General features: G+C 64.8%; 53 protein-coding genes, 1 tRNA gene, 1 other RNA gene and 4 pseudogenes (2 of these 59 running past the window's edge). 21 read left to right on the forward strand and 38 right to left on the reverse strand.

Annotated features, from left to right (window positions below; translation table 11 throughout):
• The 3 genes in view from ACTTAG_RS04300 to ACTTAG_RS04310 are tightly spaced (at most 33 nt apart) and all read right to left on the reverse strand, a layout consistent with a single transcriptional unit that may run on beyond the window.
• A protein-coding gene (locus tag ACTTAG_RS04300; RefSeq protein ID WP_444464324.1) for a putative bifunctional diguanylate cyclase/phosphodiesterase crosses the window boundary here: on the reverse strand, positions 1-265 show its 5' end (the start). 1889 nt of this gene lie to the left of the window's left edge; only the first 265 of its 2154 coding nucleotides appear in the window; the start codon lies at positions 263-265; its stop codon lies beyond the left edge, outside the window.
• The gene (locus ACTTAG_RS04305; protein ID WP_444464325.1) at positions 265-660 is read right to left on the reverse strand and encodes an SET domain-containing protein-lysine N-methyltransferase; all 396 of its coding nucleotides are present in this window, start codon (positions 658-660) and stop codon (positions 265-267) included. Before ACTTAG_RS04305 ends, ACTTAG_RS04300 begins: the two co-directional genes overlap by 1 nt.
• 33 nt (positions 661-693) lie before the next feature.
• Positions 694-1020: a hypothetical protein gene (locus ACTTAG_RS04310; protein WP_444464326.1), complete on the reverse strand. Its 327-nt coding sequence runs from the start codon at positions 1018-1020 to the stop codon at positions 694-696.
• A 237-nt stretch (positions 1021-1257) separates the two neighbouring features.
• Between ACTTAG_RS04310 and ssrA the strand changes: the two genes are divergently transcribed.
• The 4 genes from ssrA to fumC all read left to right on the forward strand — a co-directional run bounded on the left by ssrA (position 1258) and on the right by fumC (position 4204).
• Positions 1258-1606: a transfer-messenger RNA gene (gene ssrA / locus ACTTAG_RS04315) on the forward strand.
• A 64-nt stretch (positions 1607-1670) separates the two neighbouring features.
• Positions 1671-2126 carry an SspB family protein gene (locus ACTTAG_RS04320; RefSeq protein ID WP_444464327.1) on the forward strand — a complete coding sequence of 152 codons (456 nt, stop codon included), beginning with the start codon at positions 1671-1673 and terminating at the stop codon, positions 2124-2126.
• Between the two features lie 10 nt (positions 2127-2136).
• A complete protein-coding gene (locus ACTTAG_RS04325) occupies positions 2137-2724 on the forward strand; it encodes a hypothetical protein (RefSeq protein ID WP_444464328.1) in 588 nt (195 codons plus the stop codon).
• Positions 2725-2809: 85 nt separating this feature from the next.
• Positions 2810-4204 carry a class II fumarate hydratase gene (gene fumC / locus ACTTAG_RS04330; protein WP_444464329.1) on the forward strand — a complete coding sequence of 465 codons (1395 nt, stop codon included), beginning with the start codon at positions 2810-2812 and terminating at the stop codon, positions 4202-4204.
• A gap of 39 nt (positions 4205-4243) precedes the next feature.
• Here the strand turns inward: fumC and ACTTAG_RS04335 are convergent, their stop codons facing one another.
• Positions 4244-5056: an alpha/beta fold hydrolase gene (locus ACTTAG_RS04335; protein ID WP_444464330.1), complete on the reverse strand. Its 813-nt coding sequence runs from the start codon at positions 5054-5056 to the stop codon at positions 4244-4246.
• Positions 5056-5655 (reverse strand): 2-hydroxychromene-2-carboxylate isomerase, encoded by a 600-nt coding sequence (locus ACTTAG_RS04340; RefSeq protein ID WP_444464331.1) that lies wholly within the window; start codon positions 5653-5655, stop codon positions 5056-5058. Before ACTTAG_RS04340 ends, ACTTAG_RS04335 begins: the two co-directional genes overlap by 1 nt.
• A 107-nt stretch (positions 5656-5762) precedes the next feature.
• On the opposite strand from ACTTAG_RS04340, the gene ACTTAG_RS04345 reads away from it, so the two are divergent.
• The gene (locus tag ACTTAG_RS04345; RefSeq protein ID WP_444464332.1) at positions 5763-6782 is read left to right on the forward strand and encodes a ribose-phosphate pyrophosphokinase; all 1020 of its coding nucleotides are present in this window, start codon (positions 5763-5765) and stop codon (positions 6780-6782) included.
• A 39-nt stretch (positions 6783-6821) separates the two neighbouring features.
• A complete protein-coding gene (locus ACTTAG_RS04350) occupies positions 6822-7574 on the forward strand; it encodes an esterase/lipase family protein (protein ID WP_444464333.1) in 753 nt (250 codons plus the stop codon).
• 3 nt (positions 7575-7577) lie between these two features.
• Here ACTTAG_RS04350 and parE read toward each other — a convergent pair whose 3' ends face one another.
• Positions 7578-9536, reverse strand: a complete 1959-nt coding sequence (gene parE, locus ACTTAG_RS04355) for a DNA topoisomerase IV subunit B (protein ID WP_444465196.1) — start codon at positions 9534-9536, stop codon at positions 7578-7580.
• 310 nt (positions 9537-9846) lie between these two features.
• Here parE and ACTTAG_RS04360 point away from each other — a divergent pair, with 310 nt between their 5' ends.
• The 6 genes from ACTTAG_RS04360 (at position 9847) to ACTTAG_RS04385 (ending at position 13961) form a co-directional block, all read left to right on the forward strand.
• Positions 9847-10725: a TIGR01459 family HAD-type hydrolase gene (locus tag ACTTAG_RS04360; protein ID WP_444464334.1), complete on the forward strand. Its 879-nt coding sequence runs from the start codon at positions 9847-9849 to the stop codon at positions 10723-10725.
• A gap of 123 nt (positions 10726-10848) precedes the next feature.
• Positions 10849-11289, forward strand: a complete 441-nt coding sequence (locus ACTTAG_RS04365; RefSeq protein ID WP_444464335.1) for a MaoC family dehydratase — start codon at positions 10849-10851, stop codon at positions 11287-11289.
• A 41-nt stretch (positions 11290-11330) separates the two neighbouring features.
• Positions 11331-12254 carry a bifunctional riboflavin kinase/FAD synthetase gene (locus ACTTAG_RS04370; RefSeq protein WP_444464336.1) on the forward strand — a complete coding sequence of 308 codons (924 nt, stop codon included), beginning with the start codon at positions 11331-11333 and terminating at the stop codon, positions 12252-12254.
• Positions 12255-12296: 42 nt separating this feature from the next.
• Positions 12297-12746 carry a YcgN family cysteine cluster protein gene (locus ACTTAG_RS04375; protein WP_444464337.1) on the forward strand — a complete coding sequence of 150 codons (450 nt, stop codon included), beginning with the start codon at positions 12297-12299 and terminating at the stop codon, positions 12744-12746.
• Entirely contained in the window at positions 12747-13796 is a 1050-nt protein-coding gene (locus ACTTAG_RS04380; RefSeq protein WP_444464338.1) for a threonine aldolase family protein, read from the forward strand. It begins immediately after the preceding gene.
• An 89-nt stretch (positions 13797-13885) separates the two neighbouring features.
• Positions 13886-13961, forward strand: a tRNA-Ile gene (locus ACTTAG_RS04385).
• An 8-nt stretch (positions 13962-13969) separates the two neighbouring features.
• On the opposite strand, the gene ACTTAG_RS04390 is transcribed toward ACTTAG_RS04385, so the two are convergent.
• From ACTTAG_RS04390 to ACTTAG_RS04455, 14 genes are all read right to left on the reverse strand, one after another.
• Positions 13970-15091, reverse strand: coding sequence for a site-specific integrase (locus ACTTAG_RS04390; protein WP_444464339.1), 1122 nt, complete (start codon positions 15089-15091; stop codon positions 13970-13972).
• Between the two features lie 172 nt (positions 15092-15263).
• A complete protein-coding gene (locus ACTTAG_RS04395; RefSeq protein ID WP_444464340.1) occupies positions 15264-15875 on the reverse strand; it encodes a hypothetical protein in 612 nt (203 codons plus the stop codon).
• Positions 15876-16055: 180 nt separating this feature from the next.
• The gene (locus tag ACTTAG_RS04400) at positions 16056-16271 is read right to left on the reverse strand and encodes a phage head-tail joining protein (protein ID WP_444464341.1); all 216 of its coding nucleotides are present in this window, start codon (positions 16269-16271) and stop codon (positions 16056-16058) included.
• Positions 16271-18010, reverse strand: coding sequence for a prohead protease/major capsid protein fusion protein (locus ACTTAG_RS04405; protein ID WP_444464342.1), 1740 nt, complete (start codon positions 18008-18010; stop codon positions 16271-16273). Before ACTTAG_RS04405 ends, ACTTAG_RS04400 begins: the two co-directional genes overlap by 1 nt.
• A gap of 18 nt (positions 18011-18028) precedes the next feature.
• Positions 18029-18361, reverse strand: coding sequence for a DUF2190 family protein (locus tag ACTTAG_RS04410; RefSeq protein WP_444464343.1), 333 nt, complete (start codon positions 18359-18361; stop codon positions 18029-18031).
• Between the two features lies 1 nt (position 18362).
• A complete protein-coding gene (locus tag ACTTAG_RS04415; protein ID WP_444464344.1) occupies positions 18363-19709 on the reverse strand; it encodes a phage portal protein in 1347 nt (448 codons plus the stop codon).
• Complete coding sequence (locus ACTTAG_RS04420; RefSeq protein WP_444464345.1) at positions 19706-20299, reverse strand: hypothetical protein; 594 nt, start codon at positions 20297-20299, stop codon at positions 19706-19708. Before ACTTAG_RS04420 ends, ACTTAG_RS04415 begins: the two co-directional genes overlap by 4 nt.
• Positions 20300-20406: 107 nt before the next feature.
• On the reverse strand, positions 20407-20997 hold the full coding sequence (locus ACTTAG_RS04425; RefSeq protein ID WP_444464346.1) for a hypothetical protein: 591 nt from the start codon (positions 20995-20997) through the stop codon (positions 20407-20409).
• A gap of 55 nt (positions 20998-21052) precedes the next feature.
• Positions 21053-22831, reverse strand: coding sequence for a phage terminase large subunit family protein (locus ACTTAG_RS04430; protein ID WP_444464347.1), 1779 nt, complete (start codon positions 22829-22831; stop codon positions 21053-21055).
• Positions 22818-23309 (reverse strand): DNA packaging protein, encoded by a 492-nt coding sequence (locus tag ACTTAG_RS04435; protein ID WP_377388300.1) that lies wholly within the window; start codon positions 23307-23309, stop codon positions 22818-22820. Before ACTTAG_RS04435 ends, ACTTAG_RS04430 begins: the two co-directional genes overlap by 14 nt.
• A gap of 97 nt (positions 23310-23406) precedes the next feature.
• The gene (locus ACTTAG_RS04440) at positions 23407-23679 is read right to left on the reverse strand and encodes a hypothetical protein (protein ID WP_444464348.1); all 273 of its coding nucleotides are present in this window, start codon (positions 23677-23679) and stop codon (positions 23407-23409) included.
• Positions 23676-23999 carry a hypothetical protein gene (locus ACTTAG_RS04445; protein WP_444464349.1) on the reverse strand — a complete coding sequence of 108 codons (324 nt, stop codon included), beginning with the start codon at positions 23997-23999 and terminating at the stop codon, positions 23676-23678. Before ACTTAG_RS04445 ends, ACTTAG_RS04440 begins: the two co-directional genes overlap by 4 nt.
• Positions 23992-25122: a helix-turn-helix domain-containing protein gene (locus tag ACTTAG_RS04450; RefSeq protein ID WP_444465197.1), complete on the reverse strand. Its 1131-nt coding sequence runs from the start codon at positions 25120-25122 to the stop codon at positions 23992-23994. The genes ACTTAG_RS04445 and ACTTAG_RS04450 overlap by 8 nt, the downstream gene beginning before the upstream one ends.
• 139 nt (positions 25123-25261) lie before the next feature.
• Positions 25262-26026: a hypothetical protein gene (locus ACTTAG_RS04455; RefSeq protein WP_444464350.1), complete on the reverse strand. Its 765-nt coding sequence runs from the start codon at positions 26024-26026 to the stop codon at positions 25262-25264.
• On the opposite strand from ACTTAG_RS04455, the gene ACTTAG_RS04460 reads away from it, so the two are divergent.
• Positions 26006-26719: a transposase gene (locus ACTTAG_RS04460; RefSeq protein ID WP_444464351.1), complete on the forward strand. Its 714-nt coding sequence runs from the start codon at positions 26006-26008 to the stop codon at positions 26717-26719. The two genes, ACTTAG_RS04455 and ACTTAG_RS04460, sit on opposite strands and share 21 nt — an antisense overlap.
• 355 nt (positions 26720-27074) lie before the next feature.
• Here the strand turns inward: ACTTAG_RS04460 and ACTTAG_RS04465 are convergent, their stop codons facing one another.
• A complete protein-coding gene (locus ACTTAG_RS04465; RefSeq protein ID WP_444464352.1) occupies positions 27075-27692 on the reverse strand; it encodes a TniQ family protein in 618 nt (205 codons plus the stop codon).
• Between the two features lie 7 nt (positions 27693-27699).
• Between ACTTAG_RS04465 and ACTTAG_RS04470 the strand changes: the two are divergent.
• Positions 27700-27960 (forward strand): annotated as a pseudogene (locus tag ACTTAG_RS04470) (transposase); the annotation flags it as partial.
• A 328-nt stretch (positions 27961-28288) separates the two neighbouring features.
• Here ACTTAG_RS04470 and ACTTAG_RS04475 read toward each other — a convergent pair.
• The 3 genes from ACTTAG_RS04475 to ACTTAG_RS04485 are packed head-to-tail and all read right to left on the reverse strand — an operon-like array spanning position 28289 to position 31421.
• On the reverse strand, positions 28289-29263 hold the full coding sequence (locus ACTTAG_RS04475) for a sensor histidine kinase (protein ID WP_444464353.1): 975 nt from the start codon (positions 29261-29263) through the stop codon (positions 28289-28291).
• Entirely contained in the window at positions 29260-29937 is a 678-nt protein-coding gene (locus ACTTAG_RS04480; protein ID WP_444464354.1) for a response regulator transcription factor, read from the reverse strand. The genes ACTTAG_RS04475 and ACTTAG_RS04480 overlap by 4 nt, the downstream gene beginning before the upstream one ends.
• Positions 29934-31421, reverse strand: a complete 1488-nt coding sequence (locus ACTTAG_RS04485; protein ID WP_444464355.1) for a DUF4153 domain-containing protein — start codon at positions 31419-31421, stop codon at positions 29934-29936. The genes ACTTAG_RS04480 and ACTTAG_RS04485 overlap by 4 nt, the downstream gene beginning before the upstream one ends.
• A gap of 273 nt (positions 31422-31694) precedes the next feature.
• Here ACTTAG_RS04485 and ACTTAG_RS04490 point away from each other — a divergent pair, with 273 nt between their 5' ends.
• Positions 31695-32240, forward strand: coding sequence for a hypothetical protein (locus ACTTAG_RS04490; RefSeq protein WP_444464356.1), 546 nt, complete (start codon positions 31695-31697; stop codon positions 32238-32240).
• Positions 32241-32602: 362 nt separating this feature from the next.
• On the opposite strand, the gene ACTTAG_RS04495 is transcribed toward ACTTAG_RS04490, so the two are convergent.
• The 4 genes and pseudogenes from ACTTAG_RS04495 to ACTTAG_RS04510 all read right to left on the reverse strand — a co-directional run bounded on the left by ACTTAG_RS04495 (position 32603) and on the right by ACTTAG_RS04510 (position 36620).
• On the reverse strand, positions 32603-33358 hold the full coding sequence (locus ACTTAG_RS04495) for a M48 family metallopeptidase (RefSeq protein ID WP_444464357.1): 756 nt from the start codon (positions 33356-33358) through the stop codon (positions 32603-32605).
• Complete coding sequence (locus ACTTAG_RS04500) at positions 33355-35031, reverse strand: type I restriction enzyme subunit R domain-containing protein (RefSeq protein ID WP_444465198.1); 1677 nt, start codon at positions 35029-35031, stop codon at positions 33355-33357. The genes ACTTAG_RS04495 and ACTTAG_RS04500 overlap by 4 nt, the downstream gene beginning before the upstream one ends.
• 33 nt (positions 35032-35064) lie before the next feature.
• Positions 35065-35814: pseudogene (locus ACTTAG_RS04505) on the reverse strand (DEAD/DEAH box helicase family protein); the annotation flags it as partial.
• A 53-nt stretch (positions 35815-35867) separates the two neighbouring features.
• Positions 35868-36620 carry a type I restriction endonuclease gene (locus ACTTAG_RS04510; RefSeq protein ID WP_444464358.1) on the reverse strand — a complete coding sequence of 251 codons (753 nt, stop codon included), beginning with the start codon at positions 36618-36620 and terminating at the stop codon, positions 35868-35870.
• Positions 36621-36796: 176 nt separating this feature from the next.
• On the opposite strand from ACTTAG_RS04510, the gene ACTTAG_RS04515 reads away from it, so the two are divergent.
• The gene (locus tag ACTTAG_RS04515) at positions 36797-37159 is read left to right on the forward strand and encodes a hypothetical protein (protein ID WP_444464359.1); all 363 of its coding nucleotides are present in this window, start codon (positions 36797-36799) and stop codon (positions 37157-37159) included.
• Between the two features lie 3 nt (positions 37160-37162).
• Here the strand turns inward: ACTTAG_RS04515 and ACTTAG_RS04520 are convergent, their stop codons facing one another.
• The 4 genes and pseudogenes from ACTTAG_RS04520 to ACTTAG_RS04535 form a co-directional block, all read right to left on the reverse strand.
• Positions 37163-37291 (reverse strand): hypothetical protein, encoded by a 129-nt coding sequence (locus ACTTAG_RS04520; protein ID WP_444464360.1) that lies wholly within the window; start codon positions 37289-37291, stop codon positions 37163-37165.
• A 120-nt stretch (positions 37292-37411) separates the two neighbouring features.
• Positions 37412-38601 (reverse strand): annotated as a pseudogene (locus ACTTAG_RS04525) (IS5 family transposase).
• Positions 38602-38726: 125 nt separating this feature from the next.
• Positions 38727-39473, reverse strand: coding sequence for a Fic/DOC family protein (locus tag ACTTAG_RS04530; protein ID WP_444464361.1), 747 nt, complete (start codon positions 39471-39473; stop codon positions 38727-38729).
• A 4-nt stretch (positions 39474-39477) separates the two neighbouring features.
• Positions 39478-39747, reverse strand: a complete 270-nt coding sequence (locus tag ACTTAG_RS04535; protein ID WP_444464362.1) for a hypothetical protein — start codon at positions 39745-39747, stop codon at positions 39478-39480.
• Positions 39748-40020: 273 nt separating this feature from the next.
• Here ACTTAG_RS04535 and ACTTAG_RS04540 point away from each other — a divergent pair, with 273 nt between their 5' ends.
• Positions 40021-40440 carry a VOC family protein gene (locus ACTTAG_RS04540; protein ID WP_444464363.1) on the forward strand — a complete coding sequence of 140 codons (420 nt, stop codon included), beginning with the start codon at positions 40021-40023 and terminating at the stop codon, positions 40438-40440.
• Positions 40441-40613: 173 nt separating this feature from the next.
• Here ACTTAG_RS04540 and ACTTAG_RS04545 read toward each other — a convergent pair whose 3' ends face one another.
• A complete protein-coding gene (locus ACTTAG_RS04545) occupies positions 40614-41249 on the reverse strand; it encodes a hypothetical protein (protein ID WP_444464364.1) in 636 nt (211 codons plus the stop codon).
• Between the two features lie 5 nt (positions 41250-41254).
• Positions 41255-42181 (reverse strand): EAL domain-containing protein, encoded by a 927-nt coding sequence (locus ACTTAG_RS04550; RefSeq protein ID WP_444464365.1) that lies wholly within the window; start codon positions 42179-42181, stop codon positions 41255-41257.
• 325 nt (positions 42182-42506) lie between these two features.
• Between ACTTAG_RS04550 and ACTTAG_RS04555 the strand changes: the two genes are divergently transcribed.
• From ACTTAG_RS04555 to ACTTAG_RS04565, 3 genes are all read left to right on the forward strand, one after another.
• The gene (locus ACTTAG_RS04555) at positions 42507-43865 is read left to right on the forward strand and encodes an alanine/glycine:cation symporter family protein (protein WP_444464366.1); all 1359 of its coding nucleotides are present in this window, start codon (positions 42507-42509) and stop codon (positions 43863-43865) included.
• A 165-nt stretch (positions 43866-44030) separates the two neighbouring features.
• Positions 44031-45110 (forward strand): ABC transporter ATP-binding protein, encoded by a 1080-nt coding sequence (locus ACTTAG_RS04560; protein WP_444464367.1) that lies wholly within the window; start codon positions 44031-44033, stop codon positions 45108-45110.
• A gap of 137 nt (positions 45111-45247) precedes the next feature.
• Positions 45248-46576: an RsmB/NOP family class I SAM-dependent RNA methyltransferase gene (locus ACTTAG_RS04565; protein WP_444464368.1), complete on the forward strand. Its 1329-nt coding sequence runs from the start codon at positions 45248-45250 to the stop codon at positions 46574-46576.
• A 7-nt stretch (positions 46577-46583) separates the two neighbouring features.
• Here ACTTAG_RS04565 and ACTTAG_RS04570 read toward each other — a convergent pair whose 3' ends face one another.
• Both ACTTAG_RS04570 and ACTTAG_RS04575 read right to left on the reverse strand, forming a co-directional pair.
• The gene (locus ACTTAG_RS04570) at positions 46584-48692 is read right to left on the reverse strand and encodes a YgiQ family radical SAM protein (protein WP_444464369.1); all 2109 of its coding nucleotides are present in this window, start codon (positions 48690-48692) and stop codon (positions 46584-46586) included.
• Positions 48693-48766: 74 nt separating this feature from the next.
• Entirely contained in the window at positions 48767-51148 is a 2382-nt protein-coding gene (locus tag ACTTAG_RS04575; protein ID WP_444464370.1) for a methyl-accepting chemotaxis protein, read from the reverse strand.
• Between the two features lie 162 nt (positions 51149-51310).
• On the opposite strand from ACTTAG_RS04575, the pseudogene ACTTAG_RS04580 reads away from it, so the two are divergent.
• A pseudogene (locus ACTTAG_RS04580) lies at positions 51311-52562 on the forward strand (IS5 family transposase).
• A gap of 150 nt (positions 52563-52712) precedes the next feature.
• Here the strand turns inward: ACTTAG_RS04580 and ACTTAG_RS04585 are convergent.
• Both ACTTAG_RS04585 and ACTTAG_RS04590 read right to left on the reverse strand, forming a co-directional pair.
• On the reverse strand, positions 52713-54878 hold the full coding sequence (locus ACTTAG_RS04585) for an esterase-like activity of phytase family protein (RefSeq protein WP_444464371.1): 2166 nt from the start codon (positions 54876-54878) through the stop codon (positions 52713-52715).
• 85 nt (positions 54879-54963) lie between these two features.
• Positions 54964-55309 carry the end of a GcvT family protein gene (locus ACTTAG_RS04590; RefSeq protein WP_444464372.1) on the reverse strand. 2102 nt of this gene lie beyond the right edge of the window, so 346 of the gene's 2448 nt are visible here — the last part of the coding sequence; its start codon lies off the right edge, out of view; the stop codon is at positions 54964-54966.

Consider the following 55309-nt stretch of genomic DNA (forward strand, 5'->3'; position numbering starts at 1 on the left):
CGTAATTCGACGCGAGCCGGTCCAGTTCCCGATCGCGGGCATCCAGATAGAGATCGGTCCAGTTGTGATAGTCGCTGGCGAGCAGCGCCACCTGTTCTTGCATGTTGCGCAGGCGCCCGGCCACGCGGCGGGCGGATTCCTCGGCGGCGCTTTCGTCCATGGTGGTGCGCACCGAAAGCAGCGACAGCCACAGGATCGCCATCACCGCAAGCAGCACCGCGGTCACCAGGACCACGATCTGCCGCGGCAGGGTGTTGCCGCTCATCAGGCGGCGACTTCTTGCAGGCGCGGCAGGCCGTTTTCGAACCCGAGCACGCAGACCTGAGCGTAATCGCAGGTCAGTTCGCTTCCGGGCGCAAGGTCGCGGGCGGCGATCATCTCCTCGCCCCGGTCGATCAGGCTGGGCGTCGGGCTGTGGTTCATGAACATGTCTCCATCATTTCCGAGCCGAAAGATCCCGAGATGCGGGATATATTCGGCGTGGTGAAGGACAGTCTGCGCCAGATCTTCGGGGAATTTTGCCAGCATGGCCGCCGGGATGTCCACATCAAACATCGGGTCATGGCGCCAGACGGTTTCGCCGGCGCGGATCGGCACCCGGGTGAACACGCCAAGGCCGTGAATCTGGCTGCGGGAGACATAGTGCTTTACGAGAAACATGGAAAATCTCTTGTTTGGGGTCTTGGTTTGAACTCAGGCCTCTGTCTGCATCAGGACGACGGCGAGAATCGCCGCGCCCAGCCCGGCGATCTGGCGCATCGAGAGCGTTTCCCCGAAGACGACGACGCCCAGCCCGGTCAGCAGAAGGATGGTGGCGGTGCTGTAGAGAACGGCGATCTGCGCCAGGTTGTGGCTTTGCATCAGCCACATCCAGCCGACCGCGGTGGCGGCATAAAGCGCCGCCCCGCCCGCCAGCCAGACCGCCGCTTGCGGCCAGCCGCGCAGCGCGGCGCATTTGAGCGCGTAATCCCCGACGATGGTGAGGATGACAATTCCGGCCAGTATGAGATAGGATCGCATCGCGCAACACTCCTGATGTGGACAGCTTTCCAACCATGTCCCAAAATTAAGGTTAAGATGATTGTTGCGCCGGGCGGGCCAATCGGAAAAACGAATAAAATTTTGTGGTTTTCGCGCAGCGGTTGCGCGGGCGCCCGCAAGGGGGCACCGGCGGACGGCTGCGGGGCAGGGCGGCAGGACGGGCGGGCGGTCCGGGCGTGGTTGCGGGGGCCCGTTGAGTCAGCCAGTTGAGTCATGGGCCTTGCGCTTGCGCGGGTGAAAACCTACATTGGGATCGTTCCGCAAGGGACTATGGGTGTAGACGGGCCAACTAGGCTGGATCGGACGGGGGTGCGAATCCCCCCACCTCCACCAATCTTCCCGGGCTAACGGGACTGCGGGGGTGAATTAGGGTCGACGAACGGTTGAATGGGTACTTGCATCTCGGTTGGACGCAGCCGTTATCTGCTCAAATGTACAGTTGCCAACGACAACCGTGCTCCGGTGGCTCTGGCTGCGTAAGCAGCTCGGGTACCGAAACCTAAAGTCCTTACGCTTAGCCGCTTAAGGCGGGGCTCGCAGGTGCCTGGCAACAGAAACCTGCACCTTTCCCTCCCCCCTTTTCTTGCCCGACGAATCCCCTATGCTGGGGCCAAAGGAAAGGCGGACAGATGACCCGTTCGATCGACTACGGCACGCTCATGCACCGCGCCATGCGCGGCCTGATCCAGACTGTCCTGACCGAGGTGGCCGAACACGGCCTGCCCGGGGCGCATCATTTCTTCATCACCTTCGACACCCGCGCGCCCAAGGTCGAGATGGCGGACTGGCTCAAATCCCGTTACCCCGAGGAAATGACCATCGTCATCCAGCACTGGTTCGAAAACCTTGTCGTCACCGACGAGGGCTTCTCGATCACGCTGAACTTCGGCAACCAGCCCGAGCCGCTGGTGATCCCCTTTGACGCCGTGCATACCTTCGTCGACCCCTCGGTCGAATTCGGCCTGCGCTTCGAATCGCAAGACAGCGAGGAGGACGAAGACGAAGAGGACGACGAACCGGAAGAGGTGCCGGAAAAGCCCCGCACCGAAGCCGAAGTGGTCAGTCTCGACAAATTCCGCAAGTAAGAGCCGAGCCATGTTCAACTTCCTCAAGCCGAAAGTCACCACCACCCTCACCGCCCACCTGCCGACCTGCCTGCACAAGGACGACCGCGTCCTGCGCTATGACGGCCCGGTGCAGAAGATGCTTGCCGCCGAGGGGCTGGGCGCCGTCGTCAGCGGCACCACGACCCTCAACGCCGAGGGCCGGGGGACCGCCTCGCAGGTCGTCTTCACCGTGACCGGGCTGGATGCCAGGCTGTTGGACCGGCTGGTGGCGCATTTCGACAGCCTTGGCGCGCCGAAGGGCTCGTGGTTCACCGATGCCGAGGGCAAGGACCTGCGCCGTTTCGGCACCACCGAGGTCGTGGTGATGGAGCTTGACCCGGCCGTCCTGCCCGCGGGGCAGAGTGCCGCGCAGGTCGCCGCAACGCTGATGGGCCCGATCGAGGAACGCGTCAGCTCCGCCGGGCGGCTGCAGGGCACGGCCACCTATCCGGCCGCGGTGGAGCTTTATTTCCACTGCCGCTCGCCGCGCATCGTCGAGGCCGCTTTGGCCGAGCTTCTGGCGCATCATCCCCTGTGCCGCAATGCCCGCGTCTACCGGATGGCCGTCGACGCCTGAACCCGGTATACGGTTGCATGCCGATTGCAAAACATGTCCCGCCGTCCTATGACGCGCGGGACATTTCGCATCACGGAGGCCCACGATGACCGCGACCCGCACCGAGACCGACAGCTTCGGTCCGCTTGAGGTTCCCGCCGACAAATATTGGGGCGCGCAGACGCAGCGCTCGATCCTGAATTTCCCGATCGGCTGGGAACGTCAGCCGAAACCGATCATCCGCGCGCTGGGCGTGATCAAGAAGGCCGCCGCGCTGGTGAACAAGGCGCAGGGCGATCTGGACCCGGCTTTGGCCGATGCCATCGCCGCCGCCGCGACCGAGGTGATCGAGGGCAAGTTCGACGACAACTTCCCGCTGGTGGTCTGGCAGACCGGGTCCGGCACGCAGTCGAACATGAACGCGAACGAGGTGATCTCGAACCGCGCGATTGAAATGCTGGGCGGCGTGATGGGCTCGAAAAAGCCCGTGCACCCGAATGACCATGTGAACATGGGGCAAAGCTCGAACGACACGTTCCCGACCGCGATGCATGTGGCGATTGCCTGCCACGCGCGGGACGTGCTGATCCCCGGGCTGGAAAAACTCTCGAAGGCGCTTTGGGCGAAGTCGGAAGAATTCAAGGATATCATCAAGATCGGCCGCACCCATACGCAGGATGCGACGCCCTTGACGCTGGGTCAGGAATTCTCGGGCTATGCGACGCAGGTGGACCGCGGCATCGAGCGGGTGAAGCTGGCCCTGCCGCATATCTATGAGCTGGCGCAGGGCGGCACCGCCGTCGGCACCGGGCTGAACACCCGCGTGGGCTGGGATACCCGCATCGCCGCGCAGATCGCCGAGATCACCGGGCTGCCCTTCGTCACCGCGCCGAACAAGTTCGAGGCGCTGGCCGCCCATGACGCGATGGTGTTCTTCTCGGGCGCGCTGAAGACCGTGGCGGCGTCGCTTTTCAAGATCGCGAACGACATGCGTCTGCTGGGGTCCGGCCCGCGTTCGGGTCTGGGCGAGCTGATCCTGCCGGAAAACGAACCGGGCAGCTCGATCATGCCGGGCAAGGTGAACCCGACGCAGGCCGAGGCGCTGACGATGGTTTGCGCCCATGTCATGGGCAATGATGCCGCCATCGGCTTCGCGGGCTCGCAGGGGCATTTCGAGCTGAACGTCTACAACCCGATGATGAGCTACAACGTGCTGCAATCCATGCAGCTTCTGGGCGACTCGGCTTCGGCTTTCACCGACAACATGGTGGTGGGCACGCAGGCGAACACCGCGCGGATCGACAAGCTGATGAAGGAAAGCCTGATGCTGGTGACGGCGCTGGCCCCGACCATCGGGTATGACGCCGCGACCAAGGTGGCGAAGACCGCGCACAAGAATGGCACGACGCTGCGCGAAGAAGCGATTGCGCTGGGCTATGTCGATGGCGAGACCTTCGACCGCGTCGTGCGTCCGGAAGACATGATCAGCCCGAAAGGCTGAGGTCGAAAGGCGGGAACCGGGCGTTCCGGTTCCCGCCGCTCAACTGCGGTCCAGATTCATCGCGATCAGGTCGCGCACCTGCGCCGCATGGGTCACGGGCAGCATGTGCCCGCCCCCCGGAATGCAGGCCACCCCCACATCGGAAAGCCGCGCCGCAATCGCCTCGCAGACCGGGGGGACGATGGCCGGGCTTTGATCGCCATGCAGGATCATCACCGGCGCGTCGATCGCCTCGATCCCGTCGGGGCGCCAGATCTGCCCCGGATCGGTAAAGTTGGCCGAAGAAATATTGCCCACCATCGGCATCTGCGCGGCAAAGCGGGCGCGGTGATGCGCGGGCAGATCCTCCCACGGCACGCCCGCGCCCCAGGCGCCCATGAAGCCCTTGGCGGCATCTTCATGATCGCCCGCGGCGATCATCGCCTCGAAATGATCCTGATGGCCGCGCAGCGTGACCCAATCGGCGCTGCCCTCGACCGCCTTGAACAGCACCGGTTCGATCAGCGTCAGGGACCGGATCGCTTCCGGTGCCGCCACCGCCAGCCGTAGCGCCACCGAGGCGCCGAAACTATGGCCGACCAGATCGAGCGGCCGGTCGATGAAGCTCGCCGCGATCTGCGTCGCAAGGCGCTGAAAGGCGCCGTGTTCCGCCCCCTCGGCCGACCAGTCGGCGGATTGCCCATGCCCCGGCTGATCGAAACTCGTCGCGGTGACGGTTTCGCCGAGCGGTTCCAGCACCGGCCCCCAAAGGCTGGACGTGCCGAGCGTGCAGTGAATGGCCAGCATCGGCCGCGGCCCGGTGCCAAAGCTTTGCCAGAAGATCTCGTGGCCCTGCCGGATGTCCCTCGCCATCAAAGCGTGCCCAGATGCGCGTCAAGGAACTCGAGCCGATCCTGCCCCCAGAAGCGCTGGTCGGTCTCGCGCACGATATAAAACGGCGCGCCGAAAACGCCACGATCAACCGCCTCTTCAAGGTTCTTCTCATAGGCCATCGCCCCGGTGAAAAGCCCGGTGGTGACAAGGTTCGGATCGAACCCGGTCGCGGAGAGCGTCTCGCGCAGCACGTCATCTTCGCCGATGTTGCGATCCTCGACCCAAAGGGCGCGCAGGATCGCCCGCACCAGCGCGCCGACATCGCCGCCGCCTGCCGCCTGCGCCGCGATCACGGCATAGGACCCCGGCGCCGCATTCGGCGGATAGATCGTGGGCTTCAGCTTCATCTCCATCCCCAGATGCTGCGCCCAACGCGCCAGTTCCTGATTGCGATAGGCCATCCGCGAGGGATGCCGCGCCGCGGGCCGCACGCCGCCGGTGCGGTCGAACAGCGCCAGCACGTCCAGCGGCTTGTAACTGATGGTGGCGCCATGTTTCGCAGCAATCCGCTCCAGCCGGTCGCCGGCCAGATAGGTCCAGGGGCTGAACACCGAGAAAAAGTAATCAATCTGCGCCATGTTATCGCTCCCCCGGCTTGCAAGGTTTGCGGGCAGGCTAGCCCGGTGCTAAGGCAGGCGCAATCCGGCGAATCCGCTGCTGCCGCAGCGGCAAGAAAGGAACTGCCATGGCTGCGATGACTGAACCGAAGCTGATTTCCGGCAATGCGAACCGGCCTCTGGCGCAGGCGATCGCGCGGCGGATGTCGATGCATCGCGGCATGTCGGTGGGGCTGGTCGATGCCCGCGTCGAGCGCTTCAACGATCAGGAAATCTTCGTCGAAGTCTATGAAAACGTCCGCGGCGAGGACATGTATATCATCCAGCCGACCTCGAACCCGGCGAACGACAACCTGATGGAACTGCTGATCATGACCGATGCGCTCAAACGCTCGTCGGCCGATCGCATCACCGCCGTGATCCCCTATTTCGGCTATGCGCGCCAGGATCGCCGCGCCAAGGCCCGCACACCGATTTCGGCGAAACTGGTGGCGAACCTGCTGACCGAGGCCGGGGTGGACCGGGTGCTGACGCTCGATCTGCACGCGACGCAGATTCAGGGCTTCTTCGACATTCCGGTGGACAACCTTTACGCCGCGCCGGTCTTTGCCCTTGATATCTTGCACAATTTCAAAGGCGCGCGGGAAGATCTGATGGTGATTTCGCCCGACGTGGGCGGGGTGGCGCGGGCGCGCGAGCTGGCCAAACGGATCGGGGCACCGCTTGCCATCGTCGACAAGCGCCGCGAAAAGGCGGGCGAGGTCGCGGGGATGACGGTGATCGGCGAGGTCACCGGCAAGAAATGCATCATCGTCGATGACATCTGCGACACGGCGGGGACTTTGTGCAAGGCGGCCGAGACGCTGATCGCCGCCGGCGCGACCGAGGTGCACAGCTACATCACCCACGGCGTCCTTTCGGGTCCGGCGGTGGAGCGGGTGGAAAATTCGGTGATGAAATCGCTGGTCATCACCGATTCGATCGAGGCCACCGAAGAGGTGAAGAACGCCCGCAACATCCGCATCGTGCCGACCGCGCCGATGTTCGCGCAGGCGATCCTGAACACCTGGTCGGGCACTTCGGTGTCGTCGCTCTTTGAGACCGACACGCTGGTGCCGATCTACGAGGGGCTTTATTCGACGCTGTAACCGCTGGACAGGCGGCGCGATTTCGACAAGGCTCGGGTCATGCTGATCCGGGCCTTTTTGCTGTTTCTTCTGGGGGCCGCGCCGGTGGCGGCCGCCGATTGCGTGGTGTTGCTGCACGGGCTCGCGCGCAGCCCGAACTCGCTTTTCGTGCTGGACCAGGTGTTGCAGGCGCGTGGGCGCCGGGTGGTGAACCTGGACTATCCCTCGACGACAGAGCCGGTCGAGCGGCTGGCAGGCCGGATCGACGCCGCCATAACGGCCTGCGGGCCGGGGCGGGTCGATGTGGTGACGCATTCGATGGGGGGGATCTTGCTGCAGATCTGGGCCGGGCGGAGCCGGAACGCCGCGCGCATCCACCGGGCGGTGATGCTGGCGCCGCCGAATGGCGGGTCGGAAATCGTCGACGCCTTTCGCGATCAGGCCTGGTTTGGCTGGATGAACGGCCCGGCGGGGCTTGCCCTTGGCACCGGCGCCGCCGATGCGCCCGCGCGCCTGCCGGTGCCACAGTTCGAATTCGCGGTGATCGCGGGATCGGACAGTCTCAATCCGATCACCTCCTGGCTGATTCCGGGGCCCGATGACGGCAAGGTCTCGGTGGCCAGCGCGAAACAGGCGGGGATGGCGGATTTTCTGGTGCTCCCGGTGACCCACACCTGGATGATGGATGACCCCCGCGTCATCGTCGAGGTGCTTGCCTTTCTCGACACCGGCAGGTTCGCGCCGGTGCCGGGCTGGGCCGAGGCCTTGCGCCAGCTTGCCGGGCAGGGTGGCGGTGCAGGGCAGGGGCGGTGAGGCTCAGACGTCCAGTTCTTCCACAAACCGCGCGTTGGCGGTGATATACTGGAACCGCAACTCGGGCTTTTTCCCCATCAGCCGCTCCACCAGATCATCCGTCTCGCCCGAGAATTCGTCGTCGATGGTGACGCGGATCAGCTTGCGCGTCGCCGGGTTCATCGTCGTGTCCTTCAGATCCTTGGCGTCCATCTCGCCCAGACCCTTGAAGCGCTGCACGTCGATCTTGCCGCGCCCGCCCAGACCCTTGGCCAGCCAAAGCTCTTTCTCGGCATCGTCGGCCACATAGATCCGCTTCGCCCCCTGCGTCAGGCGATAAAGCGGCGGGCAGGCCAGATAAAGATGGCCCTTGTCGATCAGCCCCCGCATCTGGGTGAAGAAGAAGGTCATCAGCAGCGAGGCAATATGCGCGCCGTCGACATCGGCATCGGTCATGATGATGATCTTGTCATAGCGCAGATCATCGACGCGGAACTTGCTGCCCAGCCCCACCCCCAAGGCCTGCGCCAGATCGTTGATCTCCTGGTTCTGGCCGAGCTTGGAACTCGCCGCGCCCAGCACGTTCAGGATCTTCCCCCGCAGCGGCAGCAGCGCCTGCATCGTCCGATCCCGCGCCATCTTGGCCGAGCCGCCCGCCGAGTCGCCTTCGACGATGAACAGTTCCGTCCCCTCGCGGTTCGTGGCCGAACAATCGACCAGCTTCCCGGGCAGCCGCAGCTTCTTCGTCGCCGACTTGCGCGAGGTTTCCTTTTCCGCCTTGCGCCGCAGCCGTTCCTCGGCCCGCAGGACAAGGAAATCGAGGATCGCCCCCGCGGCCTTGGTGTCGGTGGTCAGCCAGGTGTCGAAATAGTCGCGCACCGCATTTTCCACCCAGCGCGCGGCTTCCTCCGTGCTCAGCCGGTCCTTGGTCTGGCCGACGAAGGACGGCTCGCGGATGAAGATCGAGATCAGCGCGCAGCCGCCCGTGAGCATGTCTTCACGGGTGATCTGCGCCGCCTTCTTGTTGTTGATCCGCTCGCCATAGGCGCGGATGCCCTTGAGGATCGCCGCCCAGAACCCGGCTTCGTGCGTGCCGCCCTCGGGGGTGGGCACGGTGTTGCAATAGCTGTGGATGAAGCCATCGCGCACCGGGGTCCAGTTGATCGCCCATTCGACCGAACCGGGGATGTTGTATTTTTCCTCGAAACTCACCCGCCCCGCAAAGGGCTTGTCGGAATAGGTCGAGGCCCCGGTCAAGGCTTCGGCCAGATAATCGGCCAGCCCATTCGGGAAATGAAAGGTCGCTTCCGTCGGCGTGTCGCCATCCGCAATCGCCGTCTTCCAGCGGATTTCCACGCCCGAAAACAGATAGGCCTTCGAGCGCGTCATCTTGAAGAGCCGCGCCGGTTTCAGCGTGAGCGCGCCGAAAATCTCCGGGTCGGGGTGAAAGGTCACGGTGGTCCCGCGCCGATTGGGCGCCGCGCCCAGCTTCGCCACCGGCCCCTGCGGCACCCCGCGCGAAAAGCGCTGCTCGTAAAGCTCCTTGTTGCGGGCGACCTGCACCACCATCAGATCGGACAGCGCATTCACCACCGAAGAGCCGACCCCGTTCAACCCGCCCGAGGTCGAATAGGCCTTGTTCGAGAATTTCCCCCCGGCATGCAGCGTGCACAGGATCACCTCCAGCGCCGATTTGCCGGGGAATTTCGGATGCGGATCAACGGGAATGCCGCGGCCATTGTCGCGCACGGTGACCGAGCCATCGGCGTTCACCTCGACCTCGATCCGGTTGGCGTGCCCCGCCACGGCTTCGTCCATGGCATTGTCGAGGATCTCGGCCACCATGTGATGCAGCGCGCGCTCATCGGTGCCGCCGATATACATGCCGGGCCGCTTGCGCACCGGTTCCAGCCCTTCGAGCACCTCGATCGAGGAGGCGTCATAGGTCTCGGTCGGGGTCGAGGACAAAAGATCGCCGGACATGGTGCTCGCTTTCATTGGTGTTCTTGAGATGCAGAGATACCGCAGCTTGGGCCCCCGGGGCAAGAAGGGGGCGCTGCCCCCGTCCCTTCGGGACTCCCCCGGGATATTTGAGGCAAGATAAAGGGGCATGATTTTATCTTGCCCGAAATATCCCGGGGGGTGAATGGCGCAGCCAGAGGGGGGCAGCGCCCCCCCCCTTCGCGGGCGGGGCGCAGGCGCGCCGCAACAGGTCGTGCCCCTTTGTCATTCTGTCGCACCCATGTCATAAGCAGGCCGCATCGATGTCCGAACCGTTCCGAAAGGCCGCCCCATGACCCGCATTCTCCAGTCGCTCGCCGAAATCTCCGCCCGTTACGACGTGCTTTTGTGCGATCTCTGGGGCTGCGTGCACAATGGCGTCGCGCCCTTCCCGGCGGCCATCGCGGCGCTGGAAGGGTTCCGCGGGCAGGGCGGCCGGGTGATCCTGATCACCAATGCGCCGCGCCCGGCCCGTTTCGTCGCGGAAGGGCTCGACCGGATGGGGGTCCCGCGCGAGGCCTGGGATGCCATCGTCACCTCGGGCGATGCGGCGCAGGATGCGATGTTCGCGGGCGCGGTCGGGCGCAAGATCTGGCATCTTGGGCCGCGAAAGGACGACGGTTTCTTCACCGAGATCCCGAAGGACTGGGCGGGCCGCGCCGATGTCGAGCGCGTCCCCTTCGATCAGGCCGAGGGCATCGTCTGCACCGGCCCCTTTGACGAATTGAACGAAGTGCCCGAAGATTACCGCCCCCGCTTCCTGGAAGCCAAGACCCGCGGCCTGCCGATGCTTTGCGCCAATCCCGATGTGGTGGTGGACATGGGCGAAACCCGGATCTACTGCGCCGGGGCGCTGGCCGCGCTTTACGAGGAAATGGGCGGGCGCACGCTCTATTTCGGCAAGCCGCATCCGCCGATCTATGACATGGCCCGGCGCCGCATGGCCGAGTTCGGTCTGGCCGATGACAGCCGCGTGCTGGCGATTGGCGATGGCATCAACACCGATGTGGCGGGCGCGATGGGCGAAAATCTGGACGTGCTCTTCGTTTCGGGCGGGCTTGCCGCCGAGCAGTTCGGCCCGAATGTCGAGGCGCCGAACCCCGACCTGCTCAAGGGCTGGCTTGACGCCCGCCAGCAGGACCCGCGCTACACGATCGGCCGGCTGCGCTGAAATGCGCCCGCAACTATCTTGCGTTCGACCTTCGTCCTGGGTTCATAAGTTTCGCTGCGCTTGCATGGTGGTGGCCGCCGTGCTAAGCGGCGGCGCAACATGACCCCAAGCCGGAGCGCCCCCATGACCGACCAAATCCAACGCGGCACGATCTGCATCGACGAGCTGGAGGTCGGCATGATGCGCAGCCTGACCAAGGAAATCACCGACCGCGACATCGAACTGTTTGCCGAGGTCTCGACCGACCGCAACCCGGTCCACCTTGATCAGGCCTTCGCCGAGGGCACGATGTTCAAGGGCCGGATCGCGCATGGGATGCTCTCGGCCGGGCTGATCTCGGCGGTGATCGGCGAGCAGCTGCCGGGCCATGGCACGATCTATCTGGGTCAGTCGCTGAAATTCCGCGCCCCGGTGCGGCCGGGCGATATGGTCACGGCCGAGGTCACGGTGGCAGCGATCGACCCGGTGAAGCGTCGCGTGACCCTTGAAACCCGCTGCCGCGTGGGCGATACGGTGGTGATCGAGGGCGAGGCGCAGGTTCTGGCGCCCGCCTGCAAGAGCTGACACGACCGGCGGCCTCGCCGGAGGCGGGGACAAGACCGGCGATGCAGACCTATACCCACTGGACGGGGCTTTCGCCCGAGGCGCGCGGCGCCTCGGTGGCGATGGGCAATTTCGACGGGGTGCATCTGGGGCATCAATCGGTGATCGACCTTGCCCGCGGCCGCGAGCCCTTGGGCATCATCACCTTTGAACCCCATCCGCGCGAGGTCTTTGCCCCCGACGCCGCGCCCTTCCGGCTGATGAACGCGGAAGCCCGCGAACACCGGCTGGCGAAGCTTGGGGTGACGCGGCTTTACGAGCTGCCCTTTGGCCCCGAGCTGGCGGGGATGGACCCGGAAACCTTCGCCCGCGACGTTCTGGCCCGGGGGCTGGGGGTCGCCCATGTCACGGTGGGCGGCGATTTCCGCTTTGGCAAGGGCCGCGCCGCGGGCACGGCGGAGCTGATCGCGCTGGGCCGCGACCTTGGCTTTGACGTCACGGTGGCGCCGCTTCTGCACATCGACGGGATCGAGGTTTCCTCGACCAATATCCGCAAGGCGCTGGCCGAGGGGCGGGTGCGCGACGCGGCCAAGATGCTGGGCCACCTGCACCGGATCGAGGGCGCGGTGATGCACGGCGACAAGCGTGGCCGCGACCTTGGCTTTCCGACCGCGAACATGTCGGTGGCGCGGCTGCATCTGCCCCGGCTTGGCGTCTATGCGGTCAAGGTCGATGTGCTGACCGGGCCGCAGGCGGGGGCTTACCTGGGCGCGGCGAGCCTTGGCGTGCGGCCGATGTTTGGCGAAAACGCCCCCAATCTGGAAACCTTCCTCTTTGATTTCGACGGCGATCTTTACGGCCAGCATCTGTCGGTCGCGCTCGTCGATTATCTGCGGCCCGAGATGAAATTCGACGGCCTGCCCGCGCTGATGACACAGATGACGCAAGATTGCGAAACCGCGCGCCAGATCCTGCGCTCTGCCTGAAGTGACTTTTCAAATGTCCAAATCCGAGTCACCTTTCGCGCGATGAGTAGTAATCTGCGCCCCCTGTTCTGGACCCTGCCGCTGGCCAAGCTGACCCCCGCCGAATGGGAGGCGCTTTGCGATGGCTGCGGCAAATGCTGTCTGAACAAGCTCGAATACGAAGACACCGGCGAGCTGGAATTCACCCGCGTCGCCTGTCGTCTGCTCGATGGCGAAAGCTGCCGCTGCCGCAATTATGAAATCCGGCATCAATTCGTGCCCGAATGCGTGCGGCTGACGCCGAAATCGCTGAAGAAAAGCGCCTATTGGATGCCCACGACCTGCGCCTATCGCCTGCGTTATGAGGGCAGGCCGCTGGAGCCCTGGCATTATCTGATTTCGGGCGATCCCGAGACGGTGCATGAAGCGGGCCAATCGGTGCGCGGCTGGACCGTCTCCGAGGCCGAGGTGCCCGAGGAAGACTGGCAGGACTACATCATCGAGGATCTCTGAATGCAGTTTGCGTCGGACAATACCGCGGGCGTCGCGCCCGAGATCATGGCGGCTCTGGCGGAGGCGAATGCGGGTCCTGTGGCCTCTTACGGCGCCGATCCGCTGACGGGCGCCGTGGTCGAGCATCTGCGCGAGATCTTCGAGGCGCCGCAGGCCGCGGTCTATCTGGTGGCGACGGGAACGGCGGCGAATGCGCTTTCTTGCGCGATCCTGACCCAGCCTTGGGGGGCGATCTTTTGCCACCGCAATGCCCATATCGAGGAAGACGAATGCGGCGCCCCCGAATTCTACACCGGCGGCGCGAAGCTGGTTCTGGTCGAGGGCGCGCATGCGAAGATGGACCCTGTCGGTCTGCGCGCGGCCATCTCCCATACCGCGCGGGCGGGGGTGCATAACGTGCAGCGCGGCATGGTCTCGCTGACCAACGCGACCGAGGCCGGGACGATCTACACCCCCGCCGAGGTGGCCGCGCTGAGTGCGGTGGCGCGGGATTACAAGCTGCCCGTGCACATGGACGGGGCGCGGTTTGCCAATGCGCTGGTCAGCCTGGGCTGCACCCCCGCCGAGATCACCTGGAAGGCCGGGGTCGATGTGCTGAGCTTTGGCGGCACCAAGAACGGCTGCATGGGGGTCGAGGCGGTGGTGATCTTCGATCCCGCCCGCGCCTGGGAATTCGAGCTGCGCCGCAAGCGCGGCGGGCATCTGTTTTCGAAACACCGCTTTCTGGCGGCACAGATGGCGGCTTACCTTGAGGGCGATCTGTGGCTGCGCCTTGCGCGGCAGGCGAATGCGATGGCCACGCGGCTCTCGGCCGGGATTGCGGCGATGCCGGGTGCCTCGCTGACCCATCCGACGCAGGCGAACGAGGTCTTCGCCGCCTTCCCCCGCGCGAGCCATCGTGCGCTGCAGGCTGCGGGGGCGTCCTATTACCTCTGGCCCTTTGATCAGTCGCTTGACGGCCCGGATGCCGAGCCGCTGGCCGCGCGGATGGTGACGAGCTGGGCCACGACCGAGGCCGAAATCGACGCGTTTCTGGCGCATCTCGGCTGAGCCCGGGGGGATTGGAGATTGGTCGCTCTCCGTTTTATTCGGACGCTTGACCGTTCCGCCTGTCCCGCCTAGAGCTTTGCCCATGCTACGGGCCTGTAGCTCAATGGTTAGAGCCGGGCGCTCATAACGTCTTGGTTGGGGGTTCGAGTCCCTCCGGGCCTACCAAACCCCATCTATTTATCCTTTCTTTTCATTGCCTTGGTTGATTTATTGGCGAACCTTTGGGGAAGGTTCACCACGGTTTGTTCCCGATTTGGCCGGGAAAGCAGCTTGGCATGGGCGGAATCGGCCAGCCCTTCGCGCATCGCTGTTTCGGTGTAACGCTGCACTTCGGCCAAGGTTTTGTGACCTGTGACAGCCATGATTTCATGCGCGGTCGCGCCAGCCTCTGCCAATCGACGGGCACAAGCCTTGCGCAAGCCATGCGCGGAACACTCGGACAAGCCCGCCTTGTCGCACCATTCCCGCATGAGGTTGCCAAGGCCATCGGGCGAACGACTCTTGCCGTAAGCGGTGGCAAGGAAGGGCCTATCGGGCGGACAGTTGGCCAGCACGTCCGCCAGATCGGGATGAACCGGGATGCTGACAAGAACGCCATTGGTCTTGGCCGTTTTCTGACGGCGATACTCAAGCCGCCCGCCCTTCATGTTCATCGGCCCCAGCTTGACCGCATCCACCCGCGCTGCGCCCGTGTAAAGCATCAGGGTCACGGCGCGATGCGCCACGGTGCCGGGTTCATGCACTTCAAAGAACCGGGCAATCTCGCCTTCATCCCAAGCGTGGAAACCTTCACCCGTGATCTTGTAAGCCTTGGTCAGCCGCGCCGGGTTCGCCTTGATCCAGTCCAAGGCAATGGCGTGGTCCAGCAACTGCCCCAGCCGCTTGCGCAGGTTGTTCGCAGCGGAAGGCGTGTCGGACTTCTCGGCAAGGAACCCCATGACGTGACGCCGCTCAAGGCGGTTCACGGGCTTGTCGCCGTGCTTCTGCCGAAAGGGTTCGACAATGCCGCGATAAGTCTTCTTCGTCAGTTCTGCCAAGCCGCTCCACTCGGGCGACTGATACCACGATGCCACCAGATCGTTGACCGAACCGGGGATGGTGGTTGCAGCGCCTGCCCCGGCCTTCTTGCCCGTCCGATGCTCAAGCAAGGCCGATTCATACCGCTGGACAAATTCGGTCGATCCGTGGTCGGTGCCCAATTCACGCGAAAACCCGCCCTTCCGATACCGCCAGCGGCGTTGCCCGTGGCGGTCGGTGTAGGGCGATGCTCCGGGAAACTGGCGCTTCTGTTTCATCATTCATCCCAAGGGTTCGGGGCGGACTTGGTGGCGAAATCAGTCATCGGTGAAACCGTCAGGCGCTCTGGTTCAATGACGATCTGAGGCGTGGGCAAGCCCGCGTCTTTGAAGGCTTTCAGCACCTTCGTCAGATCGGATTGAACGAATGAGGCGCGACGGTTTGCCAAAGTCAGGCCCCCCGATCAGCGGCGAGTGCGACGGGAAGAAGCGCGCGAGCGGGCAGACGCGACACGATGGACAGACTACCCCGGTGCAAAGGCTTTGGCGCGGCATATTCGAGTGCATCGCAGAAGATCAGAAGGCCGGGGCGTTGCGGGTCTTCAATCTCAAGGTAGATCGCGCCGTCGCCGCGCAGATGGTCGATCTCAATCGACGTGTTGAACATGCACTGCTCAAGAAACTCGGGGGCGCGGCGGGCCATGCCGTAAAGCGCGGCGAGTGCCTCAAGGAAGCTGTGTTGCCCTACAAGCAGGGGCGCAAGACCGGGAGCAAGGTCCACGATTTTCGTGCGGACCGCTTCGACCTTGGCGAACGATTCCGACGTCAGTTCGCTTTCGGCAAGGTGATGAACGTCGATATGTGCCCGCCGCGACGGCGAACGCATCATGCTCGCCACGGTCAGGTTCGCAAGGTGGATGTCTTCAAAGGCTTGGGGCCTTCCCTTGACAAACTTCGGCAACAACCGATGCTCGCCCAAGCGCCGCCCCTGTTCGGTCGGTTCCGTCACCGGAAGACCAAGCGCAGCCGCAAGGGCAGAACAGGTTTCGGTCTTGAGACTCACGGCAACTCACTTTCTTGGGCGTTTGTCCCTCAATAGATAGCAGGTTCGCATGTTTGCACAAGCGGGCATTTGCCCATCAATGCTTGCTTAAGTGCAGATAATGCTTGCTTATCATGCACCTAGGCTTCGCTCCGCTAGCGGGCGGGGTCGGTTCCCCGCCCGCCAGCCGTTCTTTGCCGCTCACATGCCCTTCGACGTGGCGAAGGTGATGCTGCCGGGCCGGGGGGCGCTGGCGGTGCGGATGCGGGTTTCCAGATCGGCAATGGCTTTGGCCATTTCCGCATCGTTGGCATACTCCACCCGCTTGCCGTCAAACTGCGTCACCCGGACGCCGGAAGCGCGCGCCCTGATCAGGGCGTCGCGCATGGTTTCCAGTTCGGTGGTTGTCAGTGCCATCAGCCGTTCCGATACCAACCGCGATGGTCAATCCACGCCGCGCCGAAGTCCAAGCGCACCTTGATCATGATCGCGTCCACGTCGAACGACGCTTGGGTTTCGATCTGCGGGCCGGGTGCGCCTTCAAGATAGGCGTATTCCAGACCGTCGATGTTCGCCGGGTCAGCCGCCAGATACCATTGCGTCGCATTGGTCAGGCGCGGTTCCACCAGAAGCGACAGCTTGGCGAACGGGTTCACATCGGTGACGGCGGTCGCGTTCAGCGTGGTCAGCAACTGTTCCCCGATGGTTTCGTATTCGGGCGGAACGATCAGATACTTCGGCGCGGCATTGATCGGCATCCCGTTCGGCGAAGTCTGTTTCCGCATCCGAACCCGCCCGGCGTTCAAGCTGGTGATACTCGGCGCGGAAGCCGCGTCAAGGTTGCCGTGGCCCGCGACGAACACCGCCAGACCGTCGGCCAGAACCGGGTTGCTGGTCAGGGCGGTGACAAGCTGCGCGTTCTCGAATTCGCGCGAAGCGATGCCCATGCGGCGGGAAAAGTCCGCCAGCGCGCCCAGATCGTCGTTGATCCACATTTGCCGGGTGTAGGGGATGATGCTGCCGAAGGTCGCCAGCGTGTTGGTGTTGGCCGACTCGGCAACAGAACCCATCGGGTATTCGCCGCCTTCCAGCACCTTCTTCAGCGCCGGGGCATCGCCCAGCATATACTTGGTTTGCACCTTGAAGTTCGGATACTGCGTTTGCCGCGCGGCGGGGCGCAGGCCGGACGGCGCGGCCTCATAGGCGGTGCGAAGGCTGCGCCCGGCACTGTCGCCAAGGATGCCCGCCAGATCGCCCGTGACCATGCTGCCCGCGCGGGTGAACACCTGACTGTCGGACAGCCCCTGCGTGGAAATGCCGTGACGGCGCGCCACTTCCCGCACAACGTCGGGCATCCGCAAACCGCCATACTGGCGCGCCGGGGCGCTCAGTTCATGTTCGGGGTGCATCCGGGCGAAGATCGCTTCCCCGACACGCGACGCGAAAACGGCGGGGTCGTTGTGGTCGAACGTGATCTGCGCCGTGGTGCGGGTGCGGGTCTGCGCCTGACGCTGCGCCATCGCAGCGAAGGCCAGTTCCCGCGCGGCTTCCGGCGTCGCCTCGGCGTCGATCTGCGCGTCGGTCCAAGCCCGGTCCAGCCCCGCCAGTTCGGCGATGCTGCGAATCTCGGTGTTCATTTCAGCGCGGGTTTGCACCTGCACTTCAACTTCGGTGGTCGGCATGGTGACTTCTCCATTTCTGAAATGTGCGCCGGGATCGGCGGGAACGGGAACGATGGACACTTCAATCGGCGTCCATCTGGTCGCGGTGCGAACCCGCTTGGTGCCGTCTTTGGCTTCGCGGGTCTGTTCGATGGTGTAGCCAATCGACAGCCCGCGCAGGGTGCCGTTGGCAACGTCGGTCATCACGGCTAGCGCCGGGGTGGATTCGCGGAACCGGATCACCACAAGCAAGCCTTCGGGCGTCATCCGCGCCGCCTCGATCACGCCCAACTGATCGCGGGTCGTGTCGCGGCGGTGCCCGTCCAGAACCGGGGCACCGACAAGCCGCGCAAGATCGACGCCGCGCAGGTCCAGAACCTCGGTGTAACCGGGACGCGCAACGGGTGCCCCGGTCGAAACGATTGCTTCAATCGTCCGGGCCTCTGCGCTGAAGGTGGCGGGACGCATGTTCGCCGCCCGAAGGTGAATGGTCATGGTTTCGGTTCCCGGTTGTCAGCGGATCGTGCCGTCAAGCAGCACTTGCCCGACCGTGTCCGCCGCAAGGGCAGCGGCGAAGGCGGCACCGATCATCTTGTTCGTGCCAACCGTGGTGGTCACGGCGCGGGTGGTGTTGTCCCAATACAGGGTCTGACCAAGGGTCCACGCCTGCGCGGCGGTCTTGGTCAGGGTGAAAACGCCCTGGCGAACAAGCACCACGTCGGCACTGATCGCAGCGGCACCTTGGGCGACACCGATGATCGAACCGACTTGCGCCACCTGCCCCGAAGTCAGGGCATAGGGCGCGGGCAGCGTGACGTTGTTGCCCGAATAGAGGGAATTTCGCATTTCAGACTCCTGTGGGTTTGGTTGCGCGGGCGAACGTGTCCGCCGCGATTTCTTCGTCCAGTTCTTCGATATCGCGGCCACGGCCTGCGACCACTTCAGCGCGGGATTTCAAGCCCGCCTCAATGGCGCGGATATCGGAGTTCGCTTCCTTCAGCGGGTCCACCCATTGCCAGCCGGGGGCAACGAATTTGACGGCGCGATAATCGGCCAATTCGGATTCACTTGCGCCGATTTCACCCGCCAATGCTTTGGCGTCGATCCAGCGCCGCCAAAGCGGGCGCAGCAACTGCGCTTCGATCAGGGTGCGTTGCAGCATTTCGGCGCGACGGCGGAATTCCAGCAATCCGACACGGGCGCTTGAATAGTTGGTGCCCGACAGATCGCCCGTCACCTGTTCATAGGTCAGCCCGACACCGACGGCGATTTCGCGTTGCTGGCCCTTCACGAACTCGACGGCCTGCGACAGCCCTTGACCGGGCTGCGAGAATTCCACCTCTGCACCGAAGGGCAGAACCCGCATAGCGCCCGGTTCAAGGGACACGTTCAAACTGCCGTCGGTCGACTCGAACCCTGCCGTGCCGCCCTCGGCATCGCGGACAAAGCCCGTCATCAGGCTTTGCACCTTCAGCGTCATCAGCATGGCGTCGGACGCGGCGTCGAAGTCCGCCAGCTTCAGCAGGATCGGCGCAAGCCAAGAAATGCCGCGCACCTGACCGGGGAAAAGCTGGTCAAAGACGTGCAGCACTTCGCGCGCCGGAACCCGCACCGCTTGCCCGACCATCCCGAACGGGGTTCCGGGGGCATCGGGCAAAATGTGATAGGCGACGATCCGGTCGTTTGCGTCAAACTCCACCCCGGCAACGATCCGCGCGCCGTTGCCCAGATCGCGGGTCAACGACGGGTCGATCTGGTCGGCAGGCAGCGGAAAGGAACAAAACGCTGCCTGCCTTGATCCGTCGGCGTCGCCGCCACCAACGGATGTTCTGATGAAAGACTCGCCGTCGCGCACCAAGGCGCGCACCGCGACGGGCAGCAATGCCAGCATCTGCCCTTCAAACTCACTGTTCAGCGCCCGCCGTGTCGCCGGGTCCGGGTGCTGCGAAAGCGCCTGCCAGCCTTTGCCAGCCAGCGCCGCAAGCCACGTTTCCACGATCCGCGCCGCCGTCGGGTTGTTCATGGACAGCGCCGCCGCACGGGCCTTGGCTGGCGCGCGGGCCGCAAGGATCGACGCTTGCGGGGCGTTCATCATGGGCGAACCCTGCCAACGCCGCCCGCCACCGCCAGCTTCGATCTGGCGCTTTTGCGTCGGCCCGGTCATCCGGTCCAGAAGGCGGGCAAGAAAACTCATTCCGCGCCGCCATCCGCCCGGCGCAGGGTCACGACATGGGTTTGCAGGGGCAGCGTAACACGGCTGTAAACCAACGCCGCCAGCGCGTTGAGGTCGATCAGAACGCCATGGAAAGAACCGTCCTGCCCCACAAGGTCCGCCAGATCGGCAAGGGTTTCACGTTCCCAGCCTTCATTCGTGCCGGGTGCGTCGTCGCTTTGCGGCAAGGGTAGGAAGATGTAGCGGGTCTTGAACACGCGCGCATAGCTTTGAAGGCGTTCGCGCTCATAGGCTTCAGCTTCGGGCGTTTCCGCGTCGATATCGACGGCCCCATCCATCGCCAGCAGTTTCGCCGTGGCGACAACCGACGCCTTCAGCGAGAACGCCGCCGTCGCCTTGGTGCTGATTTTGCTGTCCGAGAACGCCGCCATGATCGTCATTCGCATCACGTCGGCAATCTTGAACCGCGCATGACTCGCGCCTTCACGTTCGGGCAGAAGCCCGCGCTGGCGATAGTGGCGTTGCAGGATCGGATTCAGTCCCGACACGCGCGCAGCCTGTCCAGCACTGAATTCCGCTTCGTCGGTGTAGTCGGTTTGGAAGTCCGGCACGGTGCGCCCCTCTCTTGACCATTTCGTCAGTGTTGTGACGAATCATGGATGCAAGTCAAGAGTCAGGGCGGACTTTTCGTCAGATCAATGACGATTTGCCTCGTGCGCTAGCGGTAGATCGGTTCACCGGGTCCAGACGAACCGGGAAACTGCCAACCCATATGTGTCACCGTATTGACCACGGCGCAGGCCAGTTCCGCAGCATGTCTTTGGGTTTGCTTCAGAAACTGGATATCGACCGCTGTGTCGAACATCATTTTTTGGGTGTTAACAAAAAAGGGAACCGCCGCGCCCTGACCATTTGGCAACCGCCATGAGCCGTGGCAAAGGACATTCCGAATTTCCGAAGCCTTTTTCAAATCCGATACCAGATCATCAAGGTTTTCGATGGTTGCGCCGGGGTGTTCTCTCACGGCCTTCGCAAAATTGTTGATCAGGTTGCCCAGCGCATCGGTCAGCGCATGTTCCAGTTTTGGTAGCCAAGCCGCATATGCCGCTTCAACTTCGGATTCCTCATATGGTTTTGTGCCGGTGAAGGAAAAAATCGCCTTTCCGAGAACCTCTTCCAAGAAACCGAACGTGGCGACGGTGCGTCCAAGGTGTTCCCAAAATGCCGGGTCATGCTTTAGGGTCGGATAGCCCATAGGCAACCGATCAATGTCGATAACATGCCGCTTCCGATCAGGTTTTTCGTTCAAGGCAAGACCCCTCTTTTCAAATCACGCGGGCATCATCGCAGGTCCGTTCTTGTGGTCAACGCTGCATCCAGCTTGACGCCAGCACCGGGGCGCGCTTTGGCGCGGGCGCGGCTTCGGTCGAAAGGTCGGCGCGGCGCTGGTCATAGTCCAGATTGAGCAACGCCCGCGCGGCAAAGGCATAGACCACACAGTCAAGCGCCTCTGCCCGCCGCCCCGGTATCCGAACGAAGCTGCGCGTCGGCTGGCCACGGGTGTAGCGCACCACAGACCGTTCGGACGCAAGCTGTTCAAACCAGACCGGGGGCAGATCGGCCGAAAACCGGAAGCTGCCCGCCTGCGCCAGCCGCCCAAACAACTGCCCCTTCACCGTATCCACGCCGATGATCCACAGACGCGCACCCGTCTTAGTGGTCGATCCTGCCCTTTCGATCATCGGGCGGTTGCCGGGTGCGCCCTTGATCGCCAGAACCTTGCGCCGTGTCCGGGGCGTGGCAAAGGCGGTGACGTGGTGCATGGACACCCCGTCGCCCGCGTCTATCGCGCAGGCGTCCACCCCGATCTTACCGCCAAGCGCATGGGGAAAGCGGGCACCGATCAGCCCGTCCAGTTCGACCCACGTTTCTTCGGCGTCATACTGCCCCCAGATCACCCGATGCCCCAGCACAAGCGCCACGCCGCCTTCGGTCCACCCCAGAAACGTCACTTCTAGGCGGTCGTGTTGCACGTCCACCCCAACCGTCACCGCCAGCACTTCGGCGGGAACGGCGGCAAGCCCGAAGGGTTCGGCGCGGGCCATCAGTTCATCTTCGGCCAGCTCATCGCCTTCGCTGCGCCAGCCTTGGCCAAGGATCGTGTTCACAAAGGTTTGCAGGGTGGTCGGATCGTCTTTCGCTTGGACGAATTCCACCGCCAGCTTGCCCCATGCAGCGTTCGAGTGCAGCGATATCAGGGCATTCATGCGGAACCCGGCATGGCCCCGGACTTCGGGCCTTGTGGCGCGCCACTGGCCAGCCGCGACCATTTCAGGCTTGTGTCGTTCCGATACTTCTGCGGCGCAATGCGGGCACCGCCAGCGGGCAGTTTCGGGCGCGCCCGCATCCCAGACGATATCGGGCCACAGAAGTTCGCTCATGGCCCCACATTCGGGGCATGGCACTTCATAGATTCGGGCGTCGGATTGGGCATAGGCGCGCAGAACATGGCTGGTTTCGTCATGAACCGGGGTGCTGCCCAGAACGATCTTGCGGTCGGGAAAGGACATGGTGCGGCGTTCGGCCAAGAGGATCGGCGAACCTTCGGCGGTCGATTCCATGCCGTCGGCTTCATCCATGAACAGAACCCGGACGTTGTGACGGCGCAGGTTGCGCGGTGCCTTCGCTGCGACCACTTTCAACGATCCGCCGGGGAAGCGGCGCGAAAGAAGCGTGTTGCGCCCGGACTCGTCCTGTTCATCCGACAGGGCAGCGGCAAGAGCCGGGGAAGCCCCGAAGATCGGTTCGATATCCGATACCATGTAGTCGCGGCAATCAGCCTCTGCGGGCAGAAGGCAAAGGATCGGCGCGGGTTCATTGGCGACGAAGGACGCAAGGGCGCTGGTCAGAAGCGTGGTGAACCCAACGCGGACGGGCTTCACCAGAGTCACCCGTTCGATTTCCGCGTCGCCTATGGCGTCGGCAATCTCGCGCTGAAACGGCCAAAGTCGCACCGGGCCGGGCAAGGCGGACACGCCGTCGGGCAGCACGATTTCCCGTTCGATCCATTCCGACAGGCGCAGGCGCGGCGGGGGGATCAGGGCGCGCAGCGCCTGCTTCGTGATCTGGTCAAGCGTCGGCATTGCCAAGTTCCTGCAAGGCGTCGCGCAATTCGCGGTCGATCATGGTCACGTCGCTGGTGGTCAGGTGCTGCATGGACTGGCGCAGCCGGGAAGGCACCGCCAGAAGCCGGGATCGAAGCGCGCGCAGGGTATCGGACCACGCCCGTTCCACGTCGCTTGCCGGGACGTATTCGCCGCGCAGGACGGCGTTCTTCAGGGCCTGCGCGTCGGCCTGTTCCCGTGCCAGCCGCGCCCGTTCGCTGGTCAGGTTCAGCACCTGTTCTTCGCCGCCGCGCCCGCTTGCCGTCTCGCGCAGGCTGGCGATGTAGCGACGGGTGCTTTCTTCAAGGTCATAGGCATCATGGCCAAGACGAACCACGATATCGCGCTTGCCAAGGGTGGTCAGCATCCCCGGCGTGATGCCGAACAGGTCGCAAAGGTCGGAACCGCCAATGCGATGGACGGGCTTGTCGCCCCCCAGCCCCGGCAGTTCCGACATGATCCGCATCTTTTAACCCCTTGTAAATTCGTGCATAGCTTCAAGCATCGCGCATCTGCCCCCCGTATAGGTCAGGGCTGGCAAGGACCCGCGAAGGTCACGCGCTGCCCGCTGGTCTGGCGCTGGCAAGCGCGTGATCCGCCGCCGAAGGCAGCGTGCAGACACGTTCGGCGGCGCTGGTGCAGCAATGCGCTGCCATCTGCCCGCCGAAGGTCATCACCATGACGCTGACAACCTCGGCATGGGCACCGGCGACGATGCTATCCCAAGGCATCCCGCTTTCGCGCATCAGGGCCATGCACTCGCGGATGCAGGACGCCGCCTGTTCCGCCGCCGCCGCTTTCGTTTCAATGCGGTCTTGATCGGTCATGTGGTTGTTCCTTGATGGATCGGGTTGCGGCTTGGGAAGGGCATCACGGCGCTTCGTTCGGTCAGGATGATGCAGGGCGGGTTGCCCCGCTTGGGGCGGTCGGGGATGGTCAGCCATCCCGCTTGTTCCAGTTGGTCCAACGCCCGCCGGGTGACGCGCGGCGACGCGCAGATCGCCTTGGCGAACAGGTCGATATCTGGGGCGCGGGCAACTTCAAGGAAGTCGCTGATCAGGACAGCGCCCAGAATCCGCGCAGCCGGGGACAGGCCACGGTCGCGCATGACGGCGTGAAGCCATCGGTCTTTCACTTCCTCAAGCATTGGTCCGCACCTGCATCCGGCCAACGGCCCAATTCGCCCATCTCTCAGCAATCCTGTTTTCAATTGCGTCACACTCGGCGGGCTTCACTCGGAATGGGACAGCCCATCCTGCACCCGCGCGCTGATCAAGCTGTGTCAAGCTGGGGAAACCATGTTCGGCAAGCCATCGGTTCCAGCCTTCTTCGTTGTGGGAACCCTTGTCGATCTGGACGGTCTGCCGATCAAAAGCGGCGTTCGCAGCCGTGGTCGCTCGGTCATAAGCCGTGAAGTCCATCCGACGCGAACCTTGCTGCGAAACAGGCGCTTCAGATCGTTCGCGCTCCCTTTGGATATTCTTTGGATCAGCCTTTATATAGGAAGGTGCAGATTTGCCCCCTTTTCCACGCATATCTGCCCCCTTTTTCGTTGCCCTTTCGTGGTCCGTAAGGGGTGCAGGATTGCCCCCTTTTCCGGGCGTTTTGGTTGGTGCTTGTGCCGCTTTCGGGCGGTCATGACCGGACGCTTCCGGCCCCTTCGGGCAGATCATCGGCACCACGTTGTTGCCGCCCAGAAAGAAGATTTCAGACCGATTCCCGCGCCCGCGCCCTTCGGTCCTGATCAGCCATCCCGCCGCCGCCAGATCGCGCAGGGCGCGCTTGATGGTATCGACAGACGTTGCAAGGGCATCGGCAAGCGTGTCGGTGCCGGGCGCGCAATGCGCCGTCTCATGGTGCGAAAACTGTGTTGCGAGAACATGGGCAAGAAGCCGGGCCATAGGCGACAGATCAGAGTCACCCGTGATCGCTTTGAGCCATCCCCAGCGGGCGCGGTTCCAGTTGCCGTTCTGATCGACACGCCTTGCGGCGTTCGGGGCGTCGGTGTATTCTCGCACATGAAGCTGATCAGCTTTGACATTTGCCCCGGATGCGCCCGCCAGCGCGCCGGGGTTTTCGTTTTCATCTGACGGCGCAAGGTTCGCCTTACCCCGATTTTCGCCAATGAATTCAACGCGCGAAAACTCGCGGTTCGCCGTTGCAAGCGATTGATTTACGGCGGATTTTCGATATCCTCCGGGCCTACCACTACCCTTTGACTGTTGCCGATGAAGCATAAACGTGCTCACTTTGGCACTTTTCGTGCTCACCCCTGTCAAGAAGATTTCCTCGAAGCCCTCTCCGTTTCTGGGGATTGATGCGCAAAGCCCTGTAAAAGAATGGCTTTTCGGAGCGGGAAACGCGGCGCCAGACGCCTGAGAGCCCCGCCCCGATGCCGCGCAGCACGTTTTACGGTTTGCGCGTTCGCTTGCGGCGCAGCGCGGCTTCGGCCGCGTCGCGCAGAAACAGGCGTCCGAAATCCTGGCCCTCAGGCGCGAAAACCATCACGCCCGCCCGTTTCAGCGCCGCGCGCAATTCTGGAATCGGTCGCCCCGTTTCCGCCACGAGAGTCGGGATGGTGACGAAACGGCGATGAAACGCCGCGATATCAGCCTCGGTCATGTAGATATTTTCGATGCCGGTCTTGGGATGCCGCAACCGCGTTGCCGGGGTCTGGCCCGCCTCGATCAGCGCCCGGAACCGGCCCTTGTCCTTGATGCCCACCGAAATGCCGAAGGCCGTGGCGGGGATCAGCGGCTCTTGCGGGGCGGAGGCCGCAGCGACGCGAGCGTCAATCTCGACCTTTCGCAGGCGCAGATCGCTGAACCCGGGGCCGAGCGTGCCGATCGGCAGCTCCCCCGCCCTGACCGCCGCAAGAAGCGCCGAAAGGCTCTGGCGGCTGCGATGGCTCGCAGAGAGCAGCGTTTCCCAAGCTGGATCTTCGGCCTCGACTGGCACAGCCCGGCATTGCAGGCCGGACAGGAGGTCTTTGGCTTGCGTCAGGCTCCAGCGCAGCCGCACGGTCTCGCACCGGCAACGCGGGGTCAGGCAGCCCTCCATCACCAGCCGTTCCACTTCGGTCCGGCTGGCACCGATCTCGCGCCGTATCGTCCGCAGGCTGACCAGCGTCGGAATTTCGGCGAGAAGAGCGGCATGTTCGGCGGCGCTGAACACGCGACGGTTCGAAAACCGGGGATCACCTGCGCGAAAAACGCTGCCATTGATGCGGAATGCATCCAACCAAGCCGCGGAGCGCGCGTGGAAAACGACGATGAGCCCGAGAACCACCCCCATCCGGCTGCGGCCCTGCGCCCGGATCTGGCCTTGGGCATCCATCATCTGACGATGCTGCTGCAACTCCCAGACGGCGGCATCAGAAATGCCCTGCCAGACGCTGACTCCTGCCGAGATCAGTTTATTCGCACGCGCTGGCCTGAAGGGACCGTGTGCCCGTCATGCAGGGGGCGATCGATCCACACCCTTCCACGTCGCGACCTTTTGCTCTGTCGGACCTGCCGAAAACAGTTCACCGCGACATCCGGCACGGCGTTGCATCGAACACGGCTTCCCATTCAGATGTGGCTGCTCGCAACCGAGGCCGTCATCCGATCGCAGCCACTCCTCCACGTAAGCGGCGGAATCACGGTCGAGAGCCTGAGTCACCTGCTCGGCATTCACAACGAGGCGGCCGCAAGAATGCGGCGGATCATCGCCGCGGATCTGGGACTCGAGGGTGAAGGCCTGCTTCGCCGGGCGGTCTGCATGAAGACGCTGTCCCTGCCGCCAGAAATCACGCCTGGCACATCCCGGCATTTCGAATTGCTCGCAGCGAGAGCATTCCCTTTCCCTGACCGCTTGCTGACTTAACCGAAGACCTGTCCCCGAAAACGTCGGCCTGCCCGGATATGCGGGCAGGCCGCGCAGGCGTATATTGACTTCAACGAGCGGCCCGACGCCGCAGAATGATAGCGCACAGCGCAACGTGGACGGAACGATGAGCTCGAAGAACCCCCTTTTGCGGATCAGGAATGCGAAAAACGCGAGACAAGCATTTTTTCGCAACTACATGATTTTGAATGATAATTTGACTCACCGCCACAGCTCTGCCATTCCCGTGCCGACAATACGAATCTGGAGCTCTACCGTGACGTACATTCCCGACATCAGCCACAATAGGCTCACGATCGGCTGATCGAGCAACGCGATCCGGTCTGTTCAAAGCCTAAACTCGCCCGTCTTGGCCTTGACTGCGGAGGAGTTCCCGCCCGAGCAGTCGACAAAAGCTAGCGGCGGGATAAAGCTCGTGCGCGGCCAAAGCCGTCGGATCCGCTCCCGTCTCAAGCCGGTGATCGAGCCAGAGGTCGAAATCGCTGGGCTCACACAGGGGGCGGTCGAAACGGCCTGCCATAAGATCATCGAAGATCGTATCGAAGCGGGCCGCGAAATCGAACCGCGCGACGCGGGCGTCGGCGCGCCAGAGCGGCACCAGCAGGTGGCGGTGCTTCAGGCACAGGGTCACGTCCCGCAATTGCCAGTGGCCCCGCATCGCCAAGACCTCGGCAGCCGGGCCCCTATGGCCCTGGGCGTCCTCGCGCAGGCAGATCGGGCAGCCCCGCATGACCGGATTACGGAGCGCCCGGGACACGAGGACCTCGCCTCGAAAGCGGGTCCGGACCTCTCCGATCGCCTCACCGGACCAGGATTGCAACTCGGCAAGCTGGTCCGGCGTCACCCCACCCCATATCATCAGAGCCGCCAGCGCCTCCGGCTCGCCGTCGAGGAAGCGCCGCAGGGACACGCCCATGTTCTGCGCGAATTCCACCACCTCGGTTCGACGCATGGCAGCCAACCGATCCAGCGGAGGCAAGGAAAAGCTGGGACGCATCTCAAAGATGGGAGATCGCTACATCAGGCGCCTTCTGGTTACAGGAATGACCGCGCGCTTGCGGCAAATGAAAACCCACCCGGAACGGGTCGGCGCGTGGACGCTGGACTTGCTCGCCCGAAAACCCGCCCGCCTTGCAACCGTCGCGATGGCAAACAAGACAGCCCGGATCATCTGGGCCATCTTGACCAAGCACGAGCCCTACCGCCCACACGCGGCCTGAAACGAAGAACCAGAACGACAGAGACAGCAAGACCATTGAGATGATGGAGCACAGTCAGCCCGCCCGCCACGACACCCCGCCGAGTGACAGGGACACCTCGTTGTCCGAGAAGCCGTATGGGACTTGGCTTGCGGAAACCATCAGGGCCAGCGGCCGCGTGCGCCGCGCAAACAGGCCGGACACACGTCTGCTTCTGACCAGTGCAAAAGCAATCTCAGAAAAGTCTTGCTATGCAGGAGCCATCCACACAGGTCACTCAGGCAAACCGCAGTGAGAGGCGGTCGCAGCCCTGCACGGAGCTCCGCGCTGATCGCGGCGCAAGCCACACTCAATCGGTCGCGGTGACGCCAAAGAGAATGCGAAACCGGGTAGGTTGGCCGGTGCAGAGCGTGACCCCGGCGCGATGGGCAGAGAGCAGGTTGCGCACCACCGCAAGCCCCATGCCGGTGCCGCCCGCCGCCCGCCGCGTGGTGAAAAACGGCTCGAACACCCGCGCTTCGTTGCCCAGCGAGATGCCGCAGCCATCGTCGATGATGTCGAGCGAGACGCCCTCGGGCGTCAGGGCGGCCTCAAGGCGCACCTGCCCCGCCTCATGTTCGGCTGCATTGCGCAGCATCTGTGCCAGCACGATCGCCATGCCCTCGGCCGCGATCGGCAGGGCCAGGGTGTCGCCCGTGGCGGTAATCTGCAGCGCCGGGAAATCAGCCTGCAACGCGGGCAAGAGATCGGCCAGCCGCGATTGCCCCAGATGACGGACCTCGCGCGCTTGCGCGGCACGGCGCAGCGCGGCCAGTTGCGCCTCGAGCTGTACCCTCGCGCCGTCGATCTCGGCCAGCAGCCGGGCATCTTCGGGGGGCAGGGCGCCGCCGTCCTGCATCAGCTCCGCCGCCGCCCGGATCGCCGCGACGGGGGTTTTCAGCTCATGCGTTACATGGTCTGTAAAGGCGCGGATCGTCGCCTCGCGGTCACGCGCCGCCTCGGCCATGGCGATCACGCGCACCGCTGTCGCCGCGGTTTCGCGCGTGCCGAAATGGCGCGGCCGGGGGGCATCTGCGCCGCGTTCCTGCGCCGTCGCATAGGCTTCCAGCGCGCGGATCGGGCGCAACAAGAGCCGCAAGAGCAGCCAGCCCAGCCCCGCCGTCGCGGCGGTGATCGTCAGCCCCAGACCCGCTGCCGCGACCTTGAATCCAAGCACCGGCCCCAGATAGCGCAGCGCCACCAGCCCGATGAAGGAAAGCGCCAGCGTCCCCGCCAAGGCACCGCCCAGCACGAAGGCGAGCGAGGGTCGCCAGCGCCGCGTCATGTGCAGGCCCCAAGCCGCATGCCTTGCCCATGCACCGTCTCGATCGCGCCCTCGCAGCCCGCCTCGGCAAGTTTGCGGCGCAGGTTGCGCAGGTGGCTGTCGAAGGTGCGGTCCGAGACCTGACTGGCCGCCCCCCACAGCGCTGCGATCAGTGCGGGCCGCGGGATCAGCCGGTCTGGCTCGGCCAAAAGCCGCGCAAGTATGTCGAATTCCGTCGCGGTCAGCGCCAGATCCGCCCCCGCCACCCGGCAGGACCGCGCCCGCAGATCCAGCGCGATCTTGCCCCGGGCGAGAGTGTCCGGGCTGGCCGCGCCGCGCCCCGCGCGTTTGAGGATCGCGCGCACCCGCGCCACCAGCTCGCGCGGCGAAAACGGTTTCGTCACATAGTCGTCGGCACCCAGTTCCAGCCCGACGATGCGGTCGATCTCGTCGTCGCGCGCGGTCAGGAACAGGATCGGCACCTCGGATGTGGCGCGCAGGCGGCGGCAGACCTCGAACCCGTCCAGTTCTGGCAGGCCGATGTCGAGCACGATCAGATCGGGTGCCTCGCGCCGGGCATGGACCAGCGCAGAGGCGCCCTCGGCGGCGGTTAGCGTGGCAAACCCCGCCCGTTCCAGCGCGATCCGCACCAGATCGCGCAGGCGCGGATCGTCATCGACGATCAGGATCTTCATTCGGCCCGCTCCGGTGTTTCCATGGCGGCACTGTAGCGGGCGACGCGCCAGGAACGAAACCCCCATTCCCGCCAGCCGGGGGCATCGGGAGGGAACCACAGGGCACAGGGGCGCGTTTCGATGCGCAGCCCGGGGTTGGCCCGCATGGCATCGAGCAGCGCGCCATGTGCCATCGGCCCGAGGGCGCAGATATAGCCGGTGTCGGGGGCGGGGCGGGCCAGGTTCTGCGCCGCGATGATCTGCGCGAAATTGACAAAGGCGCAGAGATATAGCGTGCCAAGGCCAAGCGCCGAAGAGCGCGTCAGAAGCCACGCGGCACTGCGCCCGCGCAGAACCTGCACCGCGACAAGGCCAAGCCCGATCGCCACAAGGCCCATCCAGATCAGGGCGTAAAGCCGCAAATAGGTCAGCCCGAAGGCCTCGATGTAATGCTCGAGCCGCAGCATCGCTGCGCCGCACAGCACCATGTTCTGCGCGAGCCACACCAGCAGAAGTGGCCGGATCGCGCGGTGTTCCTGCAGGAACGGCCGCGCCGCCAGCGCAAACGCCCCCGCCAGAAGGGCCGTGGCCAAAAGCGGATAGGCGCCGCGATGGGCGTATTCGGCAAGGCTCATCCCCTCGGGCAGGGCGACGCCAAAGACGAGGATCGACAGGTCGGTGACCGATTGCAGCGCGATCAGCGCGTTGAAAAGGACAAGCGCGCGCAGGACCGAGCGCGGGTTGAGGCCGAGGCGGGCTGCCCGGGGCAGCGCGACAGGGGAAAGCTGCAGCGGTTCAGGCAGGTCGGACGCCAGAAACGGTGCAAGCAAAAGCGCCACGCCCGCCCAGAACAGGAGCCGCGCAGCCAGCGCCCAGACGTCGAGATCAATCGCCAGACCTCGCGCCAGCACCGGGTTCGCCTGCATCAGCAATCCCAGAAACACGAGGCTTCCGGCCAGCGGAAAGGCCCAGTCGCGCAGCGCCTTGCGCGCGCTCTGGCCGGCGCTCGAGGGGCGGGCGATCTGTGCCAACACGCCCGCGCGCGGTGCAAGCGGTGCCAGCCAATGCCCGGGCAGACGACGCAGCCAGGCCGCCGTCACTGCCATAATATCTGCCATCCCGGCCTCGGGGCGACGCAGCCAGACCAGCGCCACTGCCAGCCCAAGGGCCAGAAAGGCGAGCGAGAGCGCCTGCAGATGCTCGACCACCGGCGCTGCCGCAAGCGCAAGCAGCACCACCGGCCGCGCCGAGAGCCGACCACTCCCGGCCGCCGCCACGCCAAGGATCGCAAGGGCAAAGAGCGCCAGCGACAGACCGGGGGCGTGATGCCAAAACAGCAGATCCGCCAGCGCGACCAAACTCGCGAGCCCTGCCCAATGCGGGCCTCTGGTGCTCCGGGCCTCGCCCTTTGGGGCATCAGGCGGGCCGGCAACCGGCGCATCGAGCCACCAGCCGTCACGCGCAAGCGACCTGGGCAATCCGGGAATGAGAAGGGGTTTGGTCATGATCTGGCTCCGCAAACTGTTTGCGGGACCTTGCTTCCGCCCTTGTGCAGGTGCCGCGCGCAAGGCGTGCAGATGTCGTGCAGAGCGACCGACGCGGGGCGGTTAGCCCATTTCGTGCCTCTCTCGCGGATGGTACAGTTTTTGTGACCTTCGCCAGCAAAGGCTGGGGGTATGGGGCGCGTTCGGGGGGCGCTTGCGGGTGATGCAAGAAGGTTTGAGGCCGCGAGCCACTAGGCCGGGTGGGTCCGATCTGGCCGTCGGGGCGAGATGGGCATGAGCCTGAGGTCTGCCGTGCTTTTCGGTCTGGCGGCTGTCGCGGCGCTTGCGCTGCTTTTTGCGGGCGTGCTGGTGTTCTTCTATTACCAGATGTCGGATCAAACCAGCCCGCGAAGTCAGATGTCGATGCTGTCGGTCGCCGTTCCGGAATTGGACGCGGTCAACAAGGATTACCTGAGCCTGCGCGGTGCGGGAATGTCGCATCACGTCTATTGCTCGGCGCTGCAGAACGCCCTTCATTTCTATGTTCTGCCCCAGTGTTTCGAGATTTTTCTGTCGGATCGGATGCAGCCGGAACTGCGCGGCAAGATTGTCGCAGCGCTGCACCGCCCCTGCGCGGCGCTGCAGGCGGCCGGTCAGGATCTGCAGGCCAGACGGTGGGAGTATTTCGCCTGCGGCAAGCCCTTGCCGATTTTCGGGGCCAATCGCATCGCGGTGATCAGCTATCGTCCGCCGGAAGTGCCACCGGCATACGGGTATATTTCCTATGATGAAATGGTCGGTCGCGCGACCTCGGTCGAGTATGTTCGGGAGGAGCGATGATATGGCTTTGACGGTCACCCGGCGCCCCATTCGGCGCTTGGCGGAAGGACTCCGGTCGATGCCCACCAGAGCCAAGACCTGAATCTCCGCTCCCTGCGCAGCGCGTCGCTCCCGAGGCGCGAAGCGAATGACCGCTATCGCCAATTGCTGCGGATGCGATGCCGCAAACTAACGGTCGGGAAACCGCCCTTCACGTCGGCGCCAAGCTTTGTACAGTGCTCCGGGACAACAAACGCCAATGGGTTGGGCCGCCCTGTCGCTGCTGAGCGATCGAGCGATCGAGCGACAGCATTGTAGCACCGATCTCAATGCGGTGAAGGACGGTTCTGGGCGGTTTGCCCACACATTTCCGCGTAAAATGATCATATTCCCTCGACCTGTATGCCATTCTCCGCCAGCCAGGTCTTGCGACTGCGCCAATCCGGTAGATGCTGTTCCACTTTGATCCAGAAGCTTGCAGAATGGTCAGGGTAATGCGCGTGCGCCAATTCATGCACCACGATGTATTGTGCAATCCTCGGCGGCAAAAGGATTGCCTTCCAGTGGAATGACACGCGCCCATCACCCCCAAAGGAACCCCACCTGAATCCCAGATCTTGAACGCTGACTTCTTCGACGGTAACGCCCATTCGGTTGGCGAAATCCGACACTTGCTTCTCGAACCATTGCTGCGCTCGACGCGTGTACCAGGATACGAAAATGTCTCGGCTTCGATGAATAGAGCTTCGACGCAGGCAAAAACGTCCATTTTTCAGGGTGAGGTCAACGAGCTGACTGTCCGAAAGGCGCAGTCGGTAACTCTTTCCCAAGTATAAGAATCCCTCGCCCTCAACGAATTCCTTGAAGGGCGCGCGCTGCTGAAGCCGCGCTTTTTCTTCGACCTTGGTGTGAACCCAAAGCAACTTCTCCTCAATGAAGCCGATCAATTGTTCGGTGGCAACCATCGAGGGAGCCACAATCGAAAGCTCTCCAGACCGCTCCACCGTAATCTGCATGGTCTTGCGACGATCACTGCGGTGGACATCGAAGGAAAGGCCGTCGATATTCAGACGGCGTTCGCTCACCCGCGTTGGCTTGCCACCGGTTCGGACAGGGCTCAGGGGCAGCTTCGGCATCATGCAGCCCTCAACTTATCATCGTTTGCTTTCGCCTGCTGCATCAGCTGGTCGGCCAAAGCCTCTGCATCCGGAACGCCGAAGCCCACGATCTGTGCGTCAAAGATGATTTCGAAGATTTCGGACCTGAGGTTCTCCTGATCCGCCATCTTGAAGCTGCTCCAGATCGATCGGTTTGCTCCGACCTCCTCGATCAACCGATCCACGACGTCGTGGGTCATCTTGTGCAACACGCGAAGTTGGTCCGCAGACGTATTTTCATCGGCAGAGCAAGCTGCCAGCACCGTACGAAGGAAGGGGCGATAAACCTCGGGGATGTCGGAGGCAACATCTTCAGAGGCACACGCGTCTCCGCGAAGTTCATCAATAATGGCTTGAAGTTGTTCGATTATCCGCTCCCACTGCTGGCCGAAACCACTGAGAATGTCGTTCAGCCTTTCGGACATCTTCTTGAAGCGGACAGGATCAGTCTCAAGGTGTTTCCGAATGTGGGACCGGATTGCGTGCTCCATTTCCGACGCTTTTGCTCTGTCTCCTGAGACCTGACCTACTTGGTTGTCGAAATCCGCGTCCGTGAGCTGAACCGGCGGGATCTTTTGGTCGATTCCAAGAGAAATGACGTGGTCATCGATCAGCTTGCGCACCTTCGCGCCGACATCCACCCCGATCATCATGACATCCCGATACCTGTTGCGGGCCCGGGCATGGATATAGGCAAGGCGTTTCGCGTCTCGGACAAAGGGCAAGCCTTCAGGGCGCGGAAGAATGATCTCCAGCGAATTCAGGAAGTCCTTGAGCTTGACAGTGAATTCGGCACGCGCCTTTTCTGTCGAAAGCACTTGAAGACAATCCTCGTCGTTCGACAGGTCATCAAGGCCGGCACGCCTGAAGATGTCCACCACTCGGATATGGCGGTCATGAAGAACCGGGATCTGATCATTCAAACTGATCAGCGCTCCGTCTATATCTTCGTCAGAATATGCCGCCAATGCGGCCTTCAGGTGGTGCGCCACGCCGAAGTAATCCACGACGATGCCGCATGTCTTCCCGAAGCCAGTCCTGTTAACCCGGGCGATCGCCTGCAAAAGCTCGGCTTCACGGGTGGAGCGGTCAAGATACATCACGCCCTCGATCGGAGCGTCAAACCCCGTCAGCAGCATCGACTTGACGATCAGGAAAGCCAGCGGATCCGATTTGGCGGGGTCCGCATGGACCAAAGGCTTCTTGAAACGCTTGATCCGCGCTTCCTGCGCCGCCCCTTCCGTCCATTGCTTCCACGAGGCATCATCATTGTTGCCGCCCGACATGATCGCGGCGAACTCGATCTTCTGCAGGGTGTCGCGATAGCGCCATGCCTGAACCAGAGCCTGCAACTTCGCGGGCTTGGAGCAAAGCACTTCGTCATCCATCGCCTTTTCCCGGTCGGAAAGAGCCGCCGCCTCGGCCATCAGCTCATCGCGGGCCGCAAGAAACGCCGCATGATATCTGACCACAGCCGTACGGCTATAGGCCACCACCTGGGCCTTGTATCCGTTCGGCAGCAGGTTGGTCACGTAATGGCGCAGCATATCGCGCGCCTTCTCCGCGATCAGGGCGGGGGCCTCGAGGATGTTGCCCTTTGTCGCGTATTTCTTGCGGATCGCCTCGAGTTCTTCATCCGTACGGTCTCGGAACATGTCTTCGAACAGGCCATCCAGCGTTGCGCCATCCTTTACCGCTCCCTCGGCCGTGCGCCCTTCATAAAGGACGGGCACGGTCGCCCCGTCGGCTTCAGCTTCCTTGATCGTGTACCTGTCGATGAATTCGCCAAAGATCTGCGTGGTGCGCTTCTTCTCGCCCATGATGATCGGTGTGCCGGTGAAACCGATGCGCGCGCAGTTCGGCAGCGCCGCCATCAGGTTCGCATGCAGATCACCCGCCTGCGTCCGATGTGCCTCGTCCACGACGACGACGATCGTCTCGTCTTCGTTCAAGACCTCGAAGGCCGGGCCCTTGGTGACCTCTGCCACATCCTCATCCGTCCGATACTTCTGGATCGTGGCGAAGACGAGGCCCGGCCCCTTGCGCCTTGCAAGCTTCTTCAGCGATTAGTTGCTTGTCGCCATCTCGACCACGTCGCCGGACAGGGTCGCCGTCTCGGACAACTGCCGCTGCAGGTCCTTGCGGTCGGTGACCATGATCACCTTGAACTTCCGCAGCACAAGATCCGTGCGCATCTTGCGGATCATGAACACCATCGTCAGGCTTTTTCCCGACCCCTGCGTATGCCAGACGATCCCGCCCCGCCGGTCATATTCGCCATCCTGCGAGCGGGTCTTACCGCTGCGCAGCCGCTCCAGAGCGCGGTTCACGGCGCGGTATTGCTGATACCTGCAAACGGTCTTGATGGTCTGACCGCCCAGGTTCATGAACAAGAGATAGTGCCGCAGGATGTCCAGAAGATGCGCCGGGCGCAACATCCCGGCAACAAGGCGCTCCTGCTCCGACAGCCCCTTCTTGCCGAGCGCCGCGATCACCTCGTCCTCGGAGCCGAGCCATCCGGGCCGACCACCGTTTTCCAGCGGCCATAATGCGCGAGCCCCGCGCCGATGCAGCCCACCCGCGCCTGATCGAAGCTGGTGGCGATCAGCAACTGAACGCTGGCGAACAGCGCCGGCGCGCCCTCGTTTTCCTCGACCTCCAGCGCGGCCTTGCGGGCGTTGTGATAGCGGCGCAGCTGGTTGACCGCCTGCGTCAGCGGTTCGGGGATGGCGGGGCTTTTCGCCTCGACCACCACGACGGGGATGCCGTTCACCAGCATCACCACATCGGGGATGATGAATCCCTTGCCGACGTCATGACCGGGGGGGCAATCGACACGGAACTGGTTGGCGACGACGAAACTGTTGGCCGCCACGTCGTCCCAGGCGATGTAGCGGATGGTCTGGCCGCGCCCGCCGTCCCAGCCGGGCAGCCCCTCGACCGTCAGCCCCTTTAGCAAAAGGTCGGTGACCGCCTTGTTCGCCTCGATCAGCCCGCGCTGGCCGGGGCGGAGCAGCGCGGCCACGGCCTCGGAGAGGCGCGCCTCGTCAAGCCAGGGCTGGCCATCGGGGCCGGGGTTGATCGCGCGCAGACGCGCGCGCAGCGTGGCCTCACTGATGACCTGCCGAAAGCTCGTGCGCCCGGTCAGGCCCGGATCGTCCTTGCCCCCCTCCTGCAGCTGCCAGCCCATGGCGGCGCATTGCGCGAGGAAGGGTTTTTCAACGTCGTCATACTCGTGACCCATGGGCAGACCCTTCGGTTACAGCAAGGCGGTGACGGGCACCCGTCCGGTGAGCAGGTCGTCCATCAGGCCGGATTTCAGGGATCTCAGCTTGGCCAACTCGGTGAGCGTTCCCGCGATTTGCCCGTCGATCTCATCTAGCCGTTCTTGATGGGCACCGCCAGGGCAGCGCCCGTGACGTGATTGGCACCGTGACCGGGCACCGGATGGAAGACGGGCAGCTTGTCGCCTCGATCCGGCTCAGCGGCGCGGCTGACGCTGCCCCGGTTGTCGAACGCATCCGCGAAGGCACCCTGAAAGGTGTGTCGGTTGGGCCGCATCTCCTCTCCGATTGCCCCGAATTCGACGGCAAATGGCTGGCCATGCTGCTGCGCCGCCCGGTGCAGCTTTTGCATTTCGACGATGCGGTCAGCGGTACTTTCGGCGCCGAGGCCTTGCCGCAGGCGCTGCACTTGCTCGGCACCCTGCCGCATCCGCACCGGGCCGGGCCGGATGCTGAAGCGATGGCGCAGGTCTGGCTTGAACTGGTGCAGGGCCGCTGAGCCTCAGCCCTCGGGCGCGGCGTATTCGTCGGGCCGCCGCGCCTTGCCGACCGTGGCCCCCATCACCGCGCGCTGCAGATGCCCGGCATTGAGCTTGATCTTGCCGCCCGAGGCATGGCGCAGGATACCCACCCGGGCAGAAAGCCGTCATCGCCTTAGCAGGCCGCTGAAATAGTCGGCAGACGAGAATGACTTCCCGTTTTCGTACGAGTTCTGGGCTTGAGCGCCCCGCCGGTCCACCGCTCTTCGTCCTCAGGCGGCGAGCAGCCGGGGCAGTCGTGCCAGGTTGTTGGCTGCCATCGTCAGGATGAAACGCGACCGCACCCGGTCAAGGCCGCGATACATCGTTTGCGCCATTCCACCGACCGTCTTGGCCCAACCAAAGGCCTCTTCGATCCGCTTTCGATGTCTCAGCGACATGGCGTGGCCGTCGTGACGGGTGGTGCGGCGGTCGATGGCGGAATGTCGGGCCTTTTTGTGCGACATGGGGCGTGACGCAAGCCTTGCGCAGGTCGCGGACGAAGTCAGCTGCGTCATAGCCTTTGTCCGCCCCCAGCGTCAGGCGCCGGGTCGAGCCGGGGGGAATGGCGGTGGATCATGTCGAGCGCGGCCTGCCGTTCGGCATGGCCATCGGCGCGGGTCAGCTCGCCCTGCACGATCAGACCGGAACGGTTCTCCATCAGCGCATGGCCGATGAAGCACAGCATCGCGCCGGTCCCGGGGGATTTCTTGTAAAGCCGCGCCTCGGGGTCGGTGGTCGAGGCATGCGTCGCATTCGAGCGTTTCTCGCCGCGAAAGTCGACCTCGGCATTGCGGTTCTGGCGGGGGCTGCGGGGCATCGGATCGGTCTTTGCTTCGGTCGCGGGCGTCTCGGGGGCGGGGCTTTGCGGCGGCGGGGCGCCGGGATCCTCGTCGTCCGGCCCGTCATCGGGACCATTGGCCTCGGGCGGCGGCGCCTTCGGCTGGAAGCTCTTCATCGAGGCCCAGGCCTTCACCAGCGTGCCATCGACCGAGAAATGCTCGTCCGAGAGCAGTGGCGCCACCTCGCGATGGGCGAGGATCGCGGCCATGATCTTGCGCGACATCTCGGTGCTCATCAGCCGGTCGCGGTTCTTCGTGAACACGGTTGGAACCCAGACCTGATCGTCGATCCCCAGCCCGACGAACCAGCGAAACAGCAGGTTGTAATCCATCTGCTCCATCAGTTGCCGTTCCGAGCGGATGGAAAACAGAATTTGCAGCAGGCTCGCCCGGATCAGCCGTTCCGGCGCGATCGAGGGGCGGCCGAAGCGGATGTAAAGCCCCTCGAAATCACCATCGAGGCTGGTGAGGGCTTCGTTCACCACCTGCCGGATCTTGCGCAGCGGATGCCTGGCCGGGATGCGATCCTCGAGGTCGACATAGCTGAAAAGCGACCCGCTCGTCTCGTCCGTGCCCCGCATCGTGATCCCCTTCGCCATGGGAAGGGGTGAATCATGTTTCGTATCCGCGGTCGAGGCCGACTATTTCAGCACCCTGCTAATGGTCGGCCTAGGGCCGAGCGTGTAGCGTTATCAGGCCTTGGCCGTCATCCTCCTAAACCCCGCATTGCCGCATTACGGATAGCGGCATAGGCCTCATAGACCTTCTTTGAGGCTGGATCGGAGGTGTAGCCGGCGACATCCCGCCCCTCATCGATGAAGCGCGCCATGCCGCTGAGCCCCGGTAGCTCGTTGAGCGTTTTCGAATAGGCCGCATGCGGAACTTGGCCTGTAATGAAGGGAGTAAGATAGGTCGTGAGCGGCTCCGACCTTGGATCATCCAACTCCTGCGTGAGAGCTGTCAGGTAGTCGGTTTTCGTCGTGCCCTCCCAAGCGATACCGAAGCCTGCCCGGTGGCACAACTCCCCGAAAACCAGCATGATGGCGCGTCCGTTCCCGTCGAGGAACGGATGACCGAAGGCGAACTGCCCCATGACGGTTCCGCATTTCGCTCGAAGGTCCTTGCGAGCCAGATCAAGTCCATAGTCGACCGCACGCCGGATCTCTGACGCCTGCGCGAAACGGACATCGCCCTTGGATATGTAGAGATCCGGCGCCGTGGCCGCTCGGTCCTGCCCGGCCCAAGGGTAAAAATCCTCGAACAGGATACGGTGGACTTCGAGGAAACTGCCGTAATCGATCACCTCACAAGCTTGGAGCATCTCGATAGCATCTTCCAGGTTCGCCAGGAACAAGGAGTGCTCGACGCGCTTGACCGATTCAGGATCGCTGAGGGCCTGGGTGTTGCGCAAATAACCTCTTGTCGCGAAGTCGCCAAACGGGTCGAAGGCCAAGAGGTCAGCCCCGGATCTCGCGCTGGTGCTGACCGAGAAGGTTCACCATGCGGCGGCCGCTGATGATCTTGCGGCGCTTGAGCGCGACAAGGACCTCTTCGATCATGTCGAGTTCGACGTTGTCGCCCGCCAGCTCGGTCACCTTCGCGGCATAGACATGACCGTAGGTTTTCTCCGGCAGGAATTTCTTCTGCCGACTGAAACGCGCAACAACGTCTGCGACCTTGTGGGCGCGCTTGTTTCGCTGCTTTTCTGCGACGACATACTCGGGCATGCGGCTCTCCTTGCGCCAAGATAGCATCGCAAATGAGGTCGCGCTACTCCGATTCGGTTCTGGACACTCGGCAAGGGGGCGCGCCCCTGTTCGCGGCCAGGAGTGCCCGAGGAGACCCCGGGCAAGGCTTCCTGCCGCCGATCGGCCTGCCGCGCGCGGATCCCCGAAGCTGGCGCTTGGCCGAAACGTCGCAAGGGGCGGTCCAGCCCTTACCGATCCTTCGGAATCGTGCCTAGCTTTGCGCCGAGCCTGCACTGAAAGGGATGCAAAGCAATGCAACTGCACCGTGGCCGCCTGATCGATCACATTCAGCTTGTCGTGCGCGACCTGCCCGCAAGCGAGAGCTTTTACACGGCGGTGATGTCCGTCCTGGGGATCCCGGTTCTGAGCACCGGGAATGGCTACTTCGTCGCCGATGAGCTTGTCGTGTCTTCGGCCGACAGCCCGGCCGCTTCGGGCGCGCTTACGGGACGGCACCATCTGGCCTTTCAGGGGCAGGATCGCGAAACGGTCGATGCGTTCTACCGCGCGGCCTTGGCGCATGGCGGGCGCGACAATGGCGCCCCCGGCATCCGGGCCTATCACCCGGGATATTATGCCGCCTTCGTGCTGGACCCGGATGGAAACAACATCGAGGCGGTCTATCAGGGCGCGGCGCAGCGCAGCGCGCCCTCGGTCATCATCACGTTCTAGGCCGCGTTGGTCCAGGCATCCGACAGCGGCGCGTGACCGGGCCGCGGCCCCGCCGCGCGCGGAATCGGGTGATACAAACTGCCCTGTAAGTCCTTGATTTTCATAACCCCGAAAGACCACGCTGATACAGCTTAAGGCACTGATCGCGCTTGATTATTGCGGTCCCTCCATGCCTACCAAACCCCATCTGATTGTTGAAACGCCGTGATATCAGCCTCGGTCATGTAGGTATTTTTGATGCCGGTCTTCTGGTGCCGCAACCGCGTTGCCGGGGTCTGGCCCGCTTCGATCAGCGCCCGGAACCAGCCCTTGTCCTTGATGCCCACCGAAATGCCGAAGGCCGTGGCGGGGATCAGCGGCTCTTGCGGGGCGGAGGCCGCAGGGACGAGAGCGTCGATCTCGGCCCGACGCAAACGCAGATCGCTGAACCCGGGGCCGAGCGTGCCGATCGACAGCTCACCCGCCCTGACCGCCGCAAGAAGCGCCGAGAGGCTCTGGAGGTTGCAATCGCTCGCCGAGAGGAGCGTTTCCCAAGCTGGATCTTCGGCCGGAACCGACGTGGCCCGGGATTGCAGGCCGGACAGGAGGTCTTTGGCTTGCGTCAGGCTCCAGCGCAGCCGCACCGTCTCGCACCGGCAACGCGGGGTCAGGCAGCCCTCGGCCGCCAGCCGTTCCAATTCGGTCCGGCTGGCACCGCTCTCGCGCCGGATCGTGCGCAGGCTGACCCGCGTCGGGATTTCGGCAAGCAGCCCGGCATGTTCGGTTGCGCTGAACACGCGCCGGTTCGAGAACCGGGGATCGCCCGCCACGTGAGCTACCCCCCCGCCATCGCAATCTTGCCCCCAGATGGGAGGGGGGCCGCTCTCCTCTGCCCGATGGGCGACACCCGTTGCGCGATCAGACGCCCGCGTAGCGCGCCTCGGGGGGTTTTCCAGGACGGCATGATGGTCGGGGCGCCGAAATAATACCCCTGCAGGCAATCGACGCCCTGCGCCGCCAGCCAGGCCGCGTCTTCCGCCGTTTCCACGCCCTCCGCCACCGTGAACATGTCGAAATGCCCCGCAATCGACATGAGCGCCCGGGTCAGCACCTGGCTGTCGGGGTTCTGCGCGATGCCGGAAATGAACTGGCCGGAAATCTTCAGGATGTCGAAGTAGAACTCGCGCAGATAGCGGAACGAGGTGTAGCCCGCCCCGAAATCGTCGATCGCGAAGCAGATGCCCTTGAGATGCATGTCATGCATGAAGACCGACACCAGTTCGGGCATCGTCATCGCCGAGGCTTCGGTGATCTCGAGGATCAGCCGCTCGCCCAAAGTCTCGTCCCGGGCCAGGCCGCGGGCCAGGACGCGCGTCCAGTCCGGCCAGCCGATCGAGCGCGCCGACATGTTCACCGACAGCCGCAGGGTCGGGTTTTCCGCCAGCGTCATCAGCCCCATCTCCAGCGCCAGACAATCCAGCTTTCGACCGAGTTCGGTGGTTTCGGCGGCGCCGATGAAATCCTGCGAGGGAATCACCCGGCCCGTTTCGTCCAGCACGCGCAGCAGCCCTTCGTAAAAGGCCGGGCGGTCCGGCCGGGCGGTCTGCATGATCGGCTGAAAGGCCAGCAGCACATCGCCCCGCGCGACGGCGCGGGTCACCATTGCCAGGGTCTCCCGATCGCGACGGGCGACCGCGAAGGCGAGCGGGCTGGCCTCGGACGGGTCTGCCACATCGCGCGGAAAGCTGGGGTATTTCCTCATCTGCCACTCCTCACCATTGAACGGCAAGACTGCGGGCGACAGGTCAACAACCTGTTAAATCGCTAAAATGATAGGATTCGTAGTTAAGATACATCCTGCTTCGAGGTTTTTGCGGGCGTGGCGGCTGACCTTTCCTGCCGCCGATGTGCCGCCGATCCCCCCGCGCGGGGGGATGTGGTGAAACGCCGGGTTGATCTTGCCTTCGGGGCGACCGTAGGAGAGGGCCGCGAACAACAGCACAAGATCCCTGCGGCGCGAGGGCGCCGCATATCCGCGCATCTTCCTGTGAAGGCCGCGGGACAAGGGACAGAGAGGAGACTGGCGTTTGGAACTGATTCACAACTTCTTCAACTGGTTGAACGGGATCGTCTGGGGCGTTCCGATGATCGTGCTGATCATCGGCACCGGCTTTTACCTTCAGCTGCGTCTGGGCTTCATGCCGATCCGCAAGCTCGCCTATGGCTTCCGGATGATCTGGAAAAGCCGCACGCCCGGCGCCGACTCGGAAGGGGAAATCACCCCCTATGCGGCGCTGATGACCGCGCTGTCGGCCACCATCGGGACCGGCAACATCGCCGGTGTCGCCACCGCCATCGCGGTCGGCGGCCCGGGCGCGCTGTTCTGGATGTGGGTCACCGCCTTCGTCGGCATGGCCACGAAATATGCCGAGGTCGTCGTCGCGGTGAAATATCGCGAGGTTGACGACAAGGGCGAACATGTCGGCGGCCCGATGTTCGCGATCAAGAACGGGCTGGGCAAGCACTGGCACTGGCTCGCCACCGCTTTCGCCTTCTTCGGTGGCCTTGCGGGCTTTGGCATCGGCAACATGGTGCAGGCCAACGGCATCGCGGGCGCGATCCAGAATTCCTTCGGCATCGAGACCTGGATCACCGGGGCGGTGCTGACGATCGTCACCGGTCTGGTCGTGCTGGGCGGGATCCGGCGCATCGGCGCGGTGGCCGAACGGATCGTGCCCTTCATGGCGATCGTCTACATGGTCTGCGTCATCTTCGTTCTGGTGCTCTTTGCCGAAAACATCCCCGCGGCCTTTGCCACCATCGTCACCGATGCCTTCACCGGCACGGCGGCCGCCGGCGGCTTCCTGGGCGCGACGATCATCATGGCGATCCAGAAGGGCGTGGCCCGCGGCATCTTCTCGAACGAGGCGGGCCTTGGCACCGCGGGTATCGCGCAGGCCTCGGGCTCGACCTCGAACCCGGTCTTCTCGGGCGTGATCGGGATGATGGGGACCTTCATCGATACGATCATCATCTGCACGCTGACCGGCCTTGCGATCATGGTCACCGGCGTCTGGACCAGCGGCGAGACCGGGGCGATGCTCTCCGCCTCGGCGTTCGAGGCGGCGATGCCGGGCTATGGCAACTACCTGCTGACGATCTGTCTGGCGCTGTTCGCCTTTACCACCATTCTGGGCTGGGCCTTCTATGCCGAGAAATGCTGGGAATTCCTGCTGGGCACGGTCAGCGAAATCCCGTTCCGGGTGCTTTGGACCATCGCGGTCTTCTTCGGGGCGACGCTCAGCCTCGATTTCGCCTGGCTGGTGGCGGATACGCTCAATGCGCTGATGGCGATCCCGAACCTGATTTCGCTGCTGCTGCTCTCGCCGATCATCGTCAAGGTGACGCGCGATTACTTCGCCCCGGGCGGCGAAGGCGAAAACTGACGCCAAAGGCTGGGGCGTCCTGCCGGATGCCCCAGCCCCCCAATCGCTGCCTCCAACCGCTGCCCCCGCTTCGACGGTCCGGCACTTCATCCCGCGGGCATCTTTGCGCAGCTTTTCCGATGCGGTCGCGCTGGATTTTCCGGCGCGATCTCATAGATGGGGGGGATGACAGATGCGCCCCTTCCCCCGCCCGTTTCCTGGCTTCGCCTTGATCGTGTCAGCCGCCGCTTCGGCGCCGTCACCGGCCTGGCAGAGGTCTCTTTCAGCCTTGGCTCCGGGGAAATCCTGTGCCTGCTTGGCGCTTCGGGCTGTGGCAAGTCCACGCTTTTGCGCCTGATCGCCGGGGTCGAGCATCCCGACACGGGCGAGATCGCGCTGGCGGGGCAGGTGCTGGCGGGGCCGGGCCGTTTCGTCGAGCCCGAGGCGCGCGGCATCGGCTTCATGTTTCAGGATTACGCGCTGTTTCCGCATCTGAGCGTGGCCGAGAACGTGGCCTTCGGGCTGCGCGACTGGCCCCGCGCCCGGGTGCAGGCGCGGGTGGCCGAGGTGCTGGCGGTGGCGGGTGTCGGGGCGCTGGCCGCGCGCTATCCGCACATGCTTTCGGGGGGCGAAAGCCAGCGGGTGGCGCTGGCGCGGGCCTTGGCGCCGCAGCCCGCCCTGTTGCTGATGGACGAGCCCTTTTCCAATCTGGATCAGGGGTTGCGTGAAAGCGTCCGGGCCGAGACGCTGGCGCTTTTGCGGCAGATGCGGGTGGGGGCGATCCTTGTCACCCATGACCCGGCCGAGGCGCTGGCGGTGGCCGACCGGCTGGCGGTGATGCGGGCGGGCCGGATCGAGGCGCTGGCCGCGCCGCGCCAGCTGTATCATGCCCCGCCCACGCTTTACACCGCGCGCTTTCTGGGGCCGGGCACGGCCCTGCCGGGGGTGGTCACGGCGGGCGCGCTGCAAACGCCGCTTGGCCGCTTTGCCGCGCCGGATCTGGCCGAGGGGCAGGCGGCGGTGGCCTTCTTCCGGCCGCAGGCGCTGGACCTGTGCGATCCGGCCGAAGGCGCCGCGGCGCGGATCGACCGGCAGGAGTTTCTGGGCGCGCAGGAGCGGCTGTTCCTGACCCTGGAAGAGGGCGGCGCGGCGGTGCAGCTGGATCTGCCCTCGGCGCCGCGGCCGCGCGATCTGACCCGGGTCGGGCTGCGGCTGGATCCGGCGGCGGTGCGGGTTCTGGCGGCAGAGCCGACAAAGGCCGGTTGACCGCAATGCCGGTTTCCAAACGCCGCGCTTGCCGCTAAAGACGCCACAGGGCCGCAAGGCCGCCGGGGACTGGCCAGCAGGCGCGACAGGGACCGGATGTCGCCCGCGCTGCCTGCGTTCAACCGGATCGTTCCGCCGTGACCCCAGCCGCCCGCCTGCAAGCCGCCCTTGATCTGATGATCGACATCGGCACCTCCGCCCGCACGGCCGATGCCGTGATCTCGGCCTGGTTCCGCGCCCGGCGCCAGATCGACGACTGCGACCGCGGGCCGATCCTGGACATGCTCCATGCCCTGCTCAGCCACAGGGCGCGGCTGGGCTGGTGGCTTGCGCGCCACGGCCGCCCCGACACGCCGCGCAACCGGCTGCTGGCCTTTCTGGTGCTGGCCGAAGGCCGCCGGCCCGAAGAGATCAAGCGCCTGTTTTCGGGTGTGAAATACGGACCCGCCGCGCTGACCGAGGCCGAACAGACGCTGGTGGTCAAGCTGCAGGGCAACCCGGTCGACCACCCGGCGATGCCCGAAGATGTGCGCCTTGAATGCCCGGACTGGGCGGCCGAGGGCTTCCGGCGTCGCTTCGGCACCGATTTCGCGACCGAGATGGCGGCGATGCTGACCCCGCCGCCGCTGGATCTGCGGGTCAATTCGCTCAAGACCACGCGCGCGGCGGTGCTGCGCCAGTTGCAGGCGCTGGAGCTGCCCGCGCAGGCCTCGGCCCTGGCGCCCCTTGGCATCCGGATTGCGGAACGGATGTCGCTGGCGCGTCTGCCGGGGCTGAAAACCGGCGAGATCGAAATTCAGGACGAGGGCTCGCAGCTGGTGGCGCTGCTGATGCAGGCGAGGCCCGGCGATCGCGTCGTCGATTTCTGCGCGGGGCCGGGGGGCAAGACGCTGGCCATTGCCGCGCAGATGCAGAACAAGGGCCGGATCATCGCCTGCGATGTCAGCGAGGGGCGGCTGAAACGCTGCGCCGAACGGGCGCGGCGGGCCGGGCTGCAGAATGCCGAAACCCGCGTGCTGAGCAGCGAAACCGACCGCTGGGTGAAGCGGCACAAGGCCAGCTTCGACCGCGTTCTGGTCGATGTGCCCTGTTCGGGCACCGGCACTTGGCGGCGCAACCCCGATGCGCGCTGGCGCACCCCCGAGGAAAAGGGCCTCGACGCGCTACTGGCGCTGCAGGGGCGGATTCTGGCCAGCGCCGCGCGGCTGGTGAAGCCGGGCGGGCGGCTGGTCTATGCGACCTGCTCGATGATGGCCGACGAAAACGAGGATCAGGTGGCGGCTTTCCTGGCCACCCATCCCGAATTTTCCGCCGTGCCGCTGGCCGAGGTGGCGCCGCAACTGACAGGCTCGGCCCATCCCGACTATCTGTCGCTGACGCCCGCCCGCCATGACACCGACGGCTTCTTTGCCGCCGTGCTGCAGCGCGCCGCCGTCGCCGAGGCGCCGCCCGAAGACGACGCCTGAGCCCGGATCATTTCTTCGGGAATTTCGGAAACGGCACGCCTTTGGTGGTGAAGGTCTTCGCCCCGGGCCCCGGCCGCGACGACGCGCGCTTCGGCGCGGCTTTGCCCGCGCCCGCCTTGCCCGCGCCCGCCTTGCCCGCGCCCGCCTTGCCCGCGCCCACCTTGCCCGCGACGGTCTTGCCGGTTCCGGGCGGCTGATGGCCGGGCACCAGATGGTTGACCCCGGTCCCGATCAGATCGGCCCGGCCCATCTCCTTCAGCGCCTCGCGCAGCAGCGGCCAGTTGTCCGGGTCGTGATAGCGCAAGAACGCCTTGTGCAGCCGCCGCTGCCGTGTGCCGCGCACCGTGCCCACCGGCTCGGAAGCGCCCCGCCGCACCCCTTTCAGCGTGTTGACCCCGGTGTGATACATCGCCGTCGCCGTCGCCATCGGCGAGGGCAGGAAGGTCTGCACCTGATCGGCGCGGTAGCGGTTCTTCTTCAGCCAGAGCGCGAGGTTCAGCATGTCCGCGTCACTGGTGCCCGGGTGGGCGGCGATGAAATAGGGGATCAGGAAGTATTTCTTGCCCGCCTGTTTCGCCGCGGCGTCGAACATTTCCTTGAACCGGTCATAGGTGCCGATGCCGGGCTTCATCATCACATCCAGCGGGCCCCGCTCGGTATGTTCGGGGGCGATCTTCAGATAGCCGCCGACGTGATGGGTCACCAACTCCTTGATATAGTCGGGGCTTTTCACCGCCAGATCATATCGCACGCCCGAGGCCACCATCACCTTCTTGACCCCCTTGACCTCGCGCACCTTGCGATAAAGCCGGATCAGATCGTCATGCGAGGTATCAAGGTTCGGGCAGATGTCCGGGAACACGCAAGAGGGCAGGCGGCAGGCGGCCTGCACCTTCGGGTCCTTGCAGGCCATCCGGTACATGTTCGCGGTCGGCCCGCCGATGTCGGAAATCACGCCCGCAAAGCCCGGGGTCTTGTCGCGGATCGCCTCGATTTCGCGCAGGATCGAGGCTTCGGAGCGGCTCTGGATCACGCGGCCCTCGTGTTCGGTGATCGAACAGAAGGTGCAGCCGCCAAAGCAGCCGCGCATCACCGTGACCGAGGTCTTGATCATGTCCCAGGCGGGGATCTTCGCCCCGCCATAGGAGGGATGCGGCGCCCGGGCATAGGGCAGGTCATAGACCGCATCCATTTCTTCGGAGGTCAGCGGGATCGGCGGCGGGTTGAGCCACAGATCCCGGTCGCCGTGCCGCTGAACCAGCGGGCGGGCATTGCCCGGATTGGCCTCGCGGTGCAGCACGCGCGAGGCGCGGGCATAGGCCTCGCGGTCGGTCTCGACCTGCTCGAACGACGGCAGCCGGATCACGGTGTTGCCCGCGGTGCGGCTGGCGCCCTCGTCGGCACTGTCCAGATCATCGGCGGGCAGTTCGGTGAAGCCCTCGGGCACCGGGCGGAACAGGACGACGCCGCGGATATCGGCCAGATCGCGCGGGCTTTCCCCCGCAGCCAGCCGGTTGGCCACCTCGACCACGGCGCGTTCGGCATTGCCGTAAAGCAAAAGATCCGCCTTGGCATCGGCCAGGATCGAGCGGCGGACCTTGTCCGACCAGTAATCGTAATGCGCAATCCGGCGCAGCGAGGCCTCGATGCCGCCCAGGATCACCGGCACGTCCTTGAAGGCCTCGCGGCAGCGCTGGGTGTAAACGATGGTCGAGCGGTCGGGGCGCCTGCCACCCTCGCCCCCGGCCGTATAGGCGTCGTCATGGCGCAGCTTGCGGTCCGAGGTGTAGCGGTTCACCATGGAATCCATGTTGCCGCCGGTGACGCCGAAAAAGAGCCGCGGCTTGCCCAGCGCCTTGAACGGCTCGGCCGAGTGCCAATCGGGCTGCGACAGGATGCCGACGCGGAAGCCCTGCGATTCCAGCAACCTGCCGATGATCGCCATGCCGAAACTCGGGTGGTCGACATAGGCATCGCCGGTGACAAGGACGATGTCGCATTCGTCCCAGCCCAGCGCGGCCATTTCGGCGCGGCTCATCGGCAGGAAAGGCGCGGCAGGGGGGCCGGGGGCGCGTCGGCCCGGCGGCGGTGGGCGGGAAGTCTGGAGGGTGGTCATGGCCACATCCTATAGGGCGCCGCCCGCGCAAATTCAACGCGACTCACCTGGGGCGGCGCAACGGGGGGCTGCGGTCAGGCGACTTTCTGCGTGCCTTGCGGGGGGCTGTCCCAGCCGCTGAAACGCGCGATCAGGGTGCCAAGATCGGCGACGGCCGCCGCAAGCGAACTGGTGGCGGCGGTCGTCTGCTCGAACATCGCGGCGTTTTCCTGCGTGGCGGTGTCCAGCTGGCCCAGCGCCCGGGTGACCTCGGAAATCCCCTGTTCCTGCTCGCTGGCGCTGGCGGCGATTTCGGTCACGCGCAGCGAAATGTCCGAGACCGCGCCGGAGATCGTTTCCAGCGCCGTGCCGCAGTCGCGCACCAGCGTCACCCCCTCGCGCACCTGGCTGCCGCTGTCGGCAATCAGCGTGCCGATCTGCGCCGCGGAATCGGCGGCGCGCTGCGCCAGCGCCCGCACCTCCGAGGCGACGACGGCAAAGCCGCGCCCCGCCTCGCCCGCGCGGGCGGCTTCGACCCCGGCATTCAGCGCCAGCAGATTGGTCTGAAAGGCGATGTCGTCGATCACGCTGATGATGCGGGTGATCGCCTCGGAAGAGGCCTCGATCCGCTGCATCGCCTCGACCGCGGCGCGCATGGTTTCCTGCGACTGGCCAGCGCGGTCGCAGGCCGCCTGTGCCAGGCTGCGGACGCTGTTGATGCCCGCGCTGGTCTGCCCGACCGCGGTCAGCATCTCGTGCATCGCCGCGGCGGTCTGATCCAGCGAAGAGGCCGAGGATTCGGTGCGCCGCGACAGGTTGACGGCGGCATTCGCGATCTCGTCGCTGTCGGTGCGGATGCTGTGGGCCGCGGTCGAAATTTCGGTGACGATCCGGCACAGGCTGCTGGCGGCGGCGTTGAAATCCATCCGCAGCCCCTTGTAGCTGTCGTCGAAGAACTGGTCGATCGAGACGTCGAGCCGCCCCTCGGCCAGGGCCCGCAGCGCGGCGCTGAGCGCCTCCACCACCTGTTGCAGGGCCGCATCGGCGCGGGCGCGTTCGGCATCTATGGCGGCGCGCTGGGCCGCTTCGGCCGCATGCCGGGCCTCCAGATGGGCGCGCTCGCGGCTTTGTTCCAGCCGGTCGCGCTCGGCCTCCTCTGCCAGCCGGTCGCGTTCGCGGGCGGCACTGGCTTCGCGCTCGGCGGCCAGATGCGCATCGGTGTCGCGCGCCGCAACCAGCGCCTCGCGGAAGCTTTCCAGCGTGCGGGCCATCCGCCCGACCTCGTCCGCGCGGTCGCGATGCGGCACTTCGGTGGCCAGCTGGCCCCGTCCCACCGCATCCATCGCGGCGGTCAGCCGGGTCAGCGGCTGGCTGATCGAGCGGGAGACCCGCAGCGCCAGCACCGCCGTCGCCGCCAGCACCACAAGGCTGACGGCGACGAAGGCGATCGCCATGCGCCAGAGCGGGGCCAGCAACTGATCCGCCGCCTCGCTGGTCAAAAGCGCCCAGGTCGTGCCAAGGAACCGGAACGGACGATAGGCGATGAAGCGGTCGCCCGCCGCGTCCTGCAGCCGGGTCACCCCGGTTTCGCCCGCCAGCGCCGCCCGCACGGCGGCATTGTCTTCCCGCGTCGTCAGGATGTCGTCTTGCGCCGTCGCCAGCAGGTCGGAGCGCAACAGACCGTCCTGCCCGACCAGATAGGCGGCGGTGCTGCTGCCCCCCTCGCCGACGCTTTGCACGGCGGCATTCATCGCGCCGATCGGCAGCTGGATCGCCACGACGCCAAGCCGCTGGCCCGCCGCGTCCAGCACCGGGGCGGCGATGAAGGCCGCGGGCAGATCGGCGCTGGGGGCATAGGGCGCGAAATCGCGAAAGGCGGCGGTGCCGTCAGCGGGCAGCGCCATCGCCTCGCGGAAGACGGCGGCGAGGTCGGTATCCCGCCACGGCCCGGTCTGCAGATTGGTGGCGAAATCCCGTTCCTTGAACACGGTATAGACCACGTTTCCGGCCGTATCCATCAGGAAGATATCGTAAAAACCGCGCTCGTGCAGCCGGGTGGCAAGGCCCGGATGCAGCTCTGCATGCAGCGCGTCATAGGGGCTTTGATCCCCGGCCGCGACAAGCTTGTCCTTTGCGCCGGTCGGGTTCGGATTGTCGTCGATATAGGTCTTTTGCAGCGTTTCGGCGGCCGCGGGCAGGGCGGCATAGCTTTCCGACAGGGCGCCAAGCGCCCGCTGGATCGCGCGATCCTGCGCCATCGCCAGCAGATCCGCCCTTGTGCCGCCCAACAGCAGCGCGAGCGCCTGTTCGGGGCCGCGGGCCAGAGTGTCAAGCGTGACCTGCGAACTGCCGATCAGGGTCTGACGGGTGATCAGATAGGCCGGGATCGCGGTGCACAGCCCGGCCAACAGCGCCACAAGCGTGATCATCAGGGGCAGCCGTCTGGACAGATCCAGCCTGTTCATACGTGCAATCATAAGGGGCTCCTCCGGCAGGGCCGCGACACAAACGCCTGCAGCCTAGGCGCGAAATCTTAAAATGCGGCAAAGATCCGCGGCCTTAGCAGGGTGCTGAAATAGTCGGCCTCGACCGCGGATACGAAACATGATTCACCCCTTCCCATGGCGAAGGGGATCACGATGCGGGGCACGGACGAGACGAGCGGGTCGCTTTTCAGCTATGTCGACCTCGAGGATCGCATCCCGGCCAGGCATCCGCTGCGCAAGATCCGGCAGGTGGTGAACGAAGCCCTCACCAGCCTCGATGGTGATTTCGAGGGCTTTACATCCGCTTCGGCCGCCCCTCGATCGCGCCGGAACGGCTGATCCGGGCGAGCCTGCTGCAAATTCTGTTTTCCATCCGCTCGGAACGGCAACTGATGGAGCAGATGGATTACAACCTGCTGTTTCGCTGGTTCGTCGGGCTGGGGATCGACGATCAGGTCTGGGGTGAAGGGCGCCCGGAAATCTGTCCAGTGGACAGATTTCAGCCCTGAACAGGCGGAGCCCCGGGCCGAAGGCCGACGGTGTTCACGAAGAACCGCGACCGGCTGATGAGCACCGAGATGTCGCGCAAGATCATGGCCGCGATCCTCGCCCATCGCGAGGTGGCGCCACTGCTCTCGGACGAGCATTTCTCGGTCGATGGCACGCTGGTGAAGGCGTGGGCGTCGATGAAAAGCTTCCAGCCGAAGGCGCCGCCGCCCGGGCGGATGGCCCCGGCGACGATCCCGATGACGAGGATCCAGGTGCGCCGCCGTCAAGCCCCGCCCCCGAGACGCCCGCGACCGAAGCAAAGACCGATCCGATGCCCCGCAGCCCCCGCCAGAACCGCAATGCCGAGGTCGACTTTCGCGGCGAGAAACGCTCGAATGCGACGCATGCCTCGACCACCGACCCCGAGGCGCGGCTTTACAAGAAATCCCCCGGGACCGGCGCGATGCTGTGCTTCATCGGCCATGCGCTGATGGAGAACCGTTCCGGTCTGATCGTGCAGGGCGAGCTGACCCGCGCCGATGGCCATGCCGAACGGCAGGCCGCGCTCGACATGATCCACCGCCATTCCCCCGGCTCGACCCGGCGCCTGACGCTGGGGGCGGACAAAGGCTATGACGCAGCTGACTTCGTCCGCGACCTGCGCAAGGCTTGCGTCACGCCCCATGTCGCACAAAAGGCCCGACATTCCGCCATCGACCGCCGCACCACCCGCCACGACGGCCACGCCATGTCGCTGAGACATCGAAAGCGGATCGAAGAGGCCTTTGGTTGGGCCAAGACGGTCGGTGGAATGGCGCAAACGATGTATCGCGGCCTTGACCGGGTGCGGTCGCGTTTCATCCTGACGATGGCAGCCAACAACCTGGCACGACTGCCCCGGCTGCTCGCCGCCTGAGGACGAAGAGCGGTGGACCGGCGGGGCGCTCAAGCCCAGAACTCGTACGAAAACGGGAAGTCATTCTCGTCTGCCGACTATTTCAGCGGCCTGTTAGGGAGGGCATGGCCGGGGCGGAGGCCCCCGGCCATGCGCGGCGGCGATCGACCTTTATTCGACCTTGCCGATCGACCAGAAGAGCGTCTCGCCCGAGCTGTCATCGACGCCGTCATTGTCGGTGACGACGAAGCCTTCGCCCGCCGCGTCGATGGCGAAACCTTCCACCTTGTCAAGGATATAGCCCTTTGAGGCCGCCAGATCGGGCAGCAGGTCGCGGACCAGCTCCTTTTGCACGACCGGCAGCGCCCCGCCCAGATCCGCGGGTTTCAGATCGGCCAGCGCGACGCGGTAAAGCCGCTTCACCGCCGCCTTGTCGGCCAGCTGATTGTCGCGCTCGATCAGATAGGCGAAATCGCCGTGCAGGGTGATTTCCGACAGGCCAACCCAGCCGCCTTCGGGCGCGGCCTCAAGCGGGTAGTGCACCGCGCCCCATGTTTCGTCCTCAAGATCATAGGAGACGAGCTTGACCATCCCCTTCGGATCGTCTTTCCAGGGCCGCTGCACGGCAAGCCAAAGCCGGTCGCCCGCGAGCGCGATCCCCTCGAAGCCGAAGCGGGTTTCGGCCGCGGCAAGCTCCGGCGGCAGGCCGATCTGCTGGTCGATCGCGCCGGTCTCATCCACATGCACGATGCCATGCGGGATCATCTTGTCCGTGCGCCCCTCGGTCGCCAGCCAGAAGCCGCCCTCGCCATCGGTGGTCAGCCCCTCGATATCCATCAGCTGCGCCGGATCGCCCCCGCGCGTCACCGTCAGCGCCGCGGTGATCCGCGCCGGTTTTTGCGTCGCATCAAGGCTGTAGATCGTCGGCGCGGCGGACAGGAAGCTGTCCGAGGCGGCGAAAAGATGCCCCGGTTTCGCCGGATCGGCGGTCAGCGCCGAAAGCGCCGCCCAGCCGATCAGGGGCTCGGTGCCCGCACTGGTCAGCGTCGGATAGGCGGCCGGAGCGTCGGAGAGCGCGTAAAGCATCACATGCGCCGGGGCGAGCCCGTCTTCGCGCAGATCGACCTCGTTCGCGGTGGCCAGAAGCCCGCGGCCGGGGATCGCCACCAGACCTTCGGGGCTGATCCCCGAGGGCAGGATCTGCAAGAGTTTCGGCGCCGCCAGATCGGCCAGATCATAGACCGCCACGAGCGAGGCCCGCTCGGCCGCGACGAACAAAAGCTTGCGGCCGTCGAAGTCGGCCACTTCGACCGACTCGATCTCGACGCCCTTCTTGTTGCGCTTGTCGGGGTAATGGCCCAGCGCCGCCATCTCGCGCTCAAGGCTCGCCCCGGCTTCAAAGACGACGGTGCCGTCCTTCTTCCAGATCGTGAAGCCGCGCGCGCCGCCCTTCCAGTCGCCCTCGTTCGCGGTGACGAAATGATCGGTGTCGATCCATTTCACCGCATCGGGTTCGCGTGCGACACCGTCTTTCTTGCCGGTGAAATCGAGCTTGCCGTCCTTTTTCGTGTCGATGCCGGTCAGATCGACCTCGCCCGCCGAAAAATGCGTGGCCACCGCGCCATCGGCGCCGATCACAGCGATTTCGTTGTTTTCCTGCAGCGTCACCACGATTTCGCCCGCGGTGTTGATCGAGACGAATTCGGGCTCAGGATCTTCCCCCGCCACCGCGGCCAGCCCGGTCAGGTCGATCTTTTGCAGCGCGCCGCAATCAACCGCGCCCGCCTTCAGCGGCAGCTTGACCAGATAGCCCGCGGGCATCTGCGGCAGGTCGCCCTCGTTCACCTCTTCGTCGCGCTCGTTTTCGATCGCAACGGCGAGGAAACTGCCATCGGGGGCCTTGGCGACGGAATCGGGCTGCCCGCCAAGGTCGCATTCCGCCACGATTTTCTGCGTGCCCAGATCCACCGTCACCAGCTTGCCCGAGGGCTTGGCATAGCTTTCCGAGGTGTTCACCCCGGCAAAGGCCAGATTGCCCAGCACCACCGTTGTCGTCGGCTCGCCGCCCATCGCCACCGTGCCCAGCGGTTTCGGCGCCGCCGGATCGGCAATGTCGATCAGCCCCAGCACGCCCAGCGGGCTGTCGGAATAGATCAGCCGCTGCCCGTCCTCGGTCGCGGTGATGATCTCGGCCGAGGAGGGTTTCGCAGCCGTCTCGCCGGTCGCATTCAGCGGCGTCGGGAAAGACGAAATGCGGTTGAAAGCCTGCTCGGCATGGGCCGGGAAGGCGGTGGCAAGCGCCAGCGCCGAGGTCAGGCAGAGGCTGCGGAAGGTCATGGGATCACCCTGTCAGGTTGCGTCGCGCGGACCTTCCCGCCATTGCGTGACGGTGCCGTGACGCCCCGATGACGGTTCGGTGTCGTTACCCCCGCAGACGGCCCGAGGTCGGATCGTAAAGCGGCGCAAGGCTGGCCCGCGCCGTCACGATCTGCCCGGCCACGTCGATCGCATAGCTGGATGCCAGCATCTCGGCCGGGCTTTCGTCGGCCCGGCAGGGGACATAGCCCAGCCCCACCGCGCCGCGCAGCGCATGGCCGTAATTGCCCGAGCTGAGCTGCCCGACGATCCGGCCATCGCGCAGGATCGGCTCGTTGTGAAACAGCAGCGGCGCCGGGTCATCAAGCAGGACTTGCATCAGCCGCCGGGTCAGCCCGGTTTCCTGCTTGCGCAGCACCGCCTCGCGGCCCAGAAAATCGCCCTTGGCCGGT

Source organism: Rhodobacter capsulatus (assembly GCF_052363185.1).
GTDB lineage: Bacteria > Pseudomonadota > Alphaproteobacteria > Rhodobacterales > Rhodobacteraceae > Rhodobacter > Rhodobacter capsulatus_E.

Bases quoted from the DNA above. Each gene is read 5' to 3' on its own strand.
- ACTTAG_RS04480 (WP_444464354.1), bottom strand. From the start codon at position 29,937: ATGAAGATCCTGATCGTCGATGACGATCCGCGCCTGCGCGATCTGGTG.
- ACTTAG_RS04325 (WP_444464328.1), top strand. From the start codon at position 2,137: ATGTTCAACTTCCTCAAGCCGAAAGTCACCACCACCCTCACCGCCCAC.
- parE (WP_444465196.1), bottom strand. From the start codon at position 9,536: ATGTCCGGCGATCTTTTGTCCTCGACCCCGACCGAGACCTATGACGCC.
- ACTTAG_RS04360 (WP_444464334.1), top strand. From the start codon at position 9,847: ATGACCCGCATTCTCCAGTCGCTCGCCGAAATCTCCGCCCGTTACGAC.
- ACTTAG_RS04400 (WP_444464341.1), bottom strand. From the start codon at position 16,271: ATGGCACTGACAACCACCGAACTGGAAACCATGCGCGACGCCCTGATC.
- ACTTAG_RS04575 (WP_444464370.1), bottom strand. From the start codon at position 51,148: ATGATTGCACGTATGAACAGGCTGGATCTGTCCAGACGGCTGCCCCTG.
- ACTTAG_RS04405 (WP_444464342.1), bottom strand. From the start codon at position 18,010: ATGACCATTCACCTTCGGGCGGCGAACATGCGTCCCGCCACCTTCAGC.
- ACTTAG_RS04500 (WP_444465198.1), bottom strand. From the start codon at position 35,031: ATGTTCCGAGACCGTACGGATGAAGAACTCGAGGCGATCCGCAAGAAA.
- ACTTAG_RS04380 (WP_444464338.1), top strand. From the start codon at position 12,747: ATGCAGTTTGCGTCGGACAATACCGCGGGCGTCGCGCCCGAGATCATG.
- ACTTAG_RS04375 (WP_444464337.1), top strand. From the start codon at position 12,297: ATGAGTAGTAATCTGCGCCCCCTGTTCTGGACCCTGCCGCTGGCCAAG.
- ACTTAG_RS04310 (WP_444464326.1), bottom strand. From the start codon at position 1,020: ATGCGATCCTATCTCATACTGGCCGGAATTGTCATCCTCACCATCGTC.
- ACTTAG_RS04370 (WP_444464336.1), top strand. From the start codon at position 11,331: ATGCAGACCTATACCCACTGGACGGGGCTTTCGCCCGAGGCGCGCGGC.
- ACTTAG_RS04305 (WP_444464325.1), bottom strand. From the start codon at position 660: ATGTTTCTCGTAAAGCACTATGTCTCCCGCAGCCAGATTCACGGCCTT.
- ACTTAG_RS04540 (WP_444464363.1), top strand. From the start codon at position 40,021: ATGCAACTGCACCGTGGCCGCCTGATCGATCACATTCAGCTTGTCGTG.
- ACTTAG_RS04430 (WP_444464347.1), bottom strand. From the start codon at position 22,831: ATGCCGACGCTTGACCAGATCACGAAGCAGGCGCTGCGCGCCCTGATC.
- ACTTAG_RS04460 (WP_444464351.1), top strand. From the start codon at position 26,006: ATGTTCGGCGGCGCTGAACACGCGACGGTTCGAAAACCGGGGATCACC.
- ACTTAG_RS04485 (WP_444464355.1), bottom strand. From the start codon at position 31,421: ATGACCAAACCCCTTCTCATTCCCGGATTGCCCAGGTCGCTTGCGCGT.
- ACTTAG_RS04495 (WP_444464357.1), bottom strand. From the start codon at position 33,358: ATGATGCCGAAGCTGCCCCTGAGCCCTGTCCGAACCGGTGGCAAGCCA.
- ACTTAG_RS04435 (WP_377388300.1), bottom strand. From the start codon at position 23,309: ATGTCGGAACTGCCGGGGCTGGGGGGCGACAAGCCCGTCCATCGCATT.
- ACTTAG_RS04350 (WP_444464333.1), top strand. From the start codon at position 6,822: ATGCTGATCCGGGCCTTTTTGCTGTTTCTTCTGGGGGCCGCGCCGGTG.
- ACTTAG_RS04335 (WP_444464330.1), bottom strand. From the start codon at position 5,056: ATGGCGAGGGACATCCGGCAGGGCCACGAGATCTTCTGGCAAAGCTTT.
- ACTTAG_RS04570 (WP_444464369.1), bottom strand. From the start codon at position 48,692: ATGACCACCCTCCAGACTTCCCGCCCACCGCCGCCGGGCCGACGCGCC.
- ACTTAG_RS04585 (WP_444464371.1), bottom strand. From the start codon at position 54,878: ATGACCTTCCGCAGCCTCTGCCTGACCTCGGCGCTGGCGCTTGCCACC.
- ACTTAG_RS04550 (WP_444464365.1), bottom strand. From the start codon at position 42,181: ATGAGGAAATACCCCAGCTTTCCGCGCGATGTGGCAGACCCGTCCGAG.
- ACTTAG_RS04365 (WP_444464335.1), top strand. From the start codon at position 10,849: ATGACCGACCAAATCCAACGCGGCACGATCTGCATCGACGAGCTGGAG.
- ACTTAG_RS04410 (WP_444464343.1), bottom strand. From the start codon at position 18,361: ATGCGAAATTCCCTCTATTCGGGCAACAACGTCACGCTGCCCGCGCCC.
- ACTTAG_RS04340 (WP_444464331.1), bottom strand. From the start codon at position 5,655: ATGGCGCAGATTGATTACTTTTTCTCGGTGTTCAGCCCCTGGACCTAT.
- ACTTAG_RS04475 (WP_444464353.1), bottom strand. From the start codon at position 29,263: ATGACGCGGCGCTGGCGACCCTCGCTCGCCTTCGTGCTGGGCGGTGCC.
- ACTTAG_RS04510 (WP_444464358.1), bottom strand. From the start codon at position 36,620: ATGGGTCACGAGTATGACGACGTTGAAAAACCCTTCCTCGCGCAATGC.
- ACTTAG_RS04440 (WP_444464348.1), bottom strand. From the start codon at position 23,679: ATGACCGATCAAGACCGCATTGAAACGAAAGCGGCGGCGGCGGAACAG.
- ACTTAG_RS04390 (WP_444464339.1), bottom strand. From the start codon at position 15,091: ATGAAACAGAAGCGCCAGTTTCCCGGAGCATCGCCCTACACCGACCGC.
- ACTTAG_RS04560 (WP_444464367.1), top strand. From the start codon at position 44,031: ATGACAGATGCGCCCCTTCCCCCGCCCGTTTCCTGGCTTCGCCTTGAT.
- ACTTAG_RS04445 (WP_444464349.1), bottom strand. From the start codon at position 23,999: ATGCTTGAGGAAGTGAAAGACCGATGGCTTCACGCCGTCATGCGCGAC.
- ACTTAG_RS04535 (WP_444464362.1), bottom strand. From the start codon at position 39,747: ATGCCCGAGTATGTCGTCGCAGAAAAGCAGCGAAACAAGCGCGCCCAC.
- ACTTAG_RS04345 (WP_444464332.1), top strand. From the start codon at position 5,763: ATGGCTGCGATGACTGAACCGAAGCTGATTTCCGGCAATGCGAACCGG.
- ACTTAG_RS04415 (WP_444464344.1), bottom strand. From the start codon at position 19,709: ATGAGTTTTCTTGCCCGCCTTCTGGACCGGATGACCGGGCCGACGCAA.
- ACTTAG_RS04465 (WP_444464352.1), bottom strand. From the start codon at position 27,692: ATGCGTCGAACCGAGGTGGTGGAATTCGCGCAGAACATGGGCGTGTCC.
- ACTTAG_RS04490 (WP_444464356.1), top strand. From the start codon at position 31,695: ATGAGCCTGAGGTCTGCCGTGCTTTTCGGTCTGGCGGCTGTCGCGGCG.
- fumC (WP_444464329.1), top strand. From the start codon at position 2,810: ATGACCGCGACCCGCACCGAGACCGACAGCTTCGGTCCGCTTGAGGTT.
- ACTTAG_RS04320 (WP_444464327.1), top strand. From the start codon at position 1,671: ATGACCCGTTCGATCGACTACGGCACGCTCATGCACCGCGCCATGCGC.